57 protein-coding genes, 3 tRNA genes and 1 riboswitch (2 of these 61 cut by a window edge) are annotated in these 56,008 nt (G+C 57.8%); of the genes, 35 read left to right on the forward strand and 25 right to left on the reverse strand.

Annotation, left to right across the window (positions count from 1 at the left end; genetic code table 11):
* The 3 genes in view from D9K61_RS18960 to pbpC are tightly spaced (each overlapping or abutting the next) and all read left to right on the forward strand, a layout consistent with a single transcriptional unit that may run on beyond the window.
* Positions 1 to 2,403: the end of an alpha-2-macroglobulin family protein gene (locus D9K61_RS18960; protein ID WP_120634862.1), read on the forward strand. 3,024 nt of this gene lie to the left of the window's left edge; only the last 2,403 of its 5,427 coding nucleotides appear in the window; its start codon lies off the left edge, out of view; it ends in the stop codon at positions 2,401 to 2,403.
* Positions 2,400 to 2,963 (forward strand): putative glycolipid-binding domain-containing protein, encoded by a 564-nt coding sequence (locus tag D9K61_RS18965; protein WP_120634759.1) that lies wholly within the window; start codon positions 2,400 to 2,402, stop codon positions 2,961 to 2,963. Before D9K61_RS18960 ends, D9K61_RS18965 begins: the two co-directional genes overlap by 4 nt.
* On the forward strand, positions 2,956 to 4,992 hold the full coding sequence (gene pbpC / locus D9K61_RS18970) for a penicillin-binding protein 1C (RefSeq protein WP_120634760.1): 2,037 nt from the start codon (positions 2,956 to 2,958) through the stop codon (positions 4,990 to 4,992). The genes D9K61_RS18965 and pbpC overlap by 8 nt, the downstream gene beginning before the upstream one ends.
* A 9-nt stretch (positions 4,993 to 5,001) precedes the next feature.
* Here the strand turns inward: pbpC and D9K61_RS18975 are convergent, their stop codons facing one another.
* Genes D9K61_RS18975 through D9K61_RS18990 form a run of 4 tightly spaced genes read right to left on the reverse strand, consistent with a single transcriptional unit; the run spans position 5,002 to position 11,679 of the window.
* On the reverse strand, positions 5,002 to 7,044 hold the full coding sequence (locus D9K61_RS18975) for a hypothetical protein (protein WP_120634761.1): 2,043 nt from the start codon (positions 7,042 to 7,044) through the stop codon (positions 5,002 to 5,004).
* On the reverse strand, positions 7,041 to 9,803 hold the full coding sequence (locus D9K61_RS18980) for a DUF4159 domain-containing protein (protein WP_120634762.1): 2,763 nt from the start codon (positions 9,801 to 9,803) through the stop codon (positions 7,041 to 7,043). The genes D9K61_RS18975 and D9K61_RS18980 overlap by 4 nt, the downstream gene beginning before the upstream one ends.
* A complete protein-coding gene (locus tag D9K61_RS18985; RefSeq protein WP_120634763.1) occupies positions 9,800 to 10,675 on the reverse strand; it encodes a DUF58 domain-containing protein in 876 nt (291 codons plus the stop codon). The genes D9K61_RS18980 and D9K61_RS18985 overlap by 4 nt, the downstream gene beginning before the upstream one ends.
* Positions 10,672 to 11,679, reverse strand: a complete 1,008-nt coding sequence (locus tag D9K61_RS18990; protein WP_120634764.1) for a MoxR family ATPase — start codon at positions 11,677 to 11,679, stop codon at positions 10,672 to 10,674. The genes D9K61_RS18985 and D9K61_RS18990 overlap by 4 nt, the downstream gene beginning before the upstream one ends.
* 64 nt (positions 11,680 to 11,743) lie before the next feature.
* Here D9K61_RS18990 and D9K61_RS18995 point away from each other — a divergent pair, with 64 nt between their 5' ends.
* Positions 11,744 to 12,322, forward strand: coding sequence for a DUF1285 domain-containing protein (locus D9K61_RS18995; protein ID WP_162946963.1), 579 nt, complete (start codon positions 11,744 to 11,746; stop codon positions 12,320 to 12,322).
* Here D9K61_RS18995 and D9K61_RS19000 read toward each other — a convergent pair.
* Positions 12,319 to 13,257 (reverse strand): DMT family transporter, encoded by a 939-nt coding sequence (locus D9K61_RS19000; protein ID WP_120634863.1) that lies wholly within the window; start codon positions 13,255 to 13,257, stop codon positions 12,319 to 12,321. The two genes, D9K61_RS18995 and D9K61_RS19000, sit on opposite strands and share 4 nt — an antisense overlap.
* A gap of 180 nt (positions 13,258 to 13,437) precedes the next feature.
* Here D9K61_RS19000 and D9K61_RS19005 point away from each other — a divergent pair, with 180 nt between their 5' ends.
* Together D9K61_RS19005 and D9K61_RS19010 are read left to right on the forward strand one after the other, a co-directional pair.
* Positions 13,438 to 14,193 (forward strand): hydroxypyruvate isomerase family protein, encoded by a 756-nt coding sequence (locus D9K61_RS19005; protein ID WP_120634864.1) that lies wholly within the window; start codon positions 13,438 to 13,440, stop codon positions 14,191 to 14,193.
* A gap of 74 nt (positions 14,194 to 14,267) precedes the next feature.
* On the forward strand, positions 14,268 to 14,498 hold the full coding sequence (locus D9K61_RS19010) for a DUF2798 domain-containing protein (protein ID WP_120634766.1): 231 nt from the start codon (positions 14,268 to 14,270) through the stop codon (positions 14,496 to 14,498).
* Positions 14,499 to 14,543: 45 nt separating this feature from the next.
* On the opposite strand, the gene polA is transcribed toward D9K61_RS19010, so the two are convergent.
* The 3 genes from polA to D9K61_RS19025 form a co-directional block, all read right to left on the reverse strand.
* Entirely contained in the window at positions 14,544 to 17,342 is a 2,799-nt protein-coding gene (polA, locus tag D9K61_RS19015; RefSeq protein ID WP_120634767.1) for a DNA polymerase I, read from the reverse strand.
* A 70-nt stretch (positions 17,343 to 17,412) separates the two neighbouring features.
* Complete coding sequence (locus tag D9K61_RS19020; RefSeq protein ID WP_120634768.1) at positions 17,413 to 17,883, reverse strand: hypothetical protein; 471 nt, start codon at positions 17,881 to 17,883, stop codon at positions 17,413 to 17,415.
* A 70-nt stretch (positions 17,884 to 17,953) separates the two neighbouring features.
* Positions 17,954 to 18,130, reverse strand: a complete 177-nt coding sequence (locus tag D9K61_RS19025; protein WP_120634865.1) for a zinc-finger domain-containing protein — start codon at positions 18,128 to 18,130, stop codon at positions 17,954 to 17,956.
* 89 nt (positions 18,131 to 18,219) lie between these two features.
* On the opposite strand from D9K61_RS19025, the gene D9K61_RS19030 reads away from it, so the two are divergent.
* A complete protein-coding gene (locus tag D9K61_RS19030) occupies positions 18,220 to 19,212 on the forward strand; it encodes an ABC transporter ATP-binding protein (protein ID WP_120634769.1) in 993 nt (330 codons plus the stop codon).
* On the opposite strand, the gene D9K61_RS19035 is transcribed toward D9K61_RS19030, so the two are convergent.
* A complete protein-coding gene (locus tag D9K61_RS19035) occupies positions 19,209 to 19,676 on the reverse strand; it encodes a DUF1203 domain-containing protein (protein ID WP_120634770.1) in 468 nt (155 codons plus the stop codon). The two genes, D9K61_RS19030 and D9K61_RS19035, sit on opposite strands and share 4 nt — an antisense overlap.
* A gap of 230 nt (positions 19,677 to 19,906) precedes the next feature.
* Here D9K61_RS19035 and D9K61_RS19040 point away from each other — a divergent pair, with 230 nt between their 5' ends.
* Together D9K61_RS19040 and D9K61_RS19045 are read left to right on the forward strand one after the other, a co-directional pair.
* The gene (locus tag D9K61_RS19040) at positions 19,907 to 20,320 is read left to right on the forward strand and encodes a group III truncated hemoglobin (RefSeq protein WP_120634771.1); all 414 of its coding nucleotides are present in this window, start codon (positions 19,907 to 19,909) and stop codon (positions 20,318 to 20,320) included.
* Between the two features lie 156 nt (positions 20,321 to 20,476).
* Positions 20,477 to 21,412 (forward strand): DMT family transporter, encoded by a 936-nt coding sequence (locus tag D9K61_RS19045; RefSeq protein ID WP_120634772.1) that lies wholly within the window; start codon positions 20,477 to 20,479, stop codon positions 21,410 to 21,412.
* Between the two features lie 10 nt (positions 21,413 to 21,422).
* Here the strand turns inward: D9K61_RS19045 and D9K61_RS19050 are convergent, their stop codons facing one another.
* Together D9K61_RS19050 and D9K61_RS19055 are read right to left on the reverse strand one after the other, a co-directional pair.
* Entirely contained in the window at positions 21,423 to 22,148 is a 726-nt protein-coding gene (locus D9K61_RS19050; protein ID WP_120634773.1) for an NYN domain-containing protein, read from the reverse strand.
* A gap of 93 nt (positions 22,149 to 22,241) precedes the next feature.
* Positions 22,242 to 23,354, reverse strand: a complete 1,113-nt coding sequence (locus tag D9K61_RS19055) for an S-(hydroxymethyl)glutathione dehydrogenase/class III alcohol dehydrogenase (RefSeq protein ID WP_120634774.1) — start codon at positions 23,352 to 23,354, stop codon at positions 22,242 to 22,244.
* 130 nt (positions 23,355 to 23,484) lie between these two features.
* Between D9K61_RS19055 and D9K61_RS19060 the strand changes: the two genes are divergently transcribed.
* Positions 23,485 to 23,772, forward strand: a complete 288-nt coding sequence (locus D9K61_RS19060; RefSeq protein WP_120634775.1) for an I78 family peptidase inhibitor — start codon at positions 23,485 to 23,487, stop codon at positions 23,770 to 23,772.
* 60 nt (positions 23,773 to 23,832) lie between these two features.
* Here the strand turns inward: D9K61_RS19060 and D9K61_RS19065 are convergent, their stop codons facing one another.
* A complete protein-coding gene (locus tag D9K61_RS19065) occupies positions 23,833 to 24,558 on the reverse strand; it encodes an SDR family oxidoreductase (protein WP_120634776.1) in 726 nt (241 codons plus the stop codon).
* A gap of 230 nt (positions 24,559 to 24,788) precedes the next feature.
* Between D9K61_RS19065 and D9K61_RS19070 the strand changes: the two genes are divergently transcribed.
* Genes D9K61_RS19070 through D9K61_RS19090 form a run of 5 tightly spaced genes read left to right on the forward strand, consistent with a single transcriptional unit; the run spans position 24,789 to position 28,995 of the window.
* Positions 24,789 to 26,120, forward strand: a complete 1,332-nt coding sequence (locus D9K61_RS19070; RefSeq protein WP_120634777.1) for an NAD(P)/FAD-dependent oxidoreductase — start codon at positions 24,789 to 24,791, stop codon at positions 26,118 to 26,120.
* Positions 26,074 to 26,619, forward strand: a complete 546-nt coding sequence (locus D9K61_RS19075) for a hypothetical protein (RefSeq protein ID WP_120634778.1) — start codon at positions 26,074 to 26,076, stop codon at positions 26,617 to 26,619. The genes D9K61_RS19070 and D9K61_RS19075 overlap by 47 nt, the downstream gene beginning before the upstream one ends.
* On the forward strand, positions 26,619 to 27,842 hold the full coding sequence (locus D9K61_RS19080) for an MFS transporter (protein WP_120634779.1): 1,224 nt from the start codon (positions 26,619 to 26,621) through the stop codon (positions 27,840 to 27,842). The genes D9K61_RS19075 and D9K61_RS19080 overlap by 1 nt, the downstream gene beginning before the upstream one ends.
* Positions 27,839 to 28,456, forward strand: a complete 618-nt coding sequence (locus tag D9K61_RS19085) for a DUF3833 domain-containing protein (protein ID WP_120634780.1) — start codon at positions 27,839 to 27,841, stop codon at positions 28,454 to 28,456. Before D9K61_RS19080 ends, D9K61_RS19085 begins: the two co-directional genes overlap by 4 nt.
* Positions 28,453 to 28,995, forward strand: coding sequence for a DUF3833 domain-containing protein (locus tag D9K61_RS19090; RefSeq protein ID WP_120634781.1), 543 nt, complete (start codon positions 28,453 to 28,455; stop codon positions 28,993 to 28,995). The genes D9K61_RS19085 and D9K61_RS19090 overlap by 4 nt, the downstream gene beginning before the upstream one ends.
* An 83-nt stretch (positions 28,996 to 29,078) precedes the next feature.
* Here the strand turns inward: D9K61_RS19090 and D9K61_RS19095 are convergent, their stop codons facing one another.
* Positions 29,079 to 29,270: a hypothetical protein gene (locus D9K61_RS19095; protein ID WP_120634782.1), complete on the reverse strand. Its 192-nt coding sequence runs from the start codon at positions 29,268 to 29,270 to the stop codon at positions 29,079 to 29,081.
* An 84-nt stretch (positions 29,271 to 29,354) separates the two neighbouring features.
* On the opposite strand from D9K61_RS19095, the gene D9K61_RS27035 reads away from it, so the two are divergent.
* Positions 29,355 to 29,753 carry a hypothetical protein gene (locus tag D9K61_RS27035; protein WP_162946964.1) on the forward strand — a complete coding sequence of 133 codons (399 nt, stop codon included), beginning with the start codon at positions 29,355 to 29,357 and terminating at the stop codon, positions 29,751 to 29,753.
* Positions 29,754 to 30,479: 726 nt separating this feature from the next.
* Here the strand turns inward: D9K61_RS27035 and D9K61_RS19105 are convergent.
* Positions 30,480 to 30,555, reverse strand: a tRNA-Lys gene (locus D9K61_RS19105).
* A gap of 210 nt (positions 30,556 to 30,765) precedes the next feature.
* Between D9K61_RS19105 and dapF the strand changes: the two genes are divergently transcribed.
* Both dapF and mtaB read left to right on the forward strand, forming a co-directional pair.
* Positions 30,766 to 31,608 (forward strand): diaminopimelate epimerase, encoded by an 843-nt coding sequence (gene dapF, locus D9K61_RS19110; protein ID WP_120634784.1) that lies wholly within the window; start codon positions 30,766 to 30,768, stop codon positions 31,606 to 31,608.
* The gene (gene mtaB, locus D9K61_RS19115; protein ID WP_120634785.1) at positions 31,605 to 32,861 is read left to right on the forward strand and encodes a tRNA (N(6)-L-threonylcarbamoyladenosine(37)-C(2))-methylthiotransferase MtaB; all 1,257 of its coding nucleotides are present in this window, start codon (positions 31,605 to 31,607) and stop codon (positions 32,859 to 32,861) included. Before dapF ends, mtaB begins: the two co-directional genes overlap by 4 nt.
* A gap of 148 nt (positions 32,862 to 33,009) precedes the next feature.
* On the opposite strand, the gene D9K61_RS19120 is transcribed toward mtaB, so the two are convergent.
* The 3 genes from D9K61_RS19120 to petA are packed head-to-tail and all read right to left on the reverse strand — an operon-like array spanning position 33,010 to position 35,735.
* Complete coding sequence (locus D9K61_RS19120) at positions 33,010 to 33,792, reverse strand: cytochrome c1 (protein WP_120634786.1); 783 nt, start codon at positions 33,790 to 33,792, stop codon at positions 33,010 to 33,012.
* A 15-nt stretch (positions 33,793 to 33,807) separates the two neighbouring features.
* The gene (gene petB / locus D9K61_RS19125; RefSeq protein WP_120634787.1) at positions 33,808 to 35,139 is read right to left on the reverse strand and encodes a cytochrome b; all 1,332 of its coding nucleotides are present in this window, start codon (positions 35,137 to 35,139) and stop codon (positions 33,808 to 33,810) included.
* 11 nt (positions 35,140 to 35,150) lie between these two features.
* A complete protein-coding gene (gene petA, locus D9K61_RS19130; RefSeq protein ID WP_120634788.1) occupies positions 35,151 to 35,735 on the reverse strand; it encodes a ubiquinol-cytochrome c reductase iron-sulfur subunit in 585 nt (194 codons plus the stop codon).
* Between the two features lie 462 nt (positions 35,736 to 36,197).
* On the opposite strand from petA, the gene D9K61_RS19135 reads away from it, so the two are divergent.
* A complete protein-coding gene (locus D9K61_RS19135; RefSeq protein ID WP_120634789.1) occupies positions 36,198 to 36,644 on the forward strand; it encodes a cytochrome c family protein in 447 nt (148 codons plus the stop codon).
* 24 nt (positions 36,645 to 36,668) lie between these two features.
* Here the strand turns inward: D9K61_RS19135 and D9K61_RS19140 are convergent, their stop codons facing one another.
* Positions 36,669 to 37,283, reverse strand: a complete 615-nt coding sequence (locus D9K61_RS19140) for an FMN-binding negative transcriptional regulator (RefSeq protein WP_120634790.1) — start codon at positions 37,281 to 37,283, stop codon at positions 36,669 to 36,671.
* Positions 37,284 to 37,338: 55 nt separating this feature from the next.
* A riboswitch (FMN riboswitch) is annotated at positions 37,339 to 37,487 on the forward strand.
* Between the two features lie 52 nt (positions 37,488 to 37,539).
* Between D9K61_RS19140 and D9K61_RS19145 the strand changes: the two genes are divergently transcribed.
* From D9K61_RS19145 to cobO, 5 genes are all read left to right on the forward strand, one after another.
* Positions 37,540 to 38,058 carry a 6,7-dimethyl-8-ribityllumazine synthase gene (locus D9K61_RS19145; RefSeq protein WP_256386768.1) on the forward strand — a complete coding sequence of 173 codons (519 nt, stop codon included), beginning with the start codon at positions 37,540 to 37,542 and terminating at the stop codon, positions 38,056 to 38,058.
* Positions 38,059 to 38,185: 127 nt separating this feature from the next.
* Positions 38,186 to 39,286: a chorismate synthase gene (gene aroC / locus D9K61_RS19150; protein ID WP_120634791.1), complete on the forward strand. Its 1,101-nt coding sequence runs from the start codon at positions 38,186 to 38,188 to the stop codon at positions 39,284 to 39,286.
* Positions 39,270 to 39,932, forward strand: a complete 663-nt coding sequence (locus D9K61_RS19155) for an HD domain-containing protein (RefSeq protein WP_120634792.1) — start codon at positions 39,270 to 39,272, stop codon at positions 39,930 to 39,932. The genes aroC and D9K61_RS19155 overlap by 17 nt, the downstream gene beginning before the upstream one ends.
* A 45-nt stretch (positions 39,933 to 39,977) precedes the next feature.
* Complete coding sequence (locus D9K61_RS19160; protein WP_120634793.1) at positions 39,978 to 40,913, forward strand: DMT family transporter; 936 nt, start codon at positions 39,978 to 39,980, stop codon at positions 40,911 to 40,913.
* Positions 40,914 to 40,969: 56 nt separating this feature from the next.
* Complete coding sequence (gene cobO / locus D9K61_RS19165; protein WP_120634794.1) at positions 40,970 to 41,569, forward strand: cob(I)yrinic acid a,c-diamide adenosyltransferase; 600 nt, start codon at positions 40,970 to 40,972, stop codon at positions 41,567 to 41,569.
* Positions 41,570 to 41,608: 39 nt separating this feature from the next.
* Here cobO and D9K61_RS19170 read toward each other — a convergent pair whose 3' ends face one another.
* Together D9K61_RS19170 and D9K61_RS19175 are read right to left on the reverse strand one after the other, a co-directional pair.
* Entirely contained in the window at positions 41,609 to 41,965 is a 357-nt protein-coding gene (locus D9K61_RS19170; protein ID WP_120634795.1) for a hypothetical protein, read from the reverse strand.
* A 212-nt stretch (positions 41,966 to 42,177) separates the two neighbouring features.
* Positions 42,178 to 43,044 carry a branched-chain amino acid aminotransferase gene (locus tag D9K61_RS19175; protein WP_120634796.1) on the reverse strand — a complete coding sequence of 289 codons (867 nt, stop codon included), beginning with the start codon at positions 43,042 to 43,044 and terminating at the stop codon, positions 42,178 to 42,180.
* 159 nt (positions 43,045 to 43,203) lie between these two features.
* Between D9K61_RS19175 and D9K61_RS19180 the strand changes: the two genes are divergently transcribed.
* From D9K61_RS19180 to D9K61_RS19210, 7 genes are all read left to right on the forward strand, one after another.
* Positions 43,204 to 43,716, forward strand: coding sequence for a MarR family winged helix-turn-helix transcriptional regulator (locus D9K61_RS19180; RefSeq protein ID WP_120634797.1), 513 nt, complete (start codon positions 43,204 to 43,206; stop codon positions 43,714 to 43,716).
* Entirely contained in the window at positions 43,713 to 44,414 is a 702-nt protein-coding gene (locus tag D9K61_RS19185; protein ID WP_120634798.1) for a response regulator, read from the forward strand. The genes D9K61_RS19180 and D9K61_RS19185 overlap by 4 nt, the downstream gene beginning before the upstream one ends.
* 69 nt (positions 44,415 to 44,483) lie before the next feature.
* Positions 44,484 to 45,410: a histone deacetylase family protein gene (locus D9K61_RS19190; protein WP_120634799.1), complete on the forward strand. Its 927-nt coding sequence runs from the start codon at positions 44,484 to 44,486 to the stop codon at positions 45,408 to 45,410.
* A complete protein-coding gene (locus D9K61_RS19195) occupies positions 45,407 to 45,649 on the forward strand; it encodes an exodeoxyribonuclease VII small subunit (protein ID WP_120634800.1) in 243 nt (80 codons plus the stop codon). The genes D9K61_RS19190 and D9K61_RS19195 overlap by 4 nt, the downstream gene beginning before the upstream one ends.
* Positions 45,650 to 46,516, forward strand: coding sequence for a polyprenyl synthetase family protein (locus tag D9K61_RS19200; protein WP_120634801.1), 867 nt, complete (start codon positions 45,650 to 45,652; stop codon positions 46,514 to 46,516).
* A gap of 16 nt (positions 46,517 to 46,532) precedes the next feature.
* Positions 46,533 to 48,461, forward strand: a complete 1,929-nt coding sequence (gene dxs, locus D9K61_RS19205) for a 1-deoxy-D-xylulose-5-phosphate synthase (protein WP_120634802.1) — start codon at positions 46,533 to 46,535, stop codon at positions 48,459 to 48,461.
* A 226-nt stretch (positions 48,462 to 48,687) separates the two neighbouring features.
* Complete coding sequence (locus D9K61_RS19210) at positions 48,688 to 49,707, forward strand: hypothetical protein (RefSeq protein WP_162946965.1); 1,020 nt, start codon at positions 48,688 to 48,690, stop codon at positions 49,705 to 49,707.
* 143 nt (positions 49,708 to 49,850) lie between these two features.
* Here D9K61_RS19210 and D9K61_RS19215 read toward each other — a convergent pair.
* A tRNA-Thr gene (locus D9K61_RS19215) sits at positions 49,851 to 49,926 on the reverse strand.
* A gap of 252 nt (positions 49,927 to 50,178) precedes the next feature.
* On the opposite strand from D9K61_RS19215, the gene D9K61_RS19220 reads away from it, so the two are divergent.
* From D9K61_RS19220 to arsJ, 3 genes are read left to right on the forward strand one after another with little or no spacing between them, the layout of a single operon-like run.
* Positions 50,179 to 51,012 carry a helix-turn-helix domain-containing protein gene (locus tag D9K61_RS19220; RefSeq protein WP_120634804.1) on the forward strand — a complete coding sequence of 278 codons (834 nt, stop codon included), beginning with the start codon at positions 50,179 to 50,181 and terminating at the stop codon, positions 51,010 to 51,012.
* On the forward strand, positions 51,009 to 52,007 hold the full coding sequence (locus D9K61_RS19225) for an ArsJ-associated glyceraldehyde-3-phosphate dehydrogenase (protein WP_120634805.1): 999 nt from the start codon (positions 51,009 to 51,011) through the stop codon (positions 52,005 to 52,007). Before D9K61_RS19220 ends, D9K61_RS19225 begins: the two co-directional genes overlap by 4 nt.
* A complete protein-coding gene (gene arsJ, locus D9K61_RS19230; RefSeq protein WP_120634806.1) occupies positions 52,004 to 53,269 on the forward strand; it encodes an organoarsenical effux MFS transporter ArsJ in 1,266 nt (421 codons plus the stop codon). The genes D9K61_RS19225 and arsJ overlap by 4 nt, the downstream gene beginning before the upstream one ends.
* Before the next feature lie 339 nt (positions 53,270 to 53,608).
* On the opposite strand, the gene D9K61_RS19235 is transcribed toward arsJ, so the two are convergent.
* The 4 genes from D9K61_RS19235 to D9K61_RS19250 form a co-directional block, all read right to left on the reverse strand.
* Entirely contained in the window at positions 53,609 to 54,334 is a 726-nt protein-coding gene (locus D9K61_RS19235; protein WP_120634807.1) for an RNA polymerase sigma factor, read from the reverse strand.
* Positions 54,316 to 54,774 (reverse strand): plastocyanin/azurin family copper-binding protein, encoded by a 459-nt coding sequence (locus tag D9K61_RS19240; RefSeq protein WP_254055825.1) that lies wholly within the window; start codon positions 54,772 to 54,774, stop codon positions 54,316 to 54,318. The genes D9K61_RS19235 and D9K61_RS19240 overlap by 19 nt, the downstream gene beginning before the upstream one ends.
* Before the next feature lie 68 nt (positions 54,775 to 54,842).
* Positions 54,843 to 55,262 carry a hypothetical protein gene (locus tag D9K61_RS19245; protein ID WP_120634867.1) on the reverse strand — a complete coding sequence of 140 codons (420 nt, stop codon included), beginning with the start codon at positions 55,260 to 55,262 and terminating at the stop codon, positions 54,843 to 54,845.
* Between the two features lie 416 nt (positions 55,263 to 55,678).
* Positions 55,679 to 55,755 (reverse strand) — tRNA-Arg (locus D9K61_RS19250).
* 115 nt (positions 55,756 to 55,870) lie between these two features.
* Here D9K61_RS19250 and D9K61_RS19255 point away from each other — a divergent pair.
* Positions 55,871 to 56,008 carry the 5' portion of a LacI family DNA-binding transcriptional regulator gene (locus tag D9K61_RS19255; protein ID WP_120634868.1) on the forward strand. The gene runs 891 nt beyond the window's last position, so 138 of the gene's 1,029 nt are visible here — the first part of the coding sequence; its start codon is at positions 55,871 to 55,873; its stop codon lies off the right edge, out of view.

Here is a 56,008-nt window from a genome sequence, read left to right on the forward strand (position 1 = left end):
TGGGGCGCTGGTGCCTATGTTACCGCGACTTTGATCCGCCCCATGGATGTCGCTGCCGGGCAGAACCCGGCACGGGCCATGGGCGTGGCCCATGCCACTGTCGATCCCGTGGGCCGCAAGCTGGACGTATCCATCGACGTGCCCGAAGTCAGCGCGCCTCGTCAGGCGCAAAAAGCCCTAGTCAGGGTCGAGAATGCGGTCGAAGGCGATCCGGTTTGGCTGACCCTAGCTGCGGTCGATGTGGGCATTCTGAACTTGACCGGGTTCGAAAGCCCGAACCCGCAGGGTTATTATTTCGGCCAACGCCGTCTGGGTGTGGAGCTACGCGATGTCTATGGCCGTTTGATCGATGGCATGAACGGCGCAATGGGTACTGTTCGGTCCGGTGGCGACAATGACAGCCGCATGCGGCGACAATCTCCGCCGCCGACGCAAGACCTGATGGCGGTGTTCAGTGGCCCTGTTGAGGTTGGTGCGAACGGAAATGTCGAGATCGACATCCCCCTCCCCGCTTTCAACGGCACTGTCCGTCTGATGGCTGTCGCATGGTCGCGCGCTGCGGTCGGGCAGGGTGAGGCTGACATGATTGTTCGGGATCCGGTGATCGTCACCGCCAGTCTGCCCCGTTTTCTTGCCCCCGGCGATCAAAGCCGGATGCTGCTGGAGATCGTCCATGCGGACGGCACAGCAGGCGAGATGGCGCTTGGGTTGACGGCATCGTCAGAACTTGAGCTTGGCGCCGCGCCCGCCAGCTTCGCGCTCGACCAAGGCGGCAAAGCTGTGTTCGAGGTTCCAATCCGCGCCAATGCAATCGGAGACCCCGAAATCAGCGTTTCCATCACCACCCCAGATGGGCGCGACCTGTCGCAGACATTGCGCATGCCGGTGCGCGCCAATGATCCGGTTGTGGCCCTAACCCGGCGGTTTGCGCTTGGTTCGGATGACAGCTTCCTGTTCTCGCAGGATGTGTTCGACGGGTTCCAACCCGGCTCGGCCAAAGCCATCTTGTCGGCCGGGGCACTGGCAAAATTCGACACGCCCGGTCTGCTGGATCAGTTGAACCGCTACCCTTACGGCTGCACCGAACAGATCACCAGCCAGGCGCTGCCGCTGCTGTATCTTTCATCGGTCGCGCAAGCTACGGGGTTGGGCGACGGCCCGGTGGTTGACAAGCGCATTGCCGACTCGATCCGCAGCGTCCTGACACGGCAAGCGGCAAACGGGGCCTTTGGCCTGTGGCGGGCTGGCAGTGGTGATTTCTGGCTGGACGCCTATGTCACCGACTTCCTGTCGCGCGCCCGTGCGCAAGGCTATGTCGTTCCGGATCGCGCCTTTGCCCAAGCGATGGACAACCTGCGCAATCGCATCAACTATGCCCCGGATTTCGACGAGGGCGGGCAGGACATCGCCTATGCATTGATGGTTCTCGCACGCGAAGGTGCGGCCTCGATGGGCGACCTCAGGTATTACGCGGATGTCAAAGGCGGAGCTTTCGACACGCCTCTGGCCGCGGCACAGCTCGGCGCGGCGCTGGCGTCCTACGGGGATCAGACGCGCGCCGATGCGATGTTTGCCCGCGCTGCACAAATGTTGGCTCAGCGACCGGCGCAAAACCAAACCTATTGGCGCGCGGATTACGGCAGCACCTTGCGAGACGCGGCCGGTTTGCTGACACTGGCCGTGGATGCGGGCAGTGAGGCCGTTGATCGCGACGCCTTGATCCAACGGGTTAGCGCCGGGCGGTCTCACCGCTCGACACAAGAAGCCGCGTGGTCGCTGCTGGCCGCGCATGCGCTGATCACCGACCCGACTGGGTCCGGCCTGTTGGTCAATGGTGCACCGGTTGCAGGCCCGTTCGTTGAGGTTCTAGAGACTGGTCAAGATGAAGAACTGAACATCACAGCCACAGACGGCCAGCCCACCGACATCACTCTGACAATCACTGGTGTTCCTGATGTGCCACCCGAGGCTGGCGGCACCGGTTACGCCATCGAACGCCAGTATTATTCGATGGAGGGTGACGCGCTGGACCTTTCGACCTTCGCAGTGGGGGATCGTTTTGTGACCGTTCTGACCGTCACACCGTTTGAAAACGGCGGCGCACGGCTGATGGTGGACGATCCGCTGGCTGCAGGGATTGAAATCGACAATCCCAACCTGTTGCGATCTGGCGATGTCAGGTCGCTGGACTGGCTGAACCTGTCCGAGGCGACGCACACGGAGTTCCGTTCAGATCGGTTTCTGGCGGCGGTTGACCTTTCAGGCCGCGAGACCGTGACTCTGGCTTACGTGGCCCGTGCGGTCACTCCTGGTGACTTCCATCACCCGGCAGCGTCGGTCGAAGATATGTACCGACCACAAAACCGCGCACGCACCGATACGGGTCGGGTCGTGGTCAGGTGAGCGGCAGAACAGCCATAGCCACCGCCCATTGGCGACGGTTGGACGTGCAAGGCACGGATCGCTGCACGCTGTCGCGGCTGGACAATGGCTGGATGTTGGTTGGTCAGGCCACGTGGCATGAGAATGGCGCCGACAACATGCTGACCTATGATGTGCGTTGCGCCATGAACTGGCACTGCCTATCAGCAGATGTCAGCGGCGAGGTTGGCGGGCACGACGTGGCCCTGCGGTTGCGATGCACCAATCAGGGTTGGGCTTTGAATGATACGCTGCAGGATTGCGGCGCAGAGTGTCTGGATCTTGACCTGAGCTTCACCCCTGCGACCAACCTTTTTCCCATGCGCCGTGAAGAGATAGGCCAGGCCCAAAGTGCCCGCATCAAAGCGGCCTGGTTGAAGCCCGACCTTGTGTCGATGGAGCGGCTCGATCAGGTTTATACTTGGCTGTCACCGGGTCTGATCCGGTATGGCTCGACCAATCATCAGGCGGACTTGTCTGTTCATCCTTCTGGCTTCGTCACCCATTACCCTGGCTTGTGGGAAGGATGGATCGATGCCTAAGACCACCCGCCTTTTACTTGTGCTTGCAGGTTTGCTGTACCTGTCAGCATTCACGCGGGATCGGGTCGAAAGCTGGATCAACGCCACAGTTTTGCCGCCCGTGTTGGCCGAAACCTCGGTCGAGATGCGTGACCGCAACGGATCCCTTCTGCGCGCTTTCCCGGTTGGAGATGGGATCTGGCGCATGCGCCCCGGTCCGATCGATCCGACCTTTGCAGATATGCTGATCCGGTATGAGGATAAACGGTTCTGGTCCCATGCCGGTGTTGATCCGCTGGCCATGGTTCGCGCCGCGGCGCAGACCTTGTGGAATGGGCGCACGGTGTCGGGTGGATCGACCCTGACCATGCAGGTCGCACGGTTGATCGAGGACGGATCAACCGGACAGTGGAGCGGTAAAGTCCGCCAGATCAGGGTCGCCTTGGCGCTGGAACAACGTCTGAACAAGCAACAGATCCTGAACCTGTATCTGACTCATGCGCCGTATGGCGGCAATCTGGAAGGCATTCGCGCGGGCACGCGGGCATGGTTCGGCAAAGGCCCGAACCGTCTGACACCCGCGCAGGCTGCCCTTCTGGTTGCCCTGCCCCAGTCACCCGAAGCCCGTAGGCCTGACCGAAACGGCAAGACAGCTCGTGACGCGCGCGATCGCGTCCTGCGCCGAATGCATCGCTACGGGACCCTTTCAGAGCCAGAATTACACAGCGCCTTAACTGAAGCGATCCCTTTGCAAATGAGGCCGTTCCCTCGTCTGGCCCCTCATTTGACTGAACGTGTACGCCGTCAGCAATCCGGGACCCAAACACTTGATCTGACATTAAACGCCCAGCTGCAGGCGCGGTTGGAACCCTTGGTTGCGCAAGCCGCTACGCGCGCCGGGCCCAGCGTGTCAGGGGCACTCGTCATTGCGGATCATCGCAGTGGCGAGGTTCTGGCCTCCGTCGGCTCGGCGGGATATCAGGATGCCCGTCAAGGGTTTGTGGACATGACGCGCGCACTTCGCTCGCCGGGATCGACGCTAAAGCCGCTGGTCTATGGGCTCGCTTTTGATCAGGGTCTGGCGCATCCCGAAACTCTGATCAGTGACAGCCCCGTGATGTTTGGTCGCTACGCGCCGCGCAATTTCGACGGCGTATTCCGGGGCGATGTGCGGGTTCGCGATGCATTGCAAATGTCGCTGAACATCCCCGTTGTCCGGCTGACGCACGAGCTTGGCCCTGCCCGCGTGATGGCAGCCCTGCGAAAGGCCAGAACCGATCCAGAACTGACGGGTGGCAGACCGGGCCTAGCTATATCGCTCGGCGGTGTCGGGCTGAGCCTGCTTGATCTGGTCCAACTTTACGCCGCATTGGCGGCCGGTGGGCAAGGCCCCGTGCTGCACCACAGAGCGTTGAGCCAGCCGGGACAAACTGAGCGCGTCCTATCGAACACATCCGCCTGGCAGATTGGCGATATTCTTGCGGGCCTGACACCCCCACAAGGTGCATCATCGAAGGGCCTGGCCTACAAGACCGGTACATCTTACGGGCATCGGGATGCCTGGGCCATCGGGTTTGACGGCCATCATGTCATCGGCGTTTGGTTGGGTCGTGCCGATGGAACCCCGGTTCCAGGTGCATTTGGTGGCGATCTGGCCGCGCCTTTGCTGTTCGAAGCGTTTGGACATTTGAAGCCCGAATTCACTCCGTTGCGCCCGCCCCCGCCTGCAACCCTAATGGTCGGCGCGGCTCAGTTGCCACCACCTTTACAGCGCTTCCGCCCGCGCGCGGCTGTGTTTCAGGACAACGCGTCTGCGCCCCGGCTGTTGTTTCCCCCGGAAAACGCTTTGCTAGAGACTGATGGAGCTGCCCTGACCATCAAGTTACGTGGCGGAGTCAGCCCTTTTTCTTTGCTGGCAAATGGGTCGCCTGTCACAACGGGTCAATATCACCGCGAATTCGAGATACCAAACCCGGGTCCGGGTCACGCCGCGTTGGTCATTGTTGACGCACAAGGCCAATCTGACCGCGTCACCGTGCGTATCGACTGACCTGAAGCCTCAGCGCCGCCCTTCACGCAGCCAGCCACCCAGCAAAAACCCACCGGCCAAAAACAGGACCAGCCAAGGCGGCAGCAAACCGGCTTGCGTGACATCACGGGTTTCATACGCGTCACGCGGGGTCAGACCAATCCAACCACGCCCTGCCGCAGGTCGGCCTGCGCGCACATTGCGGATCGACGGCAAGCCATCTTCCAACCGCACGACGCCGCCGCGCAAGCTGCTCAGAACCGGGTCCAGAATTTCGCCGGTGGCAATCGTATGCTCGAATTCGCGCGGTGCGGCAGGACCAAGGCCAATCACCGCCATATGGTCGCCTTCCTCAAGGCGATACAGGCCAATTTCAGGGCCAAAATACTGCGCCTCAAAACGACCTGGGGAGGCTTCGTCCAATGTGATCTCAAGCGTTTCACCGTCCGGACGGGTAACAGTCACCGGTCCAACCTTATCTTCAAGGGTCTGGCGAATGATCCGCATGGATTGCCCGTTGGCCTCGGCCCACAGGGCTTCTTCCTCCAGCTCGGGTTCTTTCATCATCCAATGCGCCAACCGCCGCAACATCTCCAACTGCGGCCCGCCACCCTCGAACCCACGGCTCCACAGCCAGGCATGGTCCGACGCAAGCATGGCGACGCGGCCTTCGCCCACACGGTCCAACACCAAAAGCGGGCGTTCATCGACGCCGGTCATCAGAACCTCGCCGCGGCGTTGGTTCACGTCGATCTGTCGCAACCATGCACCCCAGTTTTCGGAGTCACCCAGATTGGTGGTCACAGGGTGACGGTGGCCCAAATCACTGACCATCGGAACAAAACGCTCTTCGATTACGCGTGCCGTTGGTTGAGCAGGCAGGATCGGAGCGAGAGGAGACCGGAAGATACTGTCGGCGGTGGCAAAATCGGGACCAGCCGCGATCAGGACGGCACCGCCGTCATTGATATAGTTGGTTACGTTATCCAGATAAATTGCCGGTAGGATACCACGTCGCTTGTAACGGTCGAAAATGATCAGATCGAAATCGTTGATCTTTTCCAGAAACAGCTCGCGTGTCGGAAATGCGATCAGCGAAAGCTCGTCGACAGGTACGCCGTCCTGCTTTTCAGGTGGTCGTAGGATGGTAAAATGCACCAGATCAACAGAGCTGTCGGATTTCAACAAGTTGCGCCAGGTGCGCCCGCCGGGATGCGGCTCGCCCGAGACCAGCAGCACACGCAGACGATCACGCACGCCGTTCATCTGAATCAGCGCGGTGTTGTTGCGGTCGGTCAACTCGCCCTCGGACTGCGGAACCGAGAATTGAATAACGTTGCGCCCGCCATGTGGAAGCGTAACCGGCAGTTCAACATCCAGACCGATGGGAATGCTGAACTCCTCGGGTTCCCCGCCATCCACTGAAATCTCCAGCGGTGCAGTCGTGGCACCAGCGGGAAACGCACCGCTGTCTTCAACGCGCAGTGTCAGGGTCACCGGCTCACCGATAATGGCAAAGGCAGGGGCATTGCGGACGATCAGCCGACGGTCCCAATCGCCTTCGCGGCCGGTTTGCAGCAAATGCAGGGGCGCAGGCAGGTCAGGCGCCTGATCGACGTCGTGAACGATGCCATCCGACACAACAAGGATACCCGCGATGCGCGCGCGGGGTTCTTCGGCCAGCGCGGCGTTCAGTGCCGTCATCACCTGCGTGCCTTCGTCTCCGTCACTGTCGCCAACGCGAATGCGGCGCAGTTCGGTGTTGTCACGCGATTCAATTTCTGCGGCAAGATCTTCGGCCGCTTGTGTTGTCTGCTCTGCTCGGTCTGAAAGCGTTTGACTGGCGCTTTCATCCTCGATCATCAGGACGATATCCGTCAGCGGCGCGCGGTCTTCGGCCTGATAAACCGGGCCAGACAGGGCAGCGATCACCACCAGAGCCGCCAATCCGCGCAGGGCCCAACCCGACAGGCCGCGCCATACGGCGAGCACGAAGCCCGTAGTGGCAATCCCGGCCACAGCCGCAAGAATTGGCCACGGGATCAGCGGGTCGAATATAACGGTTCCGGTCATTGTCCCAACCTGTCCAGAAGGGCTGGCACGTGAACCTGGTCGGATTTGTAATTGCCCGTCAGCACATGCATCACCAGATTGACGCCAAAGCGATTGGCAAGCTCGCGCTGCCGCTCACCCGCATACCCGCGCCCCACGGGCAATAGGGCCTGTCCGTTGCGGTCTACGGCCCATGCTCCGGCCCAGTCATTGCCACCGATCACCACCGGCGTCACGTTGTCGTTGAGATTGCGGAAGGGCATGCCTTCGATCTGTTCGGCGTCCTGAGCTGCCGCTTCAACCCAAACTTCGGTCCCTGAATACCGGCCTGGAAAGTCCTGCAGCAGATAAAACGTCCGCGTCAGAACATGGTCGCGCGGGATTGGCTCTAACGACGGGATGTTCAGCGGACCAGCCAGCTGCTGCAGCTTTCTTCCGTTGGGGCTGGAGGCTCCAAAACCGGCAATATCCGCATCGCGCGTGTCGAACAGGATCATGCCACCCGACCGCAGATAAGCGTTGAGCTTGGCATAAGCTTCGGTCGAAGGCTGCCTCTGGTCCGGAGTAATGGGCCAATAAAGCAACGGGAAGAACGCCAGTTCATCTCGCTCAAGATCCACGCCGATGGGGTCGGCCGGTTCAACTGATGTCCGAAAGTACAGCGTCTGGCCAAGTCCACGCAGCCCAGCCTGGGCGATATCATCCACCTGCCTGTCGCCTGTCAGAACATGTGCCAGCACCAGTTCATGCGTGGCAGCAAGGGCAAAGTCAGTGTCCTCGGACGTCTGCGCCTGCGCTTCCGGTACTACCAGCAAGGCGCTAAGTCCGATTGCGGCGGTGCGAGCCAATCCCAATCGACCCGAAAGCGCCAGCGAAGCGATCACATCCACTGTCAACAGGATCAATGCCAGGCTCAACAGGATGCCCCCAAGTGGTGTCTCAACGGTCACTTCCTGCCCCTTGATCGGTACATCGGCGGGCCATTTGGCAGGGGTCAGCACGGCATCCTCAGACAGCACATTCAGCGCCAGTTTCTGTTTGCCGCTTTCATACAACCCCGGGCGCAGGTCGGGCCCGGTCTGGCCGGAGACCAGCTGAACGCCGTCCACCCCGGCCAAGGTACCTGCATCCGACAATGTCCCAAACCCATCTAGGGTTTGGATCGGCTCCCACGTGGTGCCCTGCAGCTGCGCCACTTGCCGCGACTTCGCTGCCGAGGCCACGGCAAGACGATCCAGCATTTCAACAAACAGACCCGACAGTGGCAAGCTGGACCATTCCGCATCCGCCGTGACATGGAACAGTACTACCTGTCCCAAGCCCAGCGCCTTGCGTGTCACCAAAGGCGTGCCATCCGACAGCGACGCAATCACCCGATCGGCCAGATTGGGGTCCGGTTGCGCCATGACCTGGGTTGTGACGACGACATCGTCCGGTATCTGTAAACCAAAGAAGGGCGAGTTTTCCGGGAAGGGTGCCAAGGTCTTGGCCTCGCCCCAGCTCATCGCGCCACCAACCGATCGGCCACCGCTGCGCAATCGTGCGGGCAACAGGGTATCTTCTTCATCGCGCCCCAGATCACTCGCCGCCATCCGAGGGCCCGCAAATCGCAGCAGCAGACCGCCTTGTTCAACCCATTCAATCAGGTCGGCTTGTTCTGTGCCGGACATTTGCGCGACATCAGACAAGACGATAACGTCCGGGTTGGCTGGCAGCACCTCGAGCAGACCACCGTCGACAAAGTCTGCCGTCGGGATCAGAACCTGGGTCAGATAGTGCAGGGGTGAAAGCAGTTCCAACCCTTCGCGATTCACCCTTCCTGCAATCAACGCAACTTCGCGCCGCCGCAGACTGTCATCGGTCAGGGTCACCGCACCGGCAGAACGCTGTCCCTGAATCTCGAACCGGGTGATCCGGGCGCGCAGCTCTGAGGGCAACGCCAATTCTATTTGCGCCTCAGTGGCGCCGCTTTCAAAGGTCAGTTCGACCGCGTGCAGAACCCGGGCCGTGCCTGCAGGGTCCCGGCCCTGCGCCAACACCGCCACCGTTTCCATCGGCCCCGGCTCCCCACGCAGAATGGTCAGTTGAATGAGACCATCCTGATAAGACGCAGGCAAAACTGCCTTGGCTGGCGCAGGCCCACGATAGACAGTGACCCCACCACGCGCTTGCAGCGCTGACACCATTTGGTCGTGGCCATCATAGTCTAGCCGGTCGCTGAACCAATGGGTATCAAAGCTACCTTCAACCTCGTTCAATGCACTCAGAACCTGTTCAAGCTGCGGCTCTGTTGGCTGCCAGGGGTTTGGGGCCAGGCCCGGCAAGCGACCGCGCCACGCTTCTGCCGCCTGAAACACGGGGGGTTCCGGTTCTGACAAACGCAGGATGGAAACCGGGCGTCCGGCCCGCCCAGCCTCGGCCAATTGTGCGTCGATCTGATCCAACGTCGATGACCAGCGCGACGCACCAGCCCAGGTGGCGTCCAGCACCAGCAGCAATGGTCCAGATCCCGCCTGATCGCGCGACGGGTTCAGGACCGGACCGGCCAGCCCGATGATAATCGCAGCCGCGGCCAACATGCGCAGCAACAGTAGCCACCAGGGTGTCCGGTCCGAAACGCTTTCGTCATCCTTGAGGCCCAGCAGCAGTGTAACAGCGGGGAACAACCTGCGGATTGGTGCCGGTGGCACGGCCCGCAGGATCAACCACAGGATCGGAAGGGTCAAAAGACCCAACAAAACCCACGGCGCCGTAAAGCCGATGCCCGCCAGAACCGTCATCGCGTTCCCCCGTCCAGCGCCCGATAGAGCCACAACAGGGCCGCCTGAGCACTGTCGCCAGTATGGTGCAGACCCAATCGCCAACCGGTCGCGCGACACAGCTGCGTCAGCGCATCCTTTCGCCGGGCAAGACGATCCAGATACCGCTCGCGCAGTTCACCCGCCTTCAGTGTCTCGTGCCGAACGGATCCGCCCACGCTTTCGAAAATGGTTCGCCCTTGATACGGAAAGGTCTCTTCGCCGGGGTCCAGGATTTGCAAGACAACGCCTTTGACGCCCCGGTCAGCAGCTTTGGTCAGCGCAAGTTCAACCTCATCCATCGGGCCAAGGAAATCCGAAATGAACACAGCGCGCGCATGAGGGATCATTGCGCGGTGTTCGGGCGGGGCATAGTCGGTCTGTTCGTCTTTGGACCAAGCCTGCGCCAATCGAATGATCTGGGCATTGCCTCGCCGTGGCGGCAAAGTCGTTCCAGTCAAACCGACCCGTTCGCCGCCGCGCGCCAGAAGGATCGCTGTGGCAAGGCCCAGCAACCGAGCTCGGTCGGCCTTTGTTGGCAGGGTCTTCTCGGATGCAAAGCGCATCGATGACCCCTGATCCACCCACAGCATGATGGATTGCGCAATTTGCCATTCCCTTTCGCGCACGAATTGCTGATCACCCCGGGCCGAGCGGCGGTGATCGATCATCCGACGGCTGTCGCCAATCTGCGCCGGACGGTATTGCCAGAAATCATCGCCCATACCCGAGCGTCGTCGCCCATGATCGCCCAACAGAACGGTTCCGGCCAGATGTTCGGCCCGCGCCAATAGGGGCGGTAGCCGCGATGCCTCAGCCTCGGATCTTTCGCGAAGGGTCAGCGCCGCATTCACGCCGCAGCCTCGGTCCGGATCAAACCAGCCGCGGTCGAGTCGATCAGATCGGCAAGGCTGTCACCCCGCGCACGCGCCGCAAAGTTCAACGCCATACGGTGGCTGAGCACAGGTCGCGCCATGTCCAGCACATCTTCGGCATTAGGCGCCAGACGGCCCTGCAACATCGCGTTGGCCCGAACAGTCATCATCAACGCCTGCGCCGCCCGCGGACCAGGGCCCCAGGCAACAGTTTCAGCGACCCGATCTGAAACACCGTGTTCTTCGGGGCGGAACGCCCGAACCAGATCAAGGATCAGTTCGACCACAGACTCCCCAACGGGCATCCGCCGCAGCAAGGTCTGCGCCGCCAGCAGGTCTTCTTTGGCGAAAATCTGGGACGCTTCATCCTCTTCGATACCGGTGGTGGCCAACAGGATATCCTGTTCGGTCTGGCGGTCGGGGTAATCTACGTCGATCTGCACCAGGAATCGATCCAACTGCGCTTCGGGCAATGGATAGGTGCCTTCTTGTTCAATCGGGTTCTGCGTTGCCAGGACGTGAAAGGGAACACCCAGCGCGCGATCCTCGCCTGCGACCGTCACCGTCTGTTCCTGCATCGCCTGCAGCAGCGCCGATTGCGTCCGGGGGCTGGCGCGGTTGATCTCATCCGCCATCAACAGCTCGCAAAAAATCGGGCCGGAAATAAACCGGAAATGGCGGCTGCCATCCTCGGCCGTGTCCAGAACCTCGGATCCCAGAATATCGGCGGGCATCAGGTCAGGGGTGAATTGAATACGGTTGCCATGTAGCCCCATGACGGTCGACAGCGTTTCAACCAATCGCGTCTTGCCCAGCCCGGGAAGCCCGATCAGCAACGCGTGACCACCGCACAAAAGCGCGGTCAGGGTCAGATCCACAACCCGCTCCTGCCCGATAAAGCGGCGGGTGATCGAGGATTTGGCCTCTTGCAGCTTGTTTTCCAGCGCTTCGATCTCGACGACGAGGTCGGCGGGTTCGGTCATGACTTTCCCTTCCGTGGACTATTATAGTTGAAGTGTATCGCGCGAATATGAAATGGCAAAAGCAATGAGCGGACAAAAACCTGTGAAACCTTCACCTGATGGCCTGGCTGCATCAGTCAAAGCTACCAAAACCAGGGGTTTACCGCCCGTTCACCCGTGGAATCCTCCGTTTTGCGGCGATCTGGACATCAAGATCGCAAAAGATGGCACATGGTCTTACTTGGGGTCACCCATCAACCGGTTCGAGCTTGTGAAGCTATTTTCCTCAATTCTTAAGAAAGAAGATGGGAAATATTATCTTGTGACCCCGGTCGAGAAGGTGGGAATCACCGTCGAGGACGCGCCATTCATTGCCGTCGATTTCGAACAATCCGGTGACGGGGATGCAAAAACGCTGACATTTGTGACCAAGGTCGGCGATTCAGTCGAGGCCGGGCCAGATCACCCGATCCGCATTGTCATTGATCCGGATTCGCAGGAGCCGTCGCCCTACATAATGGTGCGCGCGAACCTTGAGGCGCGTATCGACCGCAAGAGCTTTTATCGTCTCGTCGACATCGGAACGCATCACGACGGATGGTTTGGCGTCTGGTCCGCAGGGCGGTTTTTCCCGCTTGTGTCATCCGATGCTTTAGATCCTTAAGCAGGCTGTTGTGTTTTGCGATCTTGGGCCAGCACTACGGCAAGGGCGACGATCCCGGCGCCCAGCGCGCGGGTCCAATTCCAGTCATCCCCCATGACAACCATGATCACCATGACATAAAAGGGCGCGATGTTGATGTGGAACGACGCCAGCGCGACCCCCAACTTTCCAATCGACCCGACGAACAGAACCTGACTAAGGCCCATCGATATCAGCGCATAAATGACAAGCATCCCGGCTTGCTGAGGGTCAAATGAGGTCGATGGCATAATGTCCTGGCCCAACATGTGGGATCCGAACATCAACAGCGATGCCGTGATCAGACCACCAACAAAGGTGATCGTGGTGCGCCCGGTCTGGCTGAGCTCCGGGAAATCCCGCGACGTCGCCATACTGGCCCAGCAGAACAATGCGGTCGAGGCGACGGCGCAAGCAGCCCCCAACCCCAATTGCGCTGGCGCGACAGTGCTGGTTGCAATCAACCCACCGATTATGGACAACGAGACCCCAGCCGCAAAACTCCACCTTAGACGCCGCTCACCCGCGGCCAGTTCCAGCAACGTGGCCGACAGCGGTGCGCAGGACGCAATGATGGCCACTGTTACCGGATCCGTCAGTTTTTGTGCCAGAATGATCAGGAACATTCCGGTCCCAATGCCGGCCCCGCCCACGAACATCGCATGACCCCAGCGGGCGTTCAGAACGCGGCGCGGCCCATCAATCAAAAGCCAGAGCGGCACCATGAAGGCAACGGCAAGCGCAAGCCTTGCGGCCAGCAAGGCGACGGGTGGCCAACTTTGCAACAGGACTTCCGCTGCTGGAAACCCTGCTGCCCAGGTCAGCATGGAGCCAACTGCCAAACCGTTGCCGGACAATGCGGAATTCCGTCCACCCGACACAAATACTGCGTTCCCGCGCGCGGGGTCAGGGCTCATGGCCATTGCTTGGATACCTTCTGTTGGCACGGCGTTATTGAAATGATTCGCCGCGTTAGGCTGACCCTCTCTGAAATGTTCAGGGCGTTCTGGCAGATTTTCGACAATCTGTCGTTTTCAGTCCCTTTCCAGAAAATCACCCAAACGCTAAGTTCGGCTCACCAGACACCGGGACCGCTCATGCCCAAATTTTCTGCCAATCTGTCTTTGCTCTTTACCGAGCTGCCATATCTCGAACGCTTTCAGGCCGCCGCTCAGGCAGGGTTCGAGGCTGTTGAGATCTTGTTTCCCTACGACCTGGCTGCAAAAGAAACGCGGCGCGCCCTGTTGGCCAACGGGTTGGAGCTGATTTTGATCAATGCACCCCCACCCAACTATACGGGCGGGCCGGTTGGCTATGCGGCAATTCCCGGGGGTGCAAAGCGGTTCCAAGGCGACATCCGCAGGGTCCTACGATATGCGGACGTCCTGCGCCCCGGGCTGATCCACATCATGTCGGGTTATGCATCGGGCCGACAGGCGTTGATGAGTTTTGTCGAAAACCTGCAATGGGCCGCTGATGTCGCACCCCAGCAGCAATTCACTATCGAGCCTCTCAACCCCGTGTCCCAGCCAGACTATTTCCTGAACGATTATGATCTGGCCGCTGACGTGCTGGACCAAGTGAACCGCCCCAATGTCGGCCTGCAATTTGACAGCTTTCACGCGCAGATGATTCATGGAGATGCGTTGGCGATCTGGGACAGGTTTCATGATCGCGTGGTTCACGCACAAATCGGCGCTGCACCTGACCGATCAGAGCCCGGGCGCGGACCAACGGATTTTCCCCGCCTGTTCGACGCCATGGACAGCTGCGACTATTCAGGTTGGGTCAGCGCCGAATACACCCCATCCACACCGCGCACATCCGAGTCATTGGGCTGGATGCGGCAGTAATACTAACGAGCAACGCTGGTATTTTTCATCAAACTGCCGCACATCTGTGCAAAGTGATCAAAAGGAGGCTGTGATTGTTCCCTGCCCGCTATGCCCGCGCCGTATTCAGCCTGATCATGTCAGGCCTCATGTCCTGCATCGTGACCGGAATCGCCACGGTCAAAGCCATTGGGTTTGGCCCCGGCACGTTCGGCGACTGGATGGCATCCTGGGCCTTTTGCTGGCCCATCGCCTTTAGCGTCATCCTGCTGCTGGGCCCTACCGTACAAGGACTGGTCAATCGCCTGGTCAGTCCACAGGACTGAACCGCTGCAAAGAGGGCCCGCCGGGCCTGATGAGCAGCGCCGTCCTTAATGCGCCTCGGCCCAGTTGGCACCCTGCCCGGCATCGACATCCAGCTTCACGGCCAGTTTGACCGCTGGATCCGACGCCCCTTCCATCACGTCACGCGCCGCCGCGACCAGATCGTCGACAGAGTTCTCAGCCACTTCGAACAACAATTCGTCATGGACCTGCAGCAACATTTTGGCAGGCAACCCATTGATCGCATCCGGCATTCGCACCATAGCACGCCGGATCACATCGGCAGCCGTCCCTTGAATCGGCGCATTGATCGCCGCACGGCGTGAGAAGCCGGCATGTGGACCCTTGGCAGTGATCTCGGGTGTATGAATTTTGCGACCGAACAGCGTTTGGACATAGCCATGCTCTTTGGCAAAGGCGATCGTGTCATCCATGTATTGACGAATACCGGGGAACCGCTCGAAATACCGGTCGATAAATCCCTGCGCCTCGGCCCGCGGGATACGCAGGTTGCGCGCCAGACCAAAACCCGAGATGCCATAGATCACACCAAAGTTGATCGCCTTGGCCTGACGGCGAATGTCTGGCGTCATCTCGTCCAGCGGAACGTCAAACATCTCGGACGCAGTCATGGCGTGAATGTCCAAACCATCCGAAAACGCCTGTTTCAGGGCGGTAATATCAGCGATATGCGCCAGAATACGCAGCTCGATCTGGCTGTAGTCGAGGCTGACCAACACATTGCCCGGTTCTGCAATAAACGCCTCACGAATGCGGCGACCTTCCTCGGTGCGCACCGGGATATTCTGCAGGTTCGGATCGGTCGAGGCCAGCCGCCCGGTGTTCGCGCCGGTGATCGAGTAAGACGTATGCACCCGACCGGTGTCCGGGTTGATATGGGTCTGCAACGCGTCCGTGTAGGTCGATTTCAGCTTGGACAGCTGACGCCAATCCAGCACCCGACGTGGCAATTCATGCTCGGTCGCCAGATCTTCCAGAATATCCGCCCCGGTCGAGTACTTCCCGGTCTTTCCTTTCTTGCCGCCTTCCAATCCCATCTTGTCGAACAGGATCTCCCCCAGTTGCGCGGGGGAGCCTACGTTGAAATTCTCACCGGCCAATTCGTGGATTTCAGCCTCTAACCCGGCCATTTTCTGCGCAAACGCGTTGGACATCCGGGACAGCACATCGCGGTCGACCTTAATACCGTGCATCTCCATCTCAGCAAGAACCGGTACCAAGGGGCGTTCCAAAGTCTCGTAGACTGTCGTCACCTGCACCTGATGCAGTTGCGGCTTGAACAGCTTCCACAGACGCAGCGTGATATCCGCATCCTCTGCGGCATAAGCAGTGGCCTCGTCAATTGGCACCTTGTCGAAGGTGATCGCCGATTTGCCCGAGCCCAACAGCGGTTTGATCGGGATCGGTGTATGGCTCAGATACCGTTCAGACAGCGTATCCATGCCATGCCCGTGCTCACCGCCATGCATCGCGTAAGACATCAGCATCGTGTCATCGATGGGCGCGACGTTCACGCCGTAACGCGCAAAGATCTTGGCATCGTATTTCATGTTCTGCCCGATTTTCAGGATCGACGGGTCCTCGAACATCGGTTTCAGCATGGTCAACGCCTCATCCACAGGCATCTGGCCCTCGGCAAGCGCATCTGATCCAAACAGATCATCGCTGGCGCTTTCACGGTGGATGAGCGGAATGTAACAAGCCTCGCCCGGCTCGATACACAGTGAAATTCCCACCAGATCGACGATCATTTCGTTAAGGCCCGTGGTTTCGGTATCCACCGCAATCCAGCCGCGCTCATAGGCTTGATCGATCCATTTCTGCAAAGCTACCGCGTCGCGTACACATTCGTATTTCGACGCGTCAAACGGGACGGCTTCGACCTCAGCCTCTTCAACGACTGGCGCAGGCGCATCGGCAATAACCGGAGCCTCGGCCCCCAGTTTATCAGCGATGCGCTTGGTGAGTGTGCGGAACTCCATCTCGGCCAGAAAACCCAGCAAGGTTTCGGGGTCAGGATCCTTCACTTCAAGATCCGCCAAAGTGAAATCCAGTGGCGTTTGCTCATCCAGTTGAACCAACCGTTTCGACAGTTCAATCTGGTCGCGATTTTCAACAAGAGTCTGACGGCGCTTGGGTTGTTTGATCTCTTCAGCGCGGTCCAGCAGCGATTCAAGATCGCCGTATTCGTTGATCAACAGCGCGGCGGTCTTGATCCCGATGCCAGGCGCACCGGGCACATTGTCTACACTGTCCCCGGCCAGCGCCTGCACATCGACAACCCGTTCTGGCCCAACACCGAATTTCTCGATCACACCATCGCGGTCGATGCGCTTGTTCTTCATCGCATCCAGCATTTCGACCCCGCCGCCAACCAGCTGCATCAGATCCTTGTCAGAGCTGACGATGGTCACGCGACCACCGGCCTCGCGCGCCTGAACGGCGAGGGTGGCGATGATGTCGTCGGCCTCATAGCCCTCAAGTTCCTTGCAGGCGATGTTGAAGGCTTTGGTCGCCTCACGTGTCAGCGGCATCTGCGGGCGCAAGTCCTCGGGCATCGCCTCGCGATTGGCTTTATAGAGGTCGTACATGTCGTTCCGAAACGTATGCGATCCCTTATCAAAGATCACCGCAACATGGGTCGGCGCATCCGGCCCGGCGTTATCTTCGACATATTTCTGTAGCATGTTGCAAAAGCCCGAGACCGCGCCAATCGGCAAGCCATCGGACTTCCGCGTCAGCGGTGGAAGTGCGTGATAGGCCCGAAAAATAAACGCTGATCCATCGATCAGATGCAGGTGGCACCCTTTTCCGAACTCGCTCATGCGCCCTCTCCGTTTTGGTTAGAAACGGTTCTGCCACAGGGCCGCGCGGGTGGCCAGCTAAGAAGGGTAACTATCCGCCAAAGAGGTCAGAGAAGACATCCGAAAAGCTGTTCAGCAACGCCGCAATGACTAACACACCCAAAAGGGCAAAAAAGGCCATTGCGAAGAACTGAAACAAGATCGCACCGGTTCCGACCACGATACCGGCAATTGCAGGCCGCCTTCTTTCGTGACGCAACAGACCAACAGCGGCGATAATAATCGCGATCCCCCCCAGCATGGCAACGCCGATTTGCAGGTAATCATCCAAGTCCCGCGTTGGCGCAACAGGCTCGGGCTGATCTATTCCAGCCGCCGAGCGCAAAGTGGATTTTCCGATTTCCGCCGCGAGTTCGCCCAAAGACACGCCCGCCGTTTGCTGTGGCGCAAAAGGTCCCGCCCAAAAGACAAACAAAGCCGCTAGCAGGGATATCGATGCCACAGCAAAGCCAAGCCAGCCAAAAACGGGGCTGTGACTGTCACTCGCTGTCACGTCGGTCATTGCACTCACTCATTCTGTTGCGCGCGCTCTATACCAACGAAACGCGGCAAGACTTGGGCATCAGATGTGCTCAGGCGTGCCCGGGCCCCTTCAGCACGTATTTGCAATCGCAATAGGGACATTCGACCCAACCGGTATCTTCGGAGATTTGCAACCATACGCGCGGATGACCCAACGCGCCTTCGCCGCCGTCACAGGCGACACGGCTTTGTTCAACGATCTTGGTTTCGGGCGCTTCCATTGTCACGGCTGGCGATCCTTCATTGGTTGTCGGCCTCGCGGGCATGCATTAGGTGCGTTTATGAGCGATGAGGAAACCGGGGGCAAGAGCCACAAATGACCGACGCGGCGATCAGTATCAAAGGGTTGCGCAAAACCTATCGTGGCGGCAAGGGCCAGCCCGAAAAGCTTGCTCTCAAGGGGATTGAGCTAAACGTGCCGCGCGGGTCGGTTTTTGGTCTGCTCGGGCCGAACGGGGCCGGGAAATCGACCCTGATCAACATTCTGGCCGGATTGGTCGTGAAATCGGCAGGCCATGTGTCGATCTGGGGGTTCGATCAGGATCAAAACCCGCGCCAATCCCGCGCCGCAATTGGCGTGATGCCGCAAGAGCTGAACCTGGACCCTTTCTTCACACCGCGCGGTGCGTTGGAGGTTCAGGCGGGGTTGTATGGCGTGCCGAAATCAGAACGGCGCAGCGATGAGATCCTCGAACTTGTCGGCCTCAGCGACAAGGCCGAGGCCTATGCCCGTACTCTGTCTGGCGGCATGCGGCGGCGATTGTTGCTGGCCAAGGCGTTGGTGCATCATCCGAAAATACTGGTGCTGGACGAACCCACGGCCGGCGTTGATATCGAGCTGCGCCAGATGCTTTGGGCCAATGTGCGTAAGCTGAATGAACAGGGTATGACCATCATCCTGACCACACACTATCTGGAAGAAGCGCAGGAAATGTGTGACGAAATCGCCATCATCAACCACGGCGAAAAGGTTACCCAGGACAGCACCGCCAACCTGCTGGGCCGTATGGACAGCCGCACCATGGTCATTGTGCCGGACAGCCCTGTTTCAGATCTACCTGTGGCCGAAGGAGTCGACGCCACGCTGCGCGATGATGGCAGCCTGGTCCTGCAATACCGCAGCAACCACACCAGCGCCGAGCAGGTTCTGGAAGCGGTCCGATCCGCGGATATCCGAATCCGCGATGTGCGTACCGAAGAGGCCGATCTGGAAGATGTGTTCCTCGCTCTCACGTCCTCGCGCGCGGATGATCCCCCGGCCGACGATCAGGACCAGCCACGCCGGGGAATACATCGCGTCAAGCTTTAGGTCCGGTCGATCCGCGCGTGATAACAATTGTTGAGCGCGGATCGAATGTGGATATATGCGACGTCCTCTCGCGCAAAGATGGTCTGTGCCGCGTCGTGCAACTGGCTCTGTTGTGCGATGACTCCGGTCCCGTAGACGATCCGATCATCCGACCCGTAACCCTTGATCAGATAGTTGGGTGAGGCGGTCAGCGCCTCGGGCAGTTCTGCAGGGTCTTCGTACTGCTGACAAGGCTCTACACAAAGGTAAATGGGTCCTGTTTCGGCAAAGGGCTGCGTTTCCGGAAAGGGACGATGCGCCAATACAAGCATCTCTTTGCCTTCCGGAATGTAAGTCAGGCAGTGCCTGCATGGATTCCCCCGACCGTTTGAAATCGCGCGTTCAGGTGGGTTGCCGTACCCATCCGGTGCGCCATCACGATAAGCCTGAACTTCGGCGGTTGGGAGTGCAGAAATTTTGTGCATGATATGTCTCCTTTTCTGCCCCGAACATGCCCACATGCCCGCGCCCGGGCGACCCGTTTCCTGCGCAATTCCTATAGCTTGGCGTCGAGGATTGCATTCTCACGCGCCTCAGCCGGTGGACGCTTCGTCGCGGCGCCTGCTGACACCACAGACGCGCGACAAAACCACCCCTGTCAACCGAGTGTTGAACTCGCTATTGGGCCTAAACAGAGTCGAAATCCGAGACCTCAATGTCCAGACCAACCCTGCCGCCGCGCTTTCCAGCCACACCTGACCAGATCACCGCTCAGGTCGCTGCCTTTTACGCCCGTGTCCGGCAGGACAAGGTGCTGGGCCCTGTATTTGCAAACCATGTCACCAACTGGCCCGCGCATGAAGAAAAAATCGCCGCCTTCTGGCGCAACGCCATCTTGTTCGAGCGCTGCTACGACGGAAACCCACAACGGGTCCATATCCAGCGACCCGACGTCCGACCCGAAATGTTTGCCCATTGGCTGGATCTGTTCGAAGAGGTCGCCACCCAAACGCTGCCGCCGGAAACCGCCACCCCGTGGGTTGCACTGGCCCGGCGCATCGGTGTTGGGATGAAAGCGGGTGTGCAATCTGCGCGCCAACCGAAGGATGCGCCACCTATCCTGCGATGAGACAGATCATGCCGGGCATAACATGTTAGCGGTAAAATTGGGGGCTATCAGACTCTTTCAAATGGGTTTAATCAACATTAAACGACAGCTGCCGAATCTCCGCACGCTGCGATGAAAGATTGCTAAAACACCAAACATCTACCCGAGGCCAGATCGATGAGCGCTCAGAACACGACCCTTCAGGGACTTGGCTTTGCCTTTCTGGGCTTTGCCGTCTTTGCCAGCCATGACGCGCTGATCAAGGTCTTGGGCGGCACATACTCGGTGCTGCAGATCATCTTCTTTTCCACCCTGTTTTCCTTTGTCCCGATGGCCGTCACAATCCTGACCGATCGTGCGACGGGCAACTTCGTACCCCACCATCCCTGGCTGGTGCTGCTGCGGTCGGCGCTGATGGTGACAGGCATGTCCTGCGCGTTCTATTCCTTTTCCGTTCTGCCACTGGCCGAGGTCTACTCGCTGCTGTTCTCCTTCCCTTTGATCGTCACAGTGCTGTCGATCCCGATCCTTGGCGAAGTGGTCCGTGCCCAGCGTTGGGCCGCTGTAGGAGTTGGCCTGATCGGCGTGCTGATTGTCTTGCGACCCGGTACAACCGACATCACACTGGGTCACTTCGCCGCCCTGACAGCCGCCTTTTGCAGCGCCTTCGCATCGGTTCTGGTGCGCAAGATCGGGAATGAGGAACGCTCGGCCGTACTAATCCTCTATCCGATGCTTCTGGCCATCTTCGTGATGAGCCTTGCACAGCCAGCGGTCTACCAGCCGCCCTCCTTGCTGCATCTGGGCATGATGGCTCTGGTCGGAGTGTTCTCGGTCATCGCGCAGCACCTGATCATTCTGGCCTACCGTGCAGCACCCGCAGGCGTGGTTGCGCCCAGCCAATACAGTCAGATCATCTGGGCAACACTGTTCGGCATGATCTTCTTTGGCGAAAGACCGGATGTCTGGGTCGCGGTCGGCGCCAGCGTCATAATTGCGTCAGGTGTTTTCGTTGTCTGGCGCGAAACCCGCGCAAACGCCTCGGCCAACAAACCTGTTCTGCGGGTGCGCTCGCCACGGTCGGATACAGGTGCGACGCGGCCTGGAGACTAAAACCCAGCCGTCAAGAGTCACTGCACCTGATCTTAAGATCGCCATTTGTCCCGCTCTTCTCGAAACGATCTATGGCGCGCACTAAATCGCTCAGCCTTTTGTGGCCATATGTCCGGGAATCGAAATCCGGATACATCTTGCTCAGCTGACTTCCAACAAACCCCAGGCTAGCCCAACCATCAGACTCATTCGTGTTCTGCACAACGTTGCGAATTAGCTGAAACGCATGGTTCAATTCATGCTTTGGATTTATGTTGCGGGCCTTCGTTGCCTGAGTAGTATCTAGTTCGGGCCGTTCTATATTTTCGATATAAATAAACCTGTTGCACGCCGCCACGAACGCCTTAGGCGCCTTGCGCTCTCCGATACCGAACACGTCCAGCCCCTGTTCTCGAATACGGCTGGCGAGGCGCGTAAAATCGCTGTCGGAGGAGACCAAGACAAAACCACTAAAGCGTCCGGAATGCAGGATGTCCATGGCATCAATGACCAAGGCGATATCACTGGAGTTCTTCCCAGACGTGTTGGCAAATTGCTGATGTGGAACGATCGCATATTCGGCCAAGGATTTGGCGTTCCATCCTTGCGGCGACCCATTGGAAAAATCCCCGTATATCCGCCTTAAACCAGCCTCACCTAATGTCGCGATCTCTTCAAATATCTCTACGGCATGTTTTGAGGCCACATTGTCCGCATCAATCAGAACGGCGAGGCGGTCTGAACTTCCTCGTGTCACTTCAATTCCTCAACTAAAATTATGTATGCAACAAGGAACGTAAGAACAGAAAGGGGCAGGAAAAAGCCTGCCCCGTGTATTTTCTCAATTTTATCAGTAGACGACCACCGATCGGATGCTCTCACCTTTGTGCATCAGGTCAAAGCCGTGGTTGATATCGTCCAGACCCATCGTGTGGGTGATCATCGGGTCGATCTCGATCTTGCCTTCCATGTACCAATCTACGATCTTGGGCACATCCGTGCGACCACGCGCGCCGCCAAAGGCGGTGCCGCGCCACGACCGGCCGGTGACCAGTTGGAAGGGGCGGGTCGAGATTTCTGCCCCCGCAGGTGCCACGCCGATGATGATTGATTCACCCCAGCCCTTATGCGCCGATTCCAATGCCGTGCGCATCACGCCGACATTGCCGGTGGCATCGAATGTATAATCCGCGCCGCCCTTGGTGATGTCGACAAGATAGGGTACCAGATCCCCTTCGACCTCTTTCGGGTTCACGAAATCAGTCATGCCAAACTTTGTGGCCATTTCGACTTTGGACGGGTTCAGGTCGACGCCGACGATCTGGTCAGCTCCGGCCAGTCGCAGCCCCTGAATTACGTTCAGGCCAATACCGCCCAGACCAAAGACGATGGCGCGGCTGCCGATCTCGACCTTGGCGGTGTTGATCACAGCGCCGATCCCGGTGGTCACACCGCAGCCAATGTAACAGATCTTGTCGAAGGGTGCGTCCGGGCGCACCTTGGCCAGCGCAATTTCGGGCAAAACTGTGTGGTTGGCGAACGTCGAACAGCCCATGTAGTGCAGGATCGGATCGCCATCCAGCGTCGAAAAGCGAGAGGTGCCGTCGGGCATCAGACCCTGGCCCTGAGTTGTCCGGATCGCCTGGCACAGGTTGGTCTTGGGGTGCAGACAGTATTCGCATTCCCGGCATTCCGGTGTGTATAGCGGAATCACATGATCACCCGGCTTCAGGCTGGTCACACCCGGGCCGACCTCGACCACGACGCCTGCGCCCTCGTGCCCCAGGATGGCCGGGAACAGACCCTCAGGATCCGCGCCTGACAGGGTGAATTCGTCGGTGTGGCATATGCCGGTTGCTTTGATCTCGACCAGAACCTCACCAGCCTTAGGGCCTTCAAGGTTTACATCCATCACTTCCAAGGGTTTGCCCGCCTGAACGGCAACGGCGGCACGGGTACGCATGGTGATTGTCTCCCTGTCAATTTTGCCCCGACCCTGCGTCAAATACAGGGTGTTTTCAACTGTGCTTTCATGGCAGGCTGGCTAATTAATTGATATTGCAGAAACGACATTGCCAGAATGAGGAACGCCAATGCACCGTTTTATCCCGATCCTGATCCTTCTGGCGGCCTGTGCCGAAACGACCATCCCTGAAGAAACCGCATCCGCGCCCGAAGACGCCCCTGTTGATCTGGCTTTCTGCAAAGGTGAGGCTTTTGCGGACTCGGTGGGCCAGCCTGTTTCGGCAATTCAGGCCAATCTGCCCGAACGATCCCGCGTGTTGGGTCCTAATGACATAGCGACGCAAGACTATCGCATCGACCGTCTGAACGTGTTCGTGAACGGCGCCGGGGTCATTCAGCGACTGACCTGCGGATAAGGGCAGGACAGCACAGACCGGATTGGCACCACTATGTCGGCGGGCTGGTTTTGTCAGTGTCTATTTTCCGCGATAAACCAGAAAGCCCGGAAGGTAGTCGATCAGTCGGATCGCCCATGAAAACGGTGCTGGAAAATCGGTGCGGAACCGACGGCGGGACATCGCCTTTACCACCCGGTCTGCCGCATCTTCGGGCGTCATCAACATCGGCATCTTGAAGTTGTTCTTCTCAGTCAGACGGGTCTTGATGAACCCGGGATTGACGATGCGCACGGTCACACCCGTACCGGCCAGATCATGCCGCATCGTTTCCGCCAGCGAGATCAGCGCCGCCTTGCTGGAACCATAGCCGATTGCCGCTGGCAAGCCGTGGTACCCGGCAAGCGAGCCAATCAGGGTTATGTCCCCCCGCCCCGCCCCCACAAATCCGGGAACCGTTTCCCCCAAAACCCGAAGAGCGCCGGTAAAATTCACGTCGTTCATCGCCAGCGCAGTCTCGGTATCCCAATCCGCTGATCGCATCGGGTCATACGCGCCAGCATTGTAGACCAATCCATCCACCTCTCCGACATCAGCCACCGCACGGCGCACCGCTGTCAGGTCGGTCACATCGAGGGGCACCGCCCGCGCGTTGGGCAGGGCATCGCAAATTTCGGCCAGACGATCGGAGTTGCGCGCAGACAAAACCAGATGAGCGCCCTGATCACTTAGCTTTTCGGCCAATGCACGACCCAACCCCTCGCTCGCGCCAAAAATCCAATAGGTCTTTCTTGCAAATCTGCTCATGCGTGGGCCATCCGGGACACCAGGGACAGCAGCCCCGGGCACTTTGCTTGTGTTATTTTAATCATGTTAGAGGTTTTACGCGCGCGGAATACAGCTGGATCACGTCGATACGCAGGAAAATCCTGCGAGGAGTCATAATGTGGTGCGCTTGGAAAAATAATCTAACCTGATTGATCCAGCACCGGATCTTCTACGTATTTCTTTGTAAAAAGTCGCACAAAGAGGATCATATGTTCGACGAGACACGGGGCGTACGCAAAAAAATCGCGGTTGTAGGTGCAGGCATTTCAGGTCTTTCCGCAGCTTACTACTTATCAGAAGACCACGATATCACTCTATTCGAAGCTGAACCCAGGCTGGGCGGACATGCCCGCACAGTGATGGCTGGTAAAAACGGGGACCAGCCGGTGGATACCGGATTCATCGTCTTCAACTATGCGACCTATCCCTATCTTACAAAGCTGTTCGAAGAACTGAACGTCCCGGTCACCAAAAGCGAGATGAGCTTTGGCGCGACCATCGATAACGGTCGCATTGAATACGGGCTGAATACGTTACGCACCCTGACCGCGCAAAAACGCAATCTGGTGCGGCCCGCCTACTACAAGATGATCGCGGACATCCTGCGCTTTGGCAAAGAAGCGCCCGAGGCCGCCAAAGACGATGACACCACGATTGGCGAACTGGTTGATCAGCTCCGCCTCGGTCATTGGTTCCGCCACAACTACCTGATGCCCATGTGCGGCGCGATCTGGTCCACTCCGACCGAGTTCGTAGACCAGTTCCCTGCCCGCTCGTTGGTGCAGTTCTTCCGCAATCACGCACTGCTGGCCAGCGGCCGGGCCAATCAGCACCAATGGTGGACGGTCAAAGGCGGCAGTATCGAATATGTCCGCCGGGTCGATGCCGCCCTGCGCGCCCGGGGTTGCGATATCCGGTTGGCCAGCCCAGTTGAAAACGTTCGACGCGACGAAACTGGCGTGACGGTCACCAGCCAGGGACAGTCTGATCAGTTCGACGAGATCATTCTGGCCACTCATTCCGACCAATCACTGGCCATTCTGGGTGAAAACGCAACCGCCGACGAGGCCGCCGCGCTTGGCGCAATCCGGTATCAGCCGAACTCGGCCGTTTTGCATTGCGACCCGTCGCAGATGCCCAAACGGCGCGGGTGCTGGTCCAGTTGGACCTATCGGTCGCAGGGCGGAAACGTGAGTGTGACATATTGGATGAACCGCCTTCAGAACATCCCAGACAGCGATCCGCTGTTTGTGTCCCTGAACGCGACGTCGGAGATTCCCGCAGACAAAATATATGATCAGGTCGAATTCGCCCATCCGGTGTTCGACAAGGCGGCCCTGAAGGCACAAGGGCTAATCCGTAGGATGCAGGGACAAAACCGAACCTGGTTCGCCGGGGCTTACAACCGGCACGGGTTTCACGAAGACGGGATAGCCAGTGCCATGCACGTCGTCGACCGCCTGAATGGCACCCCGCAAACCATCGGAGCTGACAATGGCATTCTTGAAAAAGATCCGGCCATCCCTGTTGCGGCCGAATAACCGAGGCTGGCGTACCTCGTTGCTTGCGTTTGTGTTGCTGGCCCCGGGCGGGGTGGTGGCCTCAACGGTCGCAGACGTGTTGAACAATGCCCAATTGCGCGGCGATGCAACCTTTCGGTTTCTGGGCCTGTCGGTTTATGACGCCAAGCTTTACACGCCTCAGGGTGCGCCCTTCAACTGGAGCCAGGATTTTGGTCTGCTGCTGAGATATCGCAAGAACCTGAAACAAAAGGCGCTGGTTGAATCGACGCTTGAAGAAATGGATCGGCAAGGTAACGGCGCGCCCGTTCAAAACCAGTTGGAACAGTGCTTTCAGTCGGTCAGCAAGGGCGACACTTATCTTGCTGTGTCGCGAGGCCCTGACAAGGTTGCTTTCTGGCGCAACGGAACCAAGACCTGCACCCTGTCCTATCCCGGCATCAAGCGTGCATTTATGTCGATCTTTCTTGGCAACAACACCCGATCCGCACGCTTTACGCGGCAATTGAAGGGGCAGTGATGCTGTATCCCCGTGTCAGCCTATATGCGCTGATGCTCGCAGCGGCGGGTATCCCGCTTTATATCCATTTGCCGCGATTTGCCGCGGTCAATCTGGGGATCAGCCTGGGGGTGATCGGAACCGTTCTGCTGGTGATCAGGCTGGTGGATCTGGTGCAGGATCCGTTGATCGGCTGGGCCATTGACCGATGGCCAGGTGGGCAGATTCTGTTTGCCTCACTGGCCGCAATTGGTTTGGCCATTGGGTTTCCCCTACTGTTTTCCCTACCCGCAGGCGCAAGTGTGACGGCTCTGATCGCCATACTGGTGTTATTGTTTTCAGCCTACAGCCTTGGAACCATCCTGCTTTATGGGCGCAGCGCAACGCTTGCTAAAAGCCCTGACCCGAAAGAGCTGATGACACTGGCCGCATTCCGTGAAGGTGGGCAACTTACCGGTGTTGTCATCGCCGCTAGCACCCCGGCCTTGTTTTTGGCCCTTGGGGCGCAAGCGCAGGGGTATCCTGCATTTGGTCTGTTTTTGGGGTTGCTCGCAATTCTGACCATGATCCTGACACTGCCGATGTGGCGTCGCACCCCAATCACTGGGCAGGGCCTGTCTTTCGCAGGCCTTGGTCAGGCCGGTGGGTTGCGGTTGCTGGCGCTCGCGCTGGTCAACAGCCTGCCCGTGGCGATCACGTCTACGCTGTTCCTGTTCTTTGTCGAAGACCGATTGCAGCTGCCCGGCAAGGCGGGTCCGTTACTCATCCTGTTTTTCCTCAGCGCCGGTGCCAGCGTTCCGCTCTGGGCAAAGCTCAGCAATCGAATTGGTCCGAAAAGAACGCTGATGATCGCGATGCCCCTATCGATCGCAGGCTTCATTGGTGCGGCCACGTTGTCCGCGGGGAACCTTACCGGGTTTGCCGTGATCTGCCTGGCATCGGGCGCGGCCCTTGGGGCCGATATGGTGGTACTGCCCGCTATGTTTTCGGTCGTTCTGACCCGCGCAGGTCTGAATGCATCCACCGCGTTTGGAATCTGGTCATTCGCAGGCAAACTAGGCCTCGCCCTGGCTGCCTTTTTCACCCTGCCGTTGCTGGAACGCAGCGGTTTCAATCCCGGTCAAACCAATTCCGGAGAGGCGCTGAATACACTCAACCTCGCCTATGCGGTCCTGCCGTGCATCCTGAAACTAGGGGCCTTCGCTATGGTTTTGACACTGCCCACAGAGGTCACACGCAAATGAACGCCGTCGCCATCTTCTTGTTGACGCTTCTTGTCGCGCTCATCGCAAGAAGCCGCCTGCTCAGCTTTCGAGCTCAATCACCGTCGGATTACACCGGTACCGGGCCAGTGTTTTCGCTCAAGGACAATCTGAACGGGGAAATCCTGTCCGAGGGCCTGATCTATGGCCCCAACGGAAAAATGTCGAACAGCTTCGTCGCGCGTATGGTTGGCGAATGGACGGGAAACTCAGGCACGCTGTCTGAATATTTCACCTATTCCAACGGGAAACAGATGACGCGCAAGTGGTACCTGACCATGGGCACCGGGAACAGTTTCACCGCCACCGCAGACGATATCGTGGGCGAAGGAAAAGGCACTATCTCTGGCTCGACCGTCAAACTCACCTACAAGATCGTTTTGCCCGAAGATGCCGGAGGGCACACTCTGGACGTCACTGACTGGATGTATCTGACCGAGAGCGGAGCGATCATGAACCGATCTGAGATGCGAAAGTTCGGCATCAAAGTTGCGGAACTGGTGGCCACCATGCGTCCGGCCCCGAAAACCAAACACATCTATGTAAACGGCACGAATGGGTATGACTCCGCATCCGAGGGAAAGCCACTGCAATGATGTCCTATCGGTCCCTTGTTGCCTGTATCGCTATTGCCAGCCTGGCGTTACTTGCCGCCTGCTCAGGCAAGCCACGCGTGCCCAAAACCTTTCTGTCAGACCGTCAGCTGAACCTTGAGGAGTTCTTTGAAGGCAAATCCGTCGCCTATGGTCAGTTTCAGGATATTCTGGGGAATGTACCACGGCGCTTTACTGTGGATATCGACGGCACATGGGATGGCGAGACCCTGACGTTGGTGGAAGACTTCGTTTACGATGACGGCGCTACCGAGCAACGCATCTGGACCCTGACCAAAACCGGCGAGGACACCTGGACCGGAACGGCCCCCGGCGTGCTGGGAATGGCCAGCGGGATCGAACGCGGCGATACCTTTAACTGGAAGTACAAAATCGACCTGCCTATCAAGGACGGCACCATGCGCGTGAACTTCGACGACTGGATGTGGCTGTTGGAAGATGACCGCCTTCTCAATCGCGCTTACGTCTCACGCTTTGGCGTTCGGCTGGGTGAGGTCATCTTGTTCTTCGAAAAGAAGTAACCCACGAAGCTCGACCAGCATTGCCAAGCTCTTTGTGACACGCTTTTGGATTTGCGCGCCCTACCTGCGGACGTGGGCCCGTATTATTTACGCCCCGCCGGCAGATCGTTTTGCTTTTCCTTCAGGATGGTCTGGAACAACATCTCGATCTCGGCCTTTTCAAGCGCCTGTTTGCCGCCCTCGAATACCGAGTTGCCCCGAAGGGGCTCGTCGGACGTCGATACTCGGGCAACCTTGTTGTCCAACAAGTAGCTCAGAATTGACTTCATCGGCATAGCTGACTCCAACAGTTAAGCTTCAAGGCGCTGTCGCTGCGGATCTGATCCGAACCCCGAGGGAGAGTGGGCTCAAGGAATTTCGTGAGTGGTTCCCTTGACCCGCAGCGACACGGCCCATGTAGGAAGAACGACGCCTGTCGTAAGGGGGAAGAAATCGGGATTTTGCGTCATTTTTTGACTGGACAGTCAAAAAAGAGAGGGAAAGCTTACGTTTACGTCAACAAGCTCAACAATCAGGCAGGTTTTCGCGACGCTACGTCAAATTCTGATAGCTGGATAAAACCCATGGTCGGAGGTTTTCAAATTGCGAATCCACTGCAATTGACATCCCAGATTCATCCGGTTCGATTACTCAATAGCGGCATGAGCGGGCAAAATTCTCGTTCGGCTGGCAAGCCTGATCAGCAAGAAATCGTAGGGGTTGTCTGTAATAAAAAAGGGCGCGCCACCACCAGCGCGCCCGATCCATGGGGAGAATGAAATTTCGCGCTTGAAACACACCATAAGCGCTAACTCGTTAATGTATTCAATATGAATGGTTTCCATCGACTCGTCAGTGATGACGTTCACACAGCATAGGAATTTGTTAAGATTCTATACTGTTGGAGGGTAACCCGGGCACAGCTTAGAGATCAGAAAATTCATCAATAAAATCAACAGATTTCTGATTTTCCGCGTGCAGCTATCCAAGATCCCTGAGAACAATGGGCCCCAGCGGCTGAGCTTTATTCGCTGATCAAAGGTAGGCTGGTTTCTAGTGGGGATTAACGGTGCGACGCGCCAAACTCGTACCCCCTCATGGAAATCGCAAACCCATCTAGGCGCGCCGCTGTTTTGTTATTAGATCCGAGCCATGTTCGAAATATGTCAGTTTTGTTAAATTGGCTTGATTTACGAGAATCCCCCAAATTCGAATAAACGCCGGGCAGCTAAGTTGGCATCAACGGAACGCTACCACCACTCCGTATATCCCCTGTTGAGGGGCTGGCATCGACCCCCTTGTCCAGCCCCTCTTGTTCCCTAAGAAAGTGCTACACATGGATGGCGCTCATGGGGGCTTCCGCATGCCATATGTTCTGGCGCCTACGAAACACGTGCAACCGAGACCCGACATCATCGTCAAATCGGATCAACTTGTAATCTGAGACTTCGCGTGGCCTAGAGCCACCAAACTCGAAGTATTCATGAGGAACAGTTTGGAAAAAGTGGTGAGCCGTGCAGGATTCGAACCTGCGACCCACTGATTAAAAGTCAGTTGCTCTACCAACTGAGCTAACGGCCCACTCTTTTCTGGATCCATTCGATCCGTGGCGCTCTCTAAGACAATTGCCCAACAGGGTTCAAGACCTTATTTTACGCCTCGTTTCGCCATCACAATCAGTGTTTCAAGCGTCCCGATAGGCGGCCTAATTAGGCAGGTGATACCGGGGGGTCAACCCCTTTTTTAAGGAATCTACGCGACAGGGTGGATTCATCTCACGTGCAACGTTATATGCCCGCCATGCAACAGGCACACGACACCGGATTGCCCTTCATGAAGATGCATGGGCTGGGCAATGACTTTGTCATTGTGGATGCGCGCGCGCATGCGGCATCGATCACCCCGGCACTGGCCAGGGGAATCGGGCATCGGCAATTTGGTGTAGGATTCGATCAACTGGCTGTCATAGGAAACGGCGACGCTGATGCGCATCTTGTGTTTTACAATTCCGACGGTTCCACCTCCGCCGCATGCGGCAACGCCACCCGGTGCATCGCGCGCATTCTGATGGACGAGGCAGGTAAATCCGAAGTTACACTGACGACCGCTCGGGGAACGCTGATTGCCAGGGACGCCGGCGACCGGCTGACCTCGGTCAATATGGGTGAACCACAGCTAAACTGGAACGAAATCCCGTTGGCTGAAGAGGTCGACACACTGGAACTGCCCATCGAGGGCGGGCCTACGGCGACCGGCATGGGCAATCCCCATTGCACGTTCTTTGTCGAAGATGCCGAGGCCATTCCGTTGGCCGAATTCGGTGCGCGGTACGAATATCATCCTCTCTATCCGGAACGCACCAACGTTCAGGTGGCGCAAATCATTGGTCCGGACCACATTCGTATGCGGGTCTGGGAACGTGGTGTCGGCATTACGCTGGCCTCTGGTTCATCCTCCTGTGCGACGGCTGTCGCTGCCGCGCGTCGTGGCCTGACGGGGCGCACGGTACAGATCGAGTTGGATGGCGGAACGATCTGGATTGATTGGCGCGAGGATGGCGTCTGGATGACAGGACCCACTCGCCACGTGTTCTCGGGCACGCTGACACCAGAGTTCCTGGAGTCGCTGGGATGACTGCGCCCAAATTCACGACATTGGGCTGTCGCCTGAACGCCTACGAGACCGAGGCGATGAAAGAACTGTCGCAACAGGCGGGTCTGAAGGACGCAGTGATCGTGAACACCTGTGCCGTAACTGCCGAGGCGGTGCGCAAAGCCCGGCAAGAGATTCGCAAACTACGCCGGGAAAACCCGGGTGCACGCCTGATCGTCACCGGTTGCGCCGCGCAAACTGAACCGCAAACCTTTTCCCAAATGGATGAGGTCGACGCGGTCATTGGCAATACCGAAAAGATGCAGCCCGAAACCTGGAAAGGTATGGCCGCAGACTTCATTGGCCAGACCGAGACGGTTCAGGTCGATGACATCATGTCGGTCACCGAAACCGCTGGCCACTTGATCGATGGTTTTGGCACCCGGTCCCGCGCCTATGTGCAGGTTCAGAATGGCTGTGACCATCGCTGCACCTTCTGCATCATCCCATACGGCCGCGGCAACTCGCGCAGCGTCCCCGCGGGCGTAGTGGTGGACCAGATCAAGCGTCTGGTTGACCGGGGCTATAACGAGGTTGTTTTGACCGGCGTAGACCTGACGTCCTGGGGTGCCGACCTGCCTGCGCAGCCAAAACTCGGCGACCTCGTCATGCGGATTCTCAGGTTGGTGCCCGACCTGCCACGATTGCGCATCAGCTCAATCGACTCGATCGAAGTGGATGAGAACCTGATGCAGGCCATCGCGACCGAGCCGCGCCTGATGCCTCACCTGCACTTGTCGCTTCAACATGGTGATGACCTGATCCTGAAGCGCATGAAGCGCCGCCATCTGCGCGACGACGCCATCCGATTCACCGAAGAGGCGCGCAAGTTGCGGCCGGAAATGACATTTGGGGCCGACATTATTGCCGGCTTCCCAACCGAATCCGATGCCCATTTCGAAAACTCGCTGAAACTTGTCGCCGAGTGCGATCTGACTTGGCTGCACGTCTTCCCATACTCCAAACGTGAAGGCACACCGGCAGCACGTATTCCTCAGCAGATCAATGGCAACGTTATCAAAGACCGCGCCGCCCGTTTGCGCGCCGCAGGTGAGGCACAGGTCACCAAACACCTGCAAGCTCAAATCGGGAAGACCCATCATATCCTGATGGAAAACCCTCATATGGGTCGGACCGAGCAGTTCACAGAGGTCACATTTGACGCGCCACAAACCGAAGGGCAGATCGTGAGAGCTCGAATCTCCGGAACCAATGCGCCGCAGCTAACGGCCTGAACGCAAGCTGCCTCTTCATCTGGCCAAAAGTATCCCGGGGGTGAATTGGCCACAGGCCAAGAGGGGGCTGGCCCCCTCTGCCCGGCCACAAAAAAACCCCCGCCACCATCAGGTGCGGGGGTCTTGAAATTCAGATCTCGGGAAGACCTTAGTGCTTGCGACCTTTGACCGGTGCCCAGAGGCGCTTGTTGACAAGGTACAACAGGACCGACAGCACGGTTAAGAAGATCACACCGACGAAACCGGCGTTTTTGCGCTCCATCATCTTTGGTTCAGCCGCCCACATCAGGAACGCGGACACATCTTCCGACATGGCCTCAACCGTGTTGGCATGACCGTCGGCGAACTCAACTTGCTCATCCGACAGCGGAGGCGCCATCGAGATCCAACCACCGGGGAAGGCGGTGTTTTCGTACAGGATCGTGCCTGCCTCTTCCTTTTCCTCGCCCGTATAACCGTTGATCAGGGACGCGGTGTATTCGGCACCGCCCATGCCTTTGACCAGTTGGTTGATCCCCAGACCGTAAGGCCCATGGAATCCAGCGCGGGCTTTCGCCATCAGGCTCAGGTCCGGCGCACCAACTGCGTCATTGGCTGGGAAGTGGTCGGTCGGAATGGCTGGACGGAAGTCGTCCAACTCGGGGTCGAACACTTCGAAGTTGTCGGCCGCGTAGGTGATGACCTGCTCTTCCGAGTAGCCCAGCGCCTCAAGGTCACGCAGAGGTACATATCTCAGACCGTGGCAAGCTGCGCAAACCTCGGTATAGATCTGCAGGCCACGCTGAAGCTGGTTCTGATCCCAGGTCCCAAAGGGGCCTTCGAACGAGAAGTGGAAGTCCTCGATATGCTGCTCACCGCCACCTGCCGCAAAGGTCGAGGCAGGTGCAAACGCCAGAGCAAACGCGGCACCGAATGCAAGTTTCTTGAACATGGTTTTCAGTCCCTCTTACTCGGCCGGCGTGGCGTCAGCGTCAGCCTTGCCATAATGCGCGTTGAAGTCTTCTTCGATGGTTTCCGGCGGAACCTCGGGTTTCTCGATCACACCCAGAAGCGGCAGGATCACAAAGAAATAGCCGAACCAGTAGGCCGATGCGATCAATGAGAAGGTCGCATAGGGCTCTTCCGCGGGCATCGCGCCCAGCCACATCAGGGCAAAGAAATCGACGATCAGCAGGTAGAACCACCATTTGAACATCGGACGGTACTTGCCCGAACGCACGCTCGACGTGTCCAACCAGGGTGCCAGCGCCATCGCCAGGATCGCACCGAACATCGCCAGGACACCAAAGAACTTGGCGTCAACGATACCACCGGTCACAAAGCTTGCGATCTGCACGACCCAGACTTCGCCGGTGAACGCCCGCAGGATCGCGTAGAACGGCAGGAAGTACCATTCGGGAACTATGTGCGCAGGCGTGACCAGCGGGTTGGCTTCGATGTAGTTATCCGGGTGGCCCAGGTAGTTCGGCATGTAGCCAACGATGGCCCAGAAAACGACCAGGATCACGGCCAGCGCAAACAGGTCTTTGATCACGAAATAGGGCCAGAACGGCAGCGTGTCTTTTTCAGCCTCAGCTTTCGAGCCACGTCGCACCTCAACACCCGTTGGGTTGTTGTTGCCCGTGGTGTGGAAGGCCCAGATATGCACGACCACCAGCGCCGCAATGATGAAGGGCAGCAGGTAGTGCAGTGAGAAGAAGCGGTTCAGCGTCGCGTTGTCCACGGCGGGTCCGCCCAGCAACCATGTCTGGATCGCTTCACCCACAAACGGGATCGCGCCAAACAGACCGGTGATCACGGTTGCGCCCCAAAAAGACATCTGCCCCCAGGGCAGAACATAACCCATGAACGCGGTACCCATCATCATCAGATAGATGAGCATCCCGATGATCCATGTGATTTCACGCGGGGCTTTGTATGAGCCATAGAAAAGACCGCGGAAGATATGGATATAGACCGCCACAAAGAACAGCGATGCGCCATTCATGTGCAGATAGCGGATCATGTAACCGCCATTCACGTTGCGCATGATATGTTCGATGCTGGCAAAGGCCAGATCAACATGCGGAGTGTAATGCATCACCAGGACGATACCGGTGACGATTTGCAACGCCAGACAGAACGTCAGGACGATGCCCCAGATCCACATCCAATTCAGGTTCTTGGGGGTCGGGATCATAAGGGTGTCATACAGCAGGCCAACGATGGGCAGGCGGCTGTGCAGCCATTTCTCGCCGTTTGTCTTCGGCTCGTAATGATCGTGGGGAATTCCGGACATTTGGGTCTCCCTTAGCCGAGTTTGATGGTGGAGGCGTCCACCCATTCAACAGGCGGAATTGGCAGGTTCTCAGGCGCAGGGCCTTTGCGGATACGACCGGCAAGGTCGTAATGCGAGCCGTGGCAGGGGCAGAACCAACCGCCAAAATCACCGGCATCACCCAATGGCACACAGCCCAGGTGGGTACAAACACCCATCTGAACGATCCAGGCACCGGGCGCTTCGCCTTCGGGCGAGGGCATAACGCGGTTGGCATCGGTTGCCGGTGCATCGGCGTTCAGGTTCGCGTTACGCGCCAGCGGATCGGGCAGAGCGGCTAGCCCTTCTTCGTCCTGCTGCGCTGCTTCCTGAATTTCTGCGCCAGTACGGTGGCGGATAAAGACGGGCTTACCCAACCATTTAACGGTCAGCTGCGTACCCGGCTCGACCCCGCTGACATCCTGACGGATCGAGGACATCGCCTGCACATCCGCCGAAGGGTTCATCTGATTCACCAAGGGCCAGACGACGGCCCCTGTAGCAACGACACCTGCGCCGCCAGCGACGTAGTAGAGGAAATCTCTGCGGGTGCCTTCGTGGTCTTCTGCGTGGGACACGAGGTTATCTCCGATTTTCTGGCGCCCGAGAACGGGCAAATAGCTCGCGCACCGCACGAATGCGGCGTCTTAACCGCGCTATCTATCGGGGAGAATAGAGTTCGTCTAGCGGTCTTAAATGCGCAATACGCCGCATCTGGGCATTATGTCACGCCGCAACGGGATTTTTTTGATGTCCCGCAGCCACATCTTTTGTCGCCACATCGAATCGAGAGGTGTTGATTCGACCCGGAATGTTACACCGTCTCAGCGTCGTTTAAGCCGGCTTGGCGATGTTAAGGCAATTTGCGGCCTTTCCGGCCAGACTCTCGCATTCTTCAAGCGCCTTGCTGCCACAAGAAGAAGCTTCCGTCTTAAATCATTATTTTTAAATAGATATTTTTCCGCATCAGTTTCCTGTTGCACATTTTACGCGATCGCAAGTAAGTCCGCGTCGCGCGAACTCCTATCAGGAGAAACCCCATGTCAAAGGTCAATTTGATCGCAATCTTGTTCATGTCTGCCTTTTCCACCCAAGCCATTGCATCTGGTGATCCGGCAAAAGGTGAAAAGCTCTACAACCGATGTTCGTCCTGCCATGCAATCATCAAGGACGGCGAAGTTTTGGTGAAAGGCGGAATAACCGGCCCGAATCTCTATGGTGTTGTCGGTCGCGTTGCCGGGTCTGAGGCTGATTATCGCTATGGAAGCGAACGACTACCGATTGGTATGTTCACCGACGACATGATCCGCGCAGGCGAAGCAGGGCTCGTCTGGTCTGAGGAAAACATCGCCACCTATTCCGAAGACCCCATTGAATTCATCAAAATCTATCTGAATGATGAAACCGCCCGCCCCAACATGAGCGTCAAGTTGAAGAAGGGTTCCGAGGACATCGCGGCCTTTCTTGCCACGTTCAACGCGCAGTAAGACGATTCCCTGAACAGACGTTGGTCACGTCCTTCGCATCAACGTGGCCAGCAGTTCGGATTCGCTCCCAAAACCATGCGCGTGCACCCGATCGGCGGCCCGAAGACGCACTTCGTCCGTTTTGTTCTGGTTCAGCTTCCATGTCCCCTGAATGTCATCGACCCGCATTCGGCACGGGACAATCATTCGCATCATTCTGGCCAGGACTTCGTCGGGCATCTTTCCAGTGGTCCATGGGGGTTTCGGCAACAGACGCTCTTCGTAGAAGGCGGACTGTCGATCCAGCAGGTCAAGCAACGAGTCATGCGGCAACTGCTCAAGCTGGCCCGTCAGATGCACCGCCACGTAATTCCAGGTCGGTACCTGATCCTCGATCTCATACCAATCGGGTGAAATGTACACATCCGGCCCCGACACAGCGATCCGTACGGTTTGTGGTTGCTCTAACATCCTTACGATGGGATTCGAGCGCACCAGATGCAGATCAGCCTGCAATCCATCCACGGTCAGCAGAAACGGAACGTGACTCAGGACTGGGGCATCCTCGGTCGACACCGCCAGAACGCCAAAGGCGCGATCCCGTGCAAACGCGACATGACGAGCGTGTTCTTCGGCGCGGAAGGCAGGGTTTGGGTGCATCGCTATTCTCCTGGCAAAATCTCTTGCAGAATTGGCGCCACCTTGGCAAGGTCGCCCCTGTTCTCAGGGCGGGGCGAAATTCCCCACCGGCGGTATGCGGGCTTTGATCCGTAAGCCCGCGAGCGGCCCCGGTGTTCGGGGTGACAAGCAGATCTGGTGAGAGACCAGAGCCGACGGTTATAGTCCGGATGAAAGAGAACGTGCAGTGCGCCGATGATACGGCGTGGCTGCTCGTGATCGCCTTGGGTGACGTGTCATGTCGTGCTGGCAGAGAAAAGTGGATACCGGTTTTTGCGACCGCCAGCAGACCACCAAACCGCGAAAGGAGATCATGATGACACACACCCGCTATGCTTTTATCAAAGCCAACTGGCATTCCGATATCGTTGACCGCGCGCTTGACGGCTTTCAGCAGCTCATTCCCGCCGAACAAGTCGATGTATTCGACGTCCCCGGCGCGTTCGAGATGCCCCTGCTGGCCCGCGATCTGGCCCAGACCGGGCGTTACGGCGCTGTCGCCTGTGCCGCCTTCGTCGTGGATGGTGGCATTTACCGGCATGATTTTGTGGCCCAAGCCGTGGTTGACGGGCTGATGCGCGCCGGGCTGGACACCGGTATTCCTGTCCTGTCGGTCTCTCTGACGCCGCACCAATATCAGGAAACGGAACACCACAACGCGATCTACCGCGCGCATTTCATCGAAAAGGGGCGCGAAGCGGCCCAGGCTGCGCTGAAGATTACAAAGACACGCGACTCTCTTTCGCGAGCCGCCTGATCTTCATCTTTTCAGAAATACTCCATAGCGCCGCCCACCGGGCGGCGCTACATCGCAAGTCAAACGCAAATCCGCTTGAGGCCAAAGACACTCCCCGCTAATCACGACGCACAAAGGAGCATGCCTTATGTCGATGAACAGTTTTGGCCATCTATTCCGCGTTACCACCTGGGGCGAAAGCCACGGACCAGCGCTGGGCGCCACTGTCGATGGCTGCCCTCCGGGTGTGAAAATCGACGAAGCGATGATCCAGCACTGGTTGGACAAACGTAAACCGGGGCAGAACAAGTTCACAACACAACGCCGCGAGGCGGACGCCGTGAAGATCATGTCCGGCGTGTTTGAAGGCCAGACAACCGGTACCCCAATTCAGTTGATGATCGAAAACACCGATCAACGCTCGAAGGACTACGGCGACATCATGGACAAGTTCCGTCCGGGGCATGCCGATATCACTTACTGGCAGAAATACGGGATCCGCGATTATCGCGGCGGCGGGCGCAGTTCGGCCCGCGAAACGGCATCACGCGTGGCGGCCGGAGGGCTGGCGCGCGAAGCGATCAAGCAGATTGCGCCGAATGTTCAGATCACCGGTTACATGACCCAGATCGGCCCACACAAGATCGACCGGGGCAATTTCGACTGGTCACAGATTGAACAGAACCCGTTCTGGACCCCAGACGCCAAGGCCGCCGAGGATTGGGCCACGTATCTGGATGGCCTGCGTAAGTCAGGCAATTCCGTTGGTGCCATTGTCGAGGTGGTTGCCCGCGGTGTCCCCGCCGGCATCGGCGCGCCGGTTTATGCCAAGTTAGACACTGACCTGGCCGCCGCGATGATGTCAATCAACGCCGTCAAAGGGGTTGAAATCGGTGAAGGTATGGCCGCTGCCGAACTTACGGGTGAGGCCAACGCAGACGAGATATTCATGGGTCAGAACGGCCCGCAATACAACTCGAACCACTCCGGCGGGATACTGGGTGGGATTTCCACAGGGCAGGATGTTGTTGTGCGCTTTGCTGTGAAACCAACCTCATCTATCCTGACAACGCGCAAGACCATAACCAAATCCGGCGAAGAGACAGAGATCATCACCAAGGGCCGCCACGATCCTTGCGTCGGCATTCGGGCGGTTCCGGTGGGCGAGGCGATGATGGCCTGCGTGATCCTCGACCACCTACTGCTGCACCGGGGTCAGATCGGCGAGAATCGTGGCCATATTGGCTGAGCTACGCACCCTGCTGCGTGAGGTTGTCATACAGCGGATGCAGACCGATCCCGCCCATGATCTGGCACATCTGGATCGGGTCTGGGTCAATGCTCAGTTGATCGCGGACGATCATGCGGACATGACGGTATTGCTGGCTGCCAGTTATCTGCATGATCTGGTGAACCTGCCCAAGGACCACGCCGACCGCCATTTGGCATCCCGTAGATCCGCAGGGGAATCAGAGCCTATTCTTGCTGAATTGGGCTTTGAGGCGGCGGATATTCACGCCGTGCAACACGCGATCGAAGCCCATAGTTTCTCGGCCAACATCCGACCAGAAACGTCCGAAGCCCGTGTTTTACGCGATGCAGACCGGCTGGATGCGTTGGGCGCGATTGGGATTGCCCGCACATTCTCGGTGTCTGGTGCTCTGGGTCGGGTGCTCTACGATCCGGCCGACCCGTTTGCCGAAAATCGCGCGCTGGATGATCTTCAATTCTCTATCGATCACTGGAAGGTCAAACTGCTGAACCTGCCACAGGACATGCTGACTGAAGGCGGCAAACGGCTTGCTCAACACAGAACCGTCTGGATGATCCGCTATCTGGAAGAGCTAGCAAACGAAATCGGCAATCCTCTGCCGCAATCATGGATCGATCCCTGATCCGATCCGTTGATCTTTCCGCGTCAAAGGCGCAAGGTCCCGCCGATGGCAAAATCCTTAACATCGCATCGACCGGTCCTGGCCGTGACGCTGAAGCTCAGCGCCCTGTTTCTGTTCACGTCTATGTCGGCTTTGGTCAAGGTGCTGTCCGAGGATTTCCCGCCTGGTGAGCTGGTTTTCTTCCGGTCGTTGTTTGCCATTCCGATCATCATAATCTGGCTGATTGCACGCGGTGAGCTGGCGCAAGGCTTTGTTGTCAAGAAACCGATGGGCCATTTCTGGCGCGGAGTATTAGGCACAACCGCCATGGGCCTGACCTTTACCGGGCTGAGCCTACTGCCGCTGCCCGAGGTCACTGCGATTGGGTATGCCACACCCATCTTCACCCTGATTCTGGCGGCTGTAATGCTGGGCGAACGTATCCGCATGATCCGTATTGGGGCCGTCGCCCTGGGCCTTTTTGGCGTTCTGATCATGGTCTGGCCGCGCCTTGGCAGCACCGAAATGGAAACGGCTGCCACGATTGGTGCGCTCTGTGTTTTGGGGGCGACCATTGCCCGGTCGTTTGTGCAAATACACATTCGGCAACTGGTGCAGGTGGATCATCCCGCCGCCATTGTTTTCTATTTTTGCGTCACTGGAACGCTGCTGTCGGGTTTGACGGCTTTTTGGGGCTGGACCATGCCCACATGGGAACAGGCGACGATCTTGATCGCGGTTGGATTGACCGGTGGCGTGGCCCAGATCCTCGTGACCTCGTCTTATCGGTTCGGGCAGGCGTCGATGCTGGCGCCCTATGATTACACCACCATGCTGTTTGCCATTGTCATCGGCTATATTTGGTTCGACGAATTGCCGACAGTTGCCATCCTGATCGGGGCCGCGCTGGTGATCGCGGGCAACGTGGTAGTGATTTGGCGCGAACATCAACTGGGGCTGGAACGCGGCAAAGCGCGTTCTGTCACGGACCCCAAAGCGTGACTTTACCTTTTGCGAACTTCCCCTAGGTTGGGCGCAACAGTTAAAGAGGGTTTCCCATGAGCGACGCGCAGGATCATAAGGACAAGATGCAAAAGGTGCAGGCCAAGCACCGCAAAAAAGTATCCGAGGCCGTCGACCCGGGACGTGGGCTGGTTCTGATCAATACCGGTAAGGGCAAAGGCAAATCCTCGGCCGCGTTTGGCGTCGTGATCCGTGCATTGGGCTGGGGTCAGAAGGTCGCTGTTGTGCAGTTCATCAAAGGCAAATGGAAAACCGGCGAGCGGCGCTTTTTCCAAGAGCGTGATCTGGTGACCTGGCACACGATGGGTGAGGGTTTCACCTGGGACACCCAGGATCGCGAGCGTGATATCGCGGCGGCCAATGCGGCCTTCGACAAAGCCTGCAACCTGATGGCAAACGGCGAGTATGATCTGGTTGTTCTCGACGAGATCAACATCGCGCTGCGCTATGAGTACCTGTCGATTGACCAAGTGATCGAAGGTCTAAACGCGCGATCCGACCGCACGAGTGTCTTCCTGACCGGGCGTGACGCGCCACAAGAGCTACGGGATTATGCTGATCTGGTGACAGAAATGACCGAAGAGAAACACCCGTTCCAATCCGGGATCAAAGCCCAGCGCGGTGTGGATTACTAAAAGGTCAAAAGATCGACGCGGGGTTTTCCTCGGCGTCGATCACTCACCTGTTGTGCGTCGTTTCGCCAGCAGGGTTTCAAAGACATACCGCACCGATCCGCGCCGACTGGCTGCGCTTTCGGGCAATATCGTGTCCGTCACAGGTTCTTCATCTGCGAGCGCGCGTTTCTTCTGATCGGCATAGGCTGCAAAATCATCATCACAACACGAGCATCCACACGACGTGGCCGCATCATGTCGGGAGATGATTTCGTCGAGCGTATCGCCCATTCCTGACCCTTTCGCCCCTGAGGCTTTCCAATCTGCAATTCGTTTCCGAGGCGGCGGCGTGCCATCACCATGTCCTGCGCTAAGCACGCGAACCGCCTCGAAACTCAGTGCCGGATGGTAGATCATCTGGCGTTGGTATATAACTGATTATTTTTGTCAGGAAATTCAAGTCAAAAGTGCATCCCGAACGCAACATGGGTGCAGATTGGTTTTGGCTGTTTATGGAGGGTGTTCGTCAACCTCTGCTTCAGGGGGCCAGACGGGCCCTGCGACAGAAGAAAAAGTGAGCCGCCGGTTCTGAACCGGCGGCTCAAATCCTAATTGTCTCGATCGTGGTGTCAGCTGCGGACGAGGTTTTCGTAGTCGCCGGCGATTTCACGGGTCAACTCGCCCACCTCAAAGGTGTAGTCGCCGATTTGCCCAACCGGCGTGACCTCGGCCGCTGTGCCGGTCAGCCAGCATTGTTCGAAACCGGCCATTTCCTCGGGCATGATATGCCGCTCGATCACGTTGATTCCTTTGTCTTTCAACATCTGAATCACGGTCTGGCGAGTGATACCGTTCAGAAAGCAATCGGCGAGCGGGGTATGCACCTCACCATCTTTCACGAAGAACACATTGGCGCCCGTCGCTTCGGCCACGTATCCACGGTAATCCATGAACAAAGCGTCCGAACACCCTTTGGCCTCGGCCTTATGTTTCGAGATCGTGCAGATCATGTAAAGCCCTGCTGCCTTGGCATGCACCGGGATCGTTTCCGGGCTGGGACGCTTCCAGTCGGCGATGTCCAGCTTAGCGCCCTGCATCTTGGCGTCACCGTAATACGCCCCCCAAGGCCAAACCGCGACCGCCATGCGGACCGGGTTCTTCGCCGAAGCCACGCCCATATCTTCACCCGAACCGCGCCAGACAAGTGCCCGCACATAGGCATCTTGCAGCCCACTGGCTTTCAATGCCTCTTCCTTTGCAGCCTCGATCTGATCAATCGTGTAAGGCATCGGCATATCCAAAGCCTCGGCCGACGCGATCAATCGTTCTGAATGCGCGCGGCTTTTGAAGATCTTGCCGTTATAGGCGCGCTCACCTTCGAACACGGAGGACGCGTAATGCATCGCGTGGGACAGGAGATGCACGTTGGCGTCCCGCCAAGGCACCAGTTCGCCATCCATCCAGATGACACCGTCACGATCGTCATACCCCGCCATGCGAAACCTCCTGAACCGGGTTGAATTTCCGATTGTTGCGCTATTTAGGTCCGATGTGGGCATAAAGTTGCGCAAAAACTGCAATTCGATACCTGTACACTCTTGGAATGTCAATAACGCTGACATAAAGTCGAACCCGTGTAACGAATGAGGCATGATATGTCCGACATCCGCCCCGCCCCTTTGTTTGGTGGCGAAAGCTTGTTGTTTTTGACCGATGAGCAATTGCGACAAGGGATCGAGGCCATGTTCTTTGCCTATCGTGGGTTCACTGCCGACCCCGATCGCATTCTGGCCGAACTCGCCTATGGTCGCGCACATCATCGCGCAGTCCATTTTATCAATCGCGCGCCCGGTACAACAGTCAACAACCTTTTGGCCATTCTGGGCGTTACAAAGCAGTCGCTGAACAGGGTTCTCAGAACCTTGATTGAAGACGGTCTTGTTGAAAGCCGTGTCGGAACCGTCGACAAACGCGAACGCCATTTGTTTCTGACAGAAAATGGCCGGGCACTGGAAGCACAGTTGTCGGATGCCCAGCGCGCCCGCATGCGCGCGGCCTTCAAAGACGCGGGCCCCGAAGCGGTTGCCGGATTCCGCAAAGTGCTTGAAGCAATGATGGATGCTGATATGCGTCATGCCTACACGAAACTTCGGGACACGACCTCATGAGCAACATGGACGCCCACCTGCTGATTGTGGATGATGATGAGCGCATCCGCGATCTGCTTAAGAAGTTCCTGATGCGAAACGGGTTTCTGGTCACGGCAGCACGGGATGCGGCACATGCGCGACGGGTCTTATCGGGGTTGGACTTCGATCTGATCGTCATGGATGTGATGATGCCCGGTGAAGATGGTGTCAGCCTGACCCGCGCATTGCGCGACACAAGCACCACGCCGATCCTGTTGCTGACGGCCCGTGGTGAGACCGAACATCGGATTGCAGGCCTTGAAGCCGGAGCCGATGATTATCTGGCCAAACCCTTCGAGCCCAAAGAGCTGTTGTTGCGGATCAATGCCATTCTACGGCGGATGCCTGAAACACCCGCACAGGATGCGGCGGCCAAGGTTCTGTCGCTTGGCCCGATCCGCTATGACATTGAACGCGGTGAGATGTGGCAGGGCGAAGACCCGGTGCGTCTGACCGCCACTGAAAGTCAATTGATGAAGATCTTCTCGGCCCAACCCGGAGAACCAATCAGCCGGGCAAAGCTGGTCGAGGATCTTGGGCGCGACAAAGGACAGGCGCAGGAGCGTGCCGTGGATGTCCAGATCACACGCCTGCGCCGCAAGATCGAACAGGACCCGAAACAGCCGCGTTACCTGCAAACGGTGCGGGGTGCCGGTTACATGTTGGCGCCAGATTAACAGTGCCGCTACGCGGCGTTTTCAGGCCTTCGGCGAGGATATTTTTAGCCAGATGAACAAGGGAGTCCGATGAAAACAGCCCTATTGACCCACGCGGATTGCCTTGGGCATGTGACACCAACAGGACATCCCGAACGGGTGGCCCGGTTAGAGCATATTCTGCACGCATTGGAACCTTTGGACCTGAACCGGGTCACAGCACCGCTGGCCGCAGATGATGATTTGCTACGCGTTCACCCGGAAAGTCACATTCGGGACATTCGAGGCAACCGGCCAAACGACGGATTCGCCCAGATTGATGGTGATACGTTCATGTCTCCGGGGTCGGTGGATGCGGCCTATCGTGCGGCTGGGGCAGCTGTGCGCGCGGTGGATATGGTTTTGGGCGGCGAGGCACCAAATGCGTTCTGCGCCATCCGGCCACCGGGACATCACGCTGAAAAAGACACTGCAATGGGATTTTGTCTGTTTGGCAATGCGGCGCTGGCGGCCAAACACGCCTTGGATCATCATGGGTTAGAGCGGGTCGCCGTAGTCGATTTCGACGTGCATCACGGCAACGGAACACAGGATCTTTTGTGGGAAGAACGGCGCGCGCTGGTGATCACCAGCCAGCAAATGCCACTATGGCCCGGATCGGGGCGACCGGATGAATCCGGTGCGTATGACACGGTGCTGAATATTCCGCTGGCCCCCGGCACCGGTGGGGCCGAGATGCGGGCCGCCTATGAAACACAGGCCTTTCCACGTCTGCGAGCGTTCAAGCCGGAACTGATCATCATCTCGGCCGGGTTTGACGCGCATCAGGACGATCCGCTGGCCAATCTGAACTGGTCGACCGGCGATTTCGCCTGGATCACAGCTGAGCTCTGCAAAATTGCCGATGAGGTTTGTCAAGGCCGTATCGTCTCGACTCTGGAAGGCGGGTATGATCTGAACGCCCTTGCCGATGCAACGCGCGCCCATGTGGAAGAACTGATGAAGGCAGCCCGATGACCGATACCCCCGTTGAGCAAATGACATTTGAACAGGCGATGAAAGAGCTTGAGGCCGTTGTTGGCCAGCTGGAGCGTGGTGACGTGGCGCTGGATCAGTCTATCGCGCTGTATGAACGCGGTGCGGCGCTGAAGAAACGCTGCGAGGATGAGCTGAAGCGCGCCGAAGAAAAGGTCGCGGCGATCACTCTGGATGCCAATGGTCAGCCGACCGGGACGACACCAGTCGAAGGTCAGTAAATGTTTCGCGAAAGACTGGCGCAGGATGCCGCGCGCATTCAGGAACAGTTCGATCTGGTTCTGGGCGCGTTGGACGATCTGAATGTGACCCACGCGATGGCGTACGCCACACGGGGCGGCAAGCGGTTACGCGGTTTTCTGGTACTGGAAAGCGCCCGATTGCATGCCATCGACGCGGCACGCGCGATCTGTCCAGCCACAGGCATTGAGGCGCTGCACGCCTATTCGCTGGTGCATGATGATCTGCCCTGCATGGATGATGATGACCTGAGGCGCGGACGCCCGACCGTTCATGTGAAATGGGACGAAGGCACCGCTCTGCTGGCCGGGGATGCGCTGCAGGCATTGGCGTTTGAATTGTGTACCCGGATCGAGGTTGGAACCGCTGAAATTCGTGCTGACTTGGCTTTGACTTTGGCCAAAGCCAGTGGCGCGCAGGGGATGGTATTGGGTCAGGCACTGGATGTTGATGCAGAGACCGCCCCGAACCCCTTGACCCTGCGCGAGATCACCCGCCTGCAATCCGGCAAAACCGGCGCGCTGATCGAATGGTCTGCCTGCGCCGGAGCGCGTTTGGCACAGGCTGATCCCGAGCCGTTGCGCCAATATGCCCAAGCCCTTGGCCTTGCTTTTCAAATTGCCGATGACATCTTGGATATCGAGGGTGACGTCGAAAAGGCAGGCAAACGCCTGCAAAAAGACGCCGAGGCAGGGAAGGCAACATTTGTTTCTCTGCTGGGGCTGGACGCCGCCAAGACCCGTGCCATTGATCTGGTGGATCAGGCCTGCGCGGCGCTTGACGGATATGGCCCCAAGGCTGAAACCTTGAAGGACGCCGCCCGCTTCGTTATTGCCCGGGACAGCTAAGCCAGGAACGCGCCAAATGTCTGAACGCCCGAACACGCCCTTGCTGGATCTTGTGAACCGCCCGGCGGATCTCAAGCAGTTCTCGGACGCTCAATTGCACCAGCTGGCACAGGAATTGCGGACCGAGACTATTTCGGCCGTATCCGTCACGGGCGGGCACTTGGGCGCAGGTCTTGGCGTGGTCGAACTGACGACGGCGTTGCACGCTGTGTTCGACACGCCGCGCGACAAGATCATCTGGGACGTGGGCCACCAATGTTACCCGCACAAGATCCTGACCGAACGCCGCGACCGTATCCGCACGTTGCGCATGAAGGATGGCCTCAGCGGGTTCACCAAACGCAGCGAGAGCCCCTATGACCCGTTTGGAGCGGCCCACAGTTCAACCTCGATCAGCGCGGCGCTGGGGTTTGCCGTTGCCCGCGATCTGGGCGGTGTCACCCCCGAAGGGTTGGGTGATGCAATCGCCGTGATCGGTGATGGATCGATGTCCGCAGGTATGGCGTTTGAGGCGATGAACAACGCGGGTCACCTGAAAAAGCGCCTGATCGTTATCCTGAATGATAATGAGATGAGCATCGCGCCGCCCGTTGGTGCCCTGTCCAGTTACCTGTCGCGGATCTACGCGGAGGAGCCCTTTCACGATCTGAAAGCCGCTGCCAAAGGTGCGGTGTCCCTTTTGCCAGAGCCATTCCGCGAAGGGGCCAAACGCGCCAAGGAAATGCTAAAAGGCATGGCTGTTGGCGGCACATTATTCGAAGAACTGGGCTTTTCCTATCTCGGCCCCATCGACGGGCATGATCTGGACCAGCTGTTGCCGGTTCTGCGAACGGTCAGGGCAAGGGCGACCGGTCCGATCCTGATCCATGTGTTGACCAAAAAGGGCAAGGGTTATGCCCCGGCCGAACAGGCCCGGGACAAAGGGCATGCGACGGCAAAATTCGACGTGGTCACGGGCGAACAGAAAAAAACGCCTTCCAATGCGCCGTCTTATACCTCGGTCTTCGGCAAGACCCTGGTGGATGAGGCATCACGCGACGACAAGATCGTGGCGGTGACAGCCGCGATGCCGGATGGCACCGGGTTGAACCTGTTCGCCGAACGCTATCCGTCGCGCTGTTTCGATGTGGCCATTGCCGAGCAGCATGGCGTGACATTCTGCGCTGCGCTTGCCGCGGGTGGGATGAAGCCATTCTGTGTGATGTATTCGACCTTCCTGCAGCGTGGTTACGATCAGGTCGTGCATGACGTGGCGATCCAACGCCTACCGGTGCGCTTTGCGATCGACCGCGCCGGGCTTGTGGGCGCGGACGGGGCGACCCATGCCGGATCTTTCGACGTTGCATACCTGTCCAACCTGCCCGGAATGGTTGTCATGGCCGCTGCGGATGAGGCCGAATTGATGCACATGGTGGCCACCGCTGCCGCGCATGACGATGGCCCGATTGCCTTCCGCTATCCACGCGGTGAAGGCGTAGGGGTCGATCTGCCAGACCGTGGCGAGGTTCTGGAAATTGGCAAGGGCCGAGTGATCCAGAAAGGCGCGCGCGTCGCATTGTTGTCCTTTGGCACCCGGCTGGCCGAAGTTCAGAAGGCCGCCGAGGCATTGTCAGCCAAGGGTATTACCCCGACCATCGCCGATGCCCGCTTTGCCAAGCCGATGGATCGCGATCTGATCCTGCAACTGGCCGCCGATCACGAAGCTCTGATCACCATCGAAGAAGGCGCGATTGGCGGTTTCGGCAGTCATGTCGCACAGCTGCTGGCCGACGCAGGCGTATTTGACCACGGGCTAAAGTATCGCTCGATGGTTTTGCCGGATGTTTTCATCGATCACGCCAACCCTGCGGATATGTATGCGGTGGCTGGCATGAATGCCGAACATATCGAAGCTAAGGTGCTGGACGTTCTCGGCGTCGCTTCGATTGGAGAAAAGCGAGCTTAGAAACTGACCAACTTGCTCCGCTTCACGCGCCAGTGAATTAGATGCCCGCACAAACCGAAGCGTTTGACGCGCAATTCAATCAATTGGGCGAGCACCTGAGCTAAACACGCTGACTGCACTGAGGTCTCAGCGCGTTTGCCAGACCCTTCATATCTGGAAAGTCGCCGACGCACCGATTTCATGTTACCCTTCCTGTTGTGGAATGCCGAAACAAGAAGGGGACGACGTGACTAAACGTCGAGTTAAACTGGGTTATTTCGCAATCGCGTTGCTGCCAGTTTGTGTTTTTGCACTGCATGAGATCATCCAAAAGCACATGATTGCGACCGAGTTGGACGTCCCCGTCAGCATTCTTGTCGACGAGCGGACGTGGCTTGAGGCGGTTGGACGGTTTCGATTTCTTGCGGCAGCATGGTTTTTTGCCGCCCTCACCTTGTTGCCTGTGGCTGTTCTTGCCCGCAACTTATCACGCCCAATGGAGCGTCGGACCAAGATAACCGCCATTACAATTGTTCTGACCATTCTTCTTCTGGCAGTTGTGCCCACTGTCCAGCAACATATGGCGTCCAGGACCCCGCAAATCTATCACCAGGTTGGGAGGGCCGTATTTGAATCGGCCTTGTCTCAGGGAACTCTGCCCGGATGCATAGACCCCGAGGATTCCTGGCTGCTGGGAAGATGCGGTGACATACCGGTTTTTACGTTGTTCAGGCGTATTTTGGACGTGATCAATGCACTTGCCGGGCTCGCCATTGGGTCATTGATCGTGGGGATGATCCTGTGTCTGGGATCCCGCGAAACCCGTGATATCGAAGAAACGGCAGCCGAGTTGGCGAAGAACCTGCGTCAGATGCGGCAGCAACTGTACTTATCCAGTCTCATCCTCACCTTTGGCATGTTTTTTGCGGCAAGCTGGATGTACTGGCCCCTGCCTGTGATCTCAGATTCTGAAAAGGCCGCCTACAATTCGCTCGTGACCGCGTCCGCGCTTTTTACAGGGACTTATTTTTGCTTGTTGATGTTGAGCTATTTCCTTCCTGTGGCTGTCATATTGGATGGAAGGATCGCCAATCTTGCAGTCGCGGCCAGCCGGGAAAGTGGGGCTGAGGATGCGTTTGACATTGAAGATTGGAGGTCTTCACACAAGCTGGCTGAGGGAACGGGCGACATCATACGTGCTGGCTTTGCCCTTGCCGCGCCAATACTGGCAGCATTCGCCGGGGGAATATCCCCGATCACCGGGTAACGGCTGATCGAACCACCAATGATTTTTACCCAACCATTGGCGAAATCATGGGACGCGCCGAGAAAAACAGGCAGATCCGAATGCGGATACAATGCGGCTCAGATAATCTAGCCAAACATACGTTAACGTTTATTGAATTTACGTGGTGCCGCTGAAGGGACTCGAACCCCCGACCCCATCATTACGAATGACGTGCTCTACCAGCTGAGCTACAGCGGCGACCTTTGCTGTATCGGCGAAACTCGGCGGTCTCACCAAGATGCGACGGCTCGTTTAAACGGTCAGCTGAAACTGTGCAAGCCTCGATATCGCGGTTGTTTGTCAGGGTTCGATCCAATTTTGGCATTTCTGGCGGACCTCTGAAAACGGTCCCCGGGCAAAAACCACGCCTTCACCAAAAACGCAAAAACTTCGATTCGGATTGTCAAATACGACTCGACACAAGCTTACTAATTCCATATTTCATGAAATATGATAGAAGAAGTAACCAACCAGTTGGCCATCCTTGGCCACCCGCAGCGTATCACCGTATTTCGCATGTTAGTGCGACGGTTTCCTGACACTGTTGCCGCAGGCGAGCTTGCATCGGAACTGGCCATCAAACCCAGTACCCTGTCGAACTACCTGAACGCGCTGCAACGGTCAGGGCTGGTGTCCCAGACACGGTCCGGGACCTCTCTGCGCTATTCTGTTGAGATGAAGAACGTGCAGCATATGCTCGACTTTCTGATCGTTGATTGCTGCCGTGGCCGCCCCGATCTTTGCATGCCTTTCACCCAACGAGGTGACGCCATGACGGACCGTAAGTTCAATGTTCTGTTCATTTGCGTCGGCAATTCTGCCCGCTCAATCTTTGCTGAAAGCGTGCTGCGCGAAATTGCGGGCGACAAGTTCAATGTGTTTTCAGCCGGGACACTGCCCAGTTCCAAGCTGAACCCGTTTGCCCTTCGGGTCCTGAACGACAAAGGCCACGACACGTCGGTACTGCGCTCAAAGAATATCTCGGAATTCAGCGGGCCGGGCGCACCGGAAATGGATTTCGTGTTTACCGTCTGTAATCAAGCGGCAAACGAAGAATGCCCGGCGTGGGAAGGCCAGCCGATCAGCGGGCATTGGGGCATGGTCGATCCGGTCAAAGCCATCGGCACCGACGCCGAGAAAAGCCTGGCATTCCAGAACGCTTACGGGGCGCTGAAACGCCGGATTGAGGCCTTTACATCGCTGCCGGTCGAAAGCCTGGACCGCATAGCGCTGCAATCTGCCGTTGATGACATCGCCAGGACACCATCTGAGGAAATAACATGACGACATATGCTGTGAACGGGCTGGGCCGGATGGGAAAGCTGGCCCTGAAACCCTTGTTGGAAAGGGGCGCAAAGATTGCTTGGATCAATGACGCCGTGGGTGACCCGGAAATGCATGCACATCTGCTGGAGTTCGACACCGTTCACGGGCGTTGGGACGCCACGTTCGCACATAACGAAAACAGTGTAACGATCAATGGAACCCGCCTGCCCTTTGTCGGCACCAAAGACCTGAATGCCTTGCCTCTGGACGGGGTGGATGTGGTGATCGACTGCACCGGCGTCTTCAAGACCGAGGCAAAACTGGCCCCGTATTTCGAAGCGGGTGTAAAGAAGGTCGTCGTCTCAGCGCCTGTCAAAGATGGTCCGACGGCCAATATCGTCTGCGGCGTCAATGAAGACACTTATGATCCATCCGCGCACCGCATCGTGACCGCGGCCTCGTGCACCACCAACTGCCTGGCCCCGGTGGTCAAGGTCATCCATGAAAACCTCGGTATCCGTCACGGGTCTATGACCACGATCCATGATGTGACCAACACGCAGACCATCGTGGACCGCCCCGCAAAAGACCTGCGCCGCGCGCGGTCTGCACTGAACTCTCTGATCCCCACCACCACCGGGTCGGCCACAGCCATCACCTTGATCTACCCCGAGCTTACCGGGCGGCTGAATGGCCACGCGGTGCGCGTTCCGTTGCTGAACGCATCGCTGACCGATTGCGTTTTTGAGGTCGAACGGGAAACCACGGTAGAAGAGGTCAACCGCTTCTTCAAAACCGCCGCCGAAGGCCCGTTGAGGGGAATTCTTGGTTATGAAACCCGCCCGCTGGTTTCGACCGATTACACCAACGACGAACGGTCTTCGATCATCGATGCGCCCTCGACCATGGTGGTGAACGGAACGCAGGTTAAGATCTACGCGTGGTACGACAACGAAATGGGTTATGCGCATCGTCTGGTCGATGTTGCCCTGATGGTTGGTGCCTCACTGTGACCCAAAGGCCCGAGGGGCTGTCGGCCTACATCGCAGTCACAGTGGCCTATTGGGCCTTTATGCTTACCGACGGGGCGCTCAGGATGTTGGTGCTGTTGCACTTTCACACTCTGGGCTTTTCGCCGGTTCAGCTGGCCTATCTGTTTGTGCTCTATGAAATTGCTGGAATGGCCACCAATCTTGCGGCGGGGTGGACCGCGGCACGTTTCGGACTGACCTCAACCCTGTATGCCGGGCTTGGGCTGCAGGTTTTGGCGCTACTGGCGCTGACACAGCTTGATCCGGGCTGGACCATCGGAGTTTCGGTTGCCTTTGTGATGATCGTGCAAGGGGCCAGCGGGGTCGCCAAGGATCTGGCCAAGATGTCCTCGAAATCCGCCGTGAAACTGCTGGCACCGACTGAGGGCGGCGGGTTGTTCCGCTGGGTCGCTGTGCTGACCGGATCCAAAAACGCAGTGAAAGGTCTTGGGTTCCTGTTGGGCGCGGCACTGCTGGCGATTTTGGGCTTTATCTGGGCCGTTCTGATCATGGCAATTGTGTTGGGCGCGATCCTGATTGCCGTTGCGATCCTGATGCCGCCCGGCCTGCCAAAGGGCCGCAAAGGCGCGAAATTCTCCGAGGTGTTTTCGAAATCTGCCAATGTAAACTGGCTGTCGGCGGCGCGCGTCTTCCTGTTCGGCGCGCGCGACGTTTGGTTTGTCGTTGGCATCCCGATCTATTTCTACGCCGTGCTGTCCGACGGAACTGAAGACGGTAACCGAACGGCGTTCTTCATGATCGGCACGTTCATGGCCATTTGGGTTATCCTCTACGGAGCGGTCCAGGCCAGCGCGCCAAAGATCCTACGCGCCGCCGAGCGACCCGAAGGCGACCTGATCCGCGCCGCCCGCAGTTGGGCAGCGCTGTTGTTTTGCGTACCCGCTGCCCTCATGGGTGCCGTATTGATGACCTCTGGCCCTGAGCCTTGGCTGACGATCACCCTGGTAATTGGCCTATTGGTTTTTGGCGCCATCTTTGCGGTCAATTCCTCGCTCCATTCCTACCTGATCCTGTCCTTTACGCAGGCTGAACGGGTCACAATGGATGTCGGATTCTACTACATGGCAAACGCAACCGGGCGATTGCTTGGCACGGTGCTGTCCGGCCTGACTTACCAAATCGGAGGGTTGCCTCTTGTGCTGGGCACGGCCGCGCTCATGATTGTCATTGCGGCGCTGACATCTGGAAAACTGCATGTTCAGACATCCGAGACCCTGTCATGAACCTCTTTGAGTGCTAACTGACCGTCTGGGTCGCGCGTGCCATGATTGGGGGCCTGATCTGGGCGATGATCCAAAACCCATCGCAACACTCTCAATTGATCTGTGGCCGCAGCCCAAGGGTCCCGAACGGATTGTGGCTTCCGTCATTTACGCAACAACCGAAGCGAATTTCGCCCAAATCAATGGTCTCTTTTGTGTCTTAAATTTGATAAATGCCGCGTGTGAAGCGCCAAAGTCGCAGGATAGTCCACCGGTCCTTTTCTGGTGTAGCGAAAAGGCAAATGTCAGCGGTCGCCGGGCTGTCGCCCAGCTAATTACCGAACCTCTTTTGATTCACGATCACCCCGACAACCCCATCCCGTTGGCCTGCAACCTGTCGATTACGCGTCTAGCCATGTAGGCACATCGCTTTCCTCCGAATGGGAAGATAGCCTCGAACCCACCCTGAACCTGTTGCTCGATCGAGGATCGCAAACGACGGCGGGCGCGATACAGGCGGGTTTTTACGGTGATCGGGTTGATCTGGAGCTCTCGGGCGATGGCAAGAATGCTCATCCCTTCCGTTTCTCGCAATAGAAACGGCAGCCGCATATATGGTGGCAACTCAGATACGGCAGTTTCCAACAGCCCGCGCAGCTGTGTCCGACCAAGCGTGGTCTCGGGAAGTTCGGATATCTGACCGGGAAACGCGAGTACCTTAGGCAGATTGACCTCGTCCACGGTATCGTACTCTTCGGCGGGACGAGCTTGTCTGCGCTGCATTCGTGACGCGTTGATAACGATCCGCGTGATCCAGGTAGAAAATCTTGCGCGCTCGCGAAAGCTCTCCAGTTTACTAAACGCGGAAAGGTAGGCCTCTTGCAGTGCTTCTTCGGCTTCGGCGTCGCTATCGACGATTCCGCGGGCAACGCGAAACAGACGGGGATTCAGACGGCGGATCAGTTCCCTGACCGCCAGTTCGCTTCCGGTTCTCGCAGCGTCTACAAGTTCAGCCTCGGACTTGCTCGCATCTGCTTGTGCTTCGTGTCTGAGGTGTGGTTCGACCTTCACGACCTGTCCTCCCATCTGACCGCACCTTCCGCGATGACCTTGTCGACCGGTGGCAAAACGGCCAAAACCTGATCGGATACATCGTCATCATCTTCGGTACTGTGGTCCCAGCCAACATCGCCAGGCGTCCCGACAACAACGCGCCCGACCATCGCGGCCATCTCATGTGGTAAGCAATAATAGTCATACACGCCCGGAACCGTTAGCGTGACCTCGAAATATTCGTCCGGTAGCAGAAAGTCGCTATCCCAGGGTGTTGCCAACTCAGGAATGCGCCGTTTTCGGTCATAGTTATCAGGGTGATAGGCGGTCGCTGTGTGGCCATTCCCCGGATCACGATTGGTGAAGCGTATTGTCGTGCCCGATGTGACCGATAGACCGAAGGGATCAAACCAAACCCGCTCTCCCCGTGCGCTTCCGCGCATAACGACCTCGGCGACGGTTTGTGCACCCACGGATCGCGAGGCCGCGAGGGAGGCGATTGCGCCACCCCCGAGCCAAATTGTTTGACGCCTTGTGCAAATCATTTTGCAAGCCGTTCCTTTGCCCCCTCATCGTGGAACAACACGACATGCGCGTGCGGCTTCTCCACACCCGGGTGACCGGCGTTGTAATACACATCTGCAGAGCTGACGGTGTGCGACCCGAGATTGAGATCGTCAAACGATACACCGTTCTGCAGGTCATCTAGCGGGGTCATATAAATCGTCGCCGACAACAGGCCGTCATGATCATATGCCAGAAAGGGCCCAGCCGGCAAAGTAGCCGGGTCTACGAACAAAGTCCCGAGGCCCGGAATGAATTCGGGCAAGGGAAGAACTTCACTGACCTGAACATAGGGTTCACCCGCCGGAGCGTTCATGAGGGCCTTTTCGTCATGAGCGCTGGCAATTGTCGTGGTGGTGGCGATCAATCCTGCGGCAACTGTAAGTTTTTTCAGCATGGTAACGTCCTTTTCAAAGCTTGCATCTGGTGCATCTTGATCAGCACCTGCCTTCTTGGATGCAGCCCGAACGAAAAGGTTCCCGAGATTCTCGTTTACCAACGTTCTAGGGGATCATGTGGTGCCAGAGGTCGGACGTTACGGGGCTAACTGGCAGCGTATCGAAATGGCAACACTTTAGTCATTCACCTGAAACCACAAAGAACGGAAAGAACGGAAAGATTATCTGCGCCACTATCCTTAAAATTGAAGGTTTTGGCCGCTTACCAGTACTTATAGTTCCTGAACTCTGATCAGCAAGCACAACGTTGCGAGGTTCCTGCACCAGTTTAATCGTAAATGCGGGACACTGTGTGGATAAAAGCCTCAAAGCAGAGAAATTAGTCATCAAAGCACATTACTCTAATGTGTTTGTCTGGCGACCCCGGCAGGATTCGAACCTGCAACCTGCCCCTTAGGAGGGGGCTGCTCTATCCAGTTGAGCCACGGGGCCGCGCATCGCCTTCTGTACCTTGGTTTTTTAGGGTTGTCATGACCATTGCACAACAGTTGTACAGATCGCCCTGTTCACGCTACCATCGGACAAAACAACAACGCAGGTGCCCTCCGTGAACACTGAAACAAAACGCCCGCTTACCCTCCGCGATGTCTCAGAGGCGTCCGGTGTTTCCGAGATGACGGTCAGCCGGGTCCTGCGCAATCGGGGTGATGTGTCAGACGCCACCCGCACCCGCGTTCTGGCGGCG

This window comes from Ruegeria sp. EL01, from assembly GCF_900313035.1.
GTDB lineage: Bacteria > Pseudomonadota > Alphaproteobacteria > Rhodobacterales > Rhodobacteraceae > Ruegeria.

Coding starts and splice junctions, on each gene's coding strand:
- pbpC (WP_120634760.1), top strand. CDS start 2,956: ATGCCTAAGACCACCCGCCTTTTACTTGTGCTTGCAGGTTTGCTGTAC.
- D9K61_RS18975 (WP_120634761.1), bottom strand. CDS start 7,044: ATGACCGGAACCGTTATATTCGACCCGCTGATCCCGTGGCCAATTCTT.
- D9K61_RS18980 (WP_120634762.1), bottom strand. CDS start 9,803: ATGACGGTTCTGGCGGGCATCGGCTTTACGGCGCCGTGGGTTTTGTTG.
- D9K61_RS18990 (WP_120634764.1), bottom strand. CDS start 11,679: ATGACCGAACCCGCCGACCTCGTCGTCGAGATCGAAGCGCTGGAAAAC.
- D9K61_RS18995 (WP_162946963.1), top strand. CDS start 11,744: ATGAGCGGACAAAAACCTGTGAAACCTTCACCTGATGGCCTGGCTGCA.
- D9K61_RS19000 (WP_120634863.1), bottom strand. CDS start 13,257: ATGAGCCCTGACCCCGCGCGCGGGAACGCAGTATTTGTGTCGGGTGGA.
- D9K61_RS19005 (WP_120634864.1), top strand. CDS start 13,438: ATGCCCAAATTTTCTGCCAATCTGTCTTTGCTCTTTACCGAGCTGCCA.
- polA (WP_120634767.1), bottom strand. CDS start 17,342: ATGAGCGAGTTCGGAAAAGGGTGCCACCTGCATCTGATCGATGGATCA.
- D9K61_RS19020 (WP_120634768.1), bottom strand. CDS start 17,883: ATGACCGACGTGACAGCGAGTGACAGTCACAGCCCCGTTTTTGGCTGG.
- D9K61_RS19030 (WP_120634769.1), top strand. CDS start 18,220: ATGACCGACGCGGCGATCAGTATCAAAGGGTTGCGCAAAACCTATCGT.
- D9K61_RS19035 (WP_120634770.1), bottom strand. CDS start 19,676: ATGCACAAAATTTCTGCACTCCCAACCGCCGAAGTTCAGGCTTATCGT.
- D9K61_RS19040 (WP_120634771.1), top strand. CDS start 19,907: ATGTCCAGACCAACCCTGCCGCCGCGCTTTCCAGCCACACCTGACCAG.
- D9K61_RS19045 (WP_120634772.1), top strand. CDS start 20,477: ATGAGCGCTCAGAACACGACCCTTCAGGGACTTGGCTTTGCCTTTCTG.
- D9K61_RS19055 (WP_120634774.1), bottom strand. CDS start 23,354: ATGCGTACCCGTGCCGCCGTTGCCGTTCAGGCGGGCAAACCCTTGGAA.
- D9K61_RS19060 (WP_120634775.1), top strand. CDS start 23,485: ATGCACCGTTTTATCCCGATCCTGATCCTTCTGGCGGCCTGTGCCGAA.
- D9K61_RS19065 (WP_120634776.1), bottom strand. CDS start 24,558: ATGAGCAGATTTGCAAGAAAGACCTATTGGATTTTTGGCGCGAGCGAG.
- D9K61_RS19070 (WP_120634777.1), top strand. CDS start 24,789: ATGTTCGACGAGACACGGGGCGTACGCAAAAAAATCGCGGTTGTAGGT.
- D9K61_RS19075 (WP_120634778.1), top strand. CDS start 26,074: ATGGCATTCTTGAAAAAGATCCGGCCATCCCTGTTGCGGCCGAATAAC.
- D9K61_RS19080 (WP_120634779.1), top strand. CDS start 26,619: ATGCTGTATCCCCGTGTCAGCCTATATGCGCTGATGCTCGCAGCGGCG.
- D9K61_RS19085 (WP_120634780.1), top strand. CDS start 27,839: ATGAACGCCGTCGCCATCTTCTTGTTGACGCTTCTTGTCGCGCTCATC.
- D9K61_RS19090 (WP_120634781.1), top strand. CDS start 28,453: ATGATGTCCTATCGGTCCCTTGTTGCCTGTATCGCTATTGCCAGCCTG.
- D9K61_RS19095 (WP_120634782.1), bottom strand. CDS start 29,270: ATGCCGATGAAGTCAATTCTGAGCTACTTGTTGGACAACAAGGTTGCC.
- dapF (WP_120634784.1), top strand. CDS start 30,766: ATGCCCGCCATGCAACAGGCACACGACACCGGATTGCCCTTCATGAAG.
- mtaB (WP_120634785.1), top strand. CDS start 31,605: ATGACTGCGCCCAAATTCACGACATTGGGCTGTCGCCTGAACGCCTAC.
- D9K61_RS19120 (WP_120634786.1), bottom strand. CDS start 33,792: ATGTTCAAGAAACTTGCATTCGGTGCCGCGTTTGCTCTGGCGTTTGCA.
- petB (WP_120634787.1), bottom strand. CDS start 35,139: ATGTCCGGAATTCCCCACGATCATTACGAGCCGAAGACAAACGGCGAG.
- D9K61_RS19135 (WP_120634789.1), top strand. CDS start 36,198: ATGTCAAAGGTCAATTTGATCGCAATCTTGTTCATGTCTGCCTTTTCC.
- D9K61_RS19140 (WP_120634790.1), bottom strand. CDS start 37,283: ATGCACCCAAACCCTGCCTTCCGCGCCGAAGAACACGCTCGTCATGTC.
- D9K61_RS19145 (WP_256386768.1), top strand. CDS start 37,540: ATGTCGTGCTGGCAGAGAAAAGTGGATACCGGTTTTTGCGACCGCCAG.
- aroC (WP_120634791.1), top strand. CDS start 38,186: ATGTCGATGAACAGTTTTGGCCATCTATTCCGCGTTACCACCTGGGGC.
- D9K61_RS19160 (WP_120634793.1), top strand. CDS start 39,978: ATGGCAAAATCCTTAACATCGCATCGACCGGTCCTGGCCGTGACGCTG.
- cobO (WP_120634794.1), top strand. CDS start 40,970: ATGAGCGACGCGCAGGATCATAAGGACAAGATGCAAAAGGTGCAGGCC.
- D9K61_RS19170 (WP_120634795.1), bottom strand. CDS start 41,965: ATGATCTACCATCCGGCACTGAGTTTCGAGGCGGTTCGCGTGCTTAGC.
- D9K61_RS19175 (WP_120634796.1), bottom strand. CDS start 43,044: ATGGCGGGGTATGACGATCGTGACGGTGTCATCTGGATGGATGGCGAA.
- D9K61_RS19180 (WP_120634797.1), top strand. CDS start 43,204: ATGTCCGACATCCGCCCCGCCCCTTTGTTTGGTGGCGAAAGCTTGTTG.
- D9K61_RS19185 (WP_120634798.1), top strand. CDS start 43,713: ATGAGCAACATGGACGCCCACCTGCTGATTGTGGATGATGATGAGCGC.
- D9K61_RS19190 (WP_120634799.1), top strand. CDS start 44,484: ATGAAAACAGCCCTATTGACCCACGCGGATTGCCTTGGGCATGTGACA.
- D9K61_RS19195 (WP_120634800.1), top strand. CDS start 45,407: ATGACCGATACCCCCGTTGAGCAAATGACATTTGAACAGGCGATGAAA.
- D9K61_RS19200 (WP_120634801.1), top strand. CDS start 45,650: ATGTTTCGCGAAAGACTGGCGCAGGATGCCGCGCGCATTCAGGAACAG.
- dxs (WP_120634802.1), top strand. CDS start 46,533: ATGTCTGAACGCCCGAACACGCCCTTGCTGGATCTTGTGAACCGCCCG.
- D9K61_RS19220 (WP_120634804.1), top strand. CDS start 50,179: ATGATAGAAGAAGTAACCAACCAGTTGGCCATCCTTGGCCACCCGCAG.
- D9K61_RS19225 (WP_120634805.1), top strand. CDS start 51,009: ATGACGACATATGCTGTGAACGGGCTGGGCCGGATGGGAAAGCTGGCC.
- D9K61_RS19235 (WP_120634807.1), bottom strand. CDS start 54,334: ATGGGAGGACAGGTCGTGAAGGTCGAACCACACCTCAGACACGAAGCA.
- D9K61_RS19245 (WP_120634867.1), bottom strand. CDS start 55,262: ATGCTGAAAAAACTTACAGTTGCCGCAGGATTGATCGCCACCACCACG.